General features: G+C 64.0%; 53 protein-coding genes, 1 tRNA gene, 1 pseudogene and 1 riboswitch (2 of these 56 only partly in view). Of the genes and pseudogenes, 23 read left to right on the forward strand and 32 right to left on the reverse strand.

The genetic code is table 11. The features are described 5' to 3' along the window. The 3 genes from DAAJ005_RS14560 to DAAJ005_RS14570 all read right to left on the reverse strand — a co-directional run. Positions 1-465: the 5' end (the start) of an acetyl-CoA carboxylase carboxyltransferase subunit alpha gene (locus DAAJ005_RS14560; protein ID WP_151847745.1), read on the reverse strand. It extends 480 nt beyond the left edge of the window; the window shows 465 of its 945 coding nt (coding positions 1-465); the start codon lies at positions 463-465; its stop codon lies beyond the left edge, outside the window. Then, a complete protein-coding gene (accD, locus tag DAAJ005_RS14565; RefSeq protein ID WP_151847746.1) occupies positions 462-1,316 on the reverse strand; it encodes an acetyl-CoA carboxylase, carboxyltransferase subunit beta in 855 nt (284 codons plus the stop codon). The genes DAAJ005_RS14560 and accD overlap by 4 nt, the downstream gene beginning before the upstream one ends. A gap of 88 nt (positions 1,317-1,404) precedes the next feature. Then, a complete protein-coding gene (locus tag DAAJ005_RS14570) occupies positions 1,405-1,902 on the reverse strand; it encodes a LapA family protein (RefSeq protein WP_151847747.1) in 498 nt (165 codons plus the stop codon). 170 nt (positions 1,903-2,072) lie between these two features. On the opposite strand from DAAJ005_RS14570, the gene cutA reads away from it, so the two are divergent. Continuing rightward, positions 2,073-2,384, forward strand: a complete 312-nt coding sequence (cutA, locus tag DAAJ005_RS14575; RefSeq protein ID WP_029483123.1) for a divalent-cation tolerance protein CutA — start codon at positions 2,073-2,075, stop codon at positions 2,382-2,384. A gap of 93 nt (positions 2,385-2,477) precedes the next feature. Here cutA and DAAJ005_RS14580 read toward each other — a convergent pair whose 3' ends face one another. Both DAAJ005_RS14580 and DAAJ005_RS14585 read right to left on the reverse strand, forming a co-directional pair. Then, a complete protein-coding gene (locus DAAJ005_RS14580) occupies positions 2,478-2,816 on the reverse strand; it encodes a cupin domain-containing protein (RefSeq protein WP_151847748.1) in 339 nt (112 codons plus the stop codon). Positions 2,817-2,894: 78 nt separating this feature from the next. Beyond that, the gene (locus DAAJ005_RS14585) at positions 2,895-3,335 is read right to left on the reverse strand and encodes a hypothetical protein (RefSeq protein ID WP_151847749.1); all 441 of its coding nucleotides are present in this window, start codon (positions 3,333-3,335) and stop codon (positions 2,895-2,897) included. Positions 3,336-3,587: 252 nt separating this feature from the next. Here DAAJ005_RS14585 and dnaG point away from each other — a divergent pair, with 252 nt between their 5' ends. After that, positions 3,588-5,363, forward strand: a complete 1,776-nt coding sequence (gene dnaG, locus DAAJ005_RS14590; protein ID WP_151847750.1) for a DNA primase — start codon at positions 3,588-3,590, stop codon at positions 5,361-5,363. Positions 5,364-5,510: 147 nt separating this feature from the next. Here the strand turns inward: dnaG and DAAJ005_RS14595 are convergent, their stop codons facing one another. Continuing rightward, positions 5,511-6,644 (reverse strand): citrate/2-methylcitrate synthase, encoded by a 1,134-nt coding sequence (locus DAAJ005_RS14595; RefSeq protein ID WP_151847751.1) that lies wholly within the window; start codon positions 6,642-6,644, stop codon positions 5,511-5,513. 108 nt (positions 6,645-6,752) lie between these two features. On the opposite strand from DAAJ005_RS14595, the gene tsaB reads away from it, so the two are divergent. Further along, complete coding sequence (gene tsaB, locus DAAJ005_RS14600; protein WP_151847752.1) at positions 6,753-7,307, forward strand: tRNA (adenosine(37)-N6)-threonylcarbamoyltransferase complex dimerization subunit type 1 TsaB; 555 nt, start codon at positions 6,753-6,755, stop codon at positions 7,305-7,307. Positions 7,308-7,314: 7 nt separating this feature from the next. Here tsaB and DAAJ005_RS14605 read toward each other — a convergent pair whose 3' ends face one another. The 8 genes and pseudogenes from DAAJ005_RS14605 to DAAJ005_RS14635 form a co-directional block, all read right to left on the reverse strand. Beyond that, positions 7,315-8,277: an oxidoreductase gene (locus tag DAAJ005_RS14605; RefSeq protein ID WP_151847753.1), complete on the reverse strand. Its 963-nt coding sequence runs from the start codon at positions 8,275-8,277 to the stop codon at positions 7,315-7,317. Positions 8,278-8,363: 86 nt separating this feature from the next. Further along, on the reverse strand, positions 8,364-8,780 hold the full coding sequence (locus DAAJ005_RS14610; protein WP_151847754.1) for a CBS domain-containing protein: 417 nt from the start codon (positions 8,778-8,780) through the stop codon (positions 8,364-8,366). Positions 8,781-8,885: 105 nt separating this feature from the next. Further along, positions 8,886-11,549, reverse strand: coding sequence for a S8 family serine peptidase (locus DAAJ005_RS14615; RefSeq protein WP_226342445.1), 2,664 nt, complete (start codon positions 11,547-11,549; stop codon positions 8,886-8,888). Between the two features lie 78 nt (positions 11,550-11,627). Then, entirely contained in the window at positions 11,628-12,302 is a 675-nt protein-coding gene (locus tag DAAJ005_RS14620; RefSeq protein ID WP_151847755.1) for a Nif3-like dinuclear metal center hexameric protein, read from the reverse strand. A 210-nt stretch (positions 12,303-12,512) separates the two neighbouring features. Then, on the reverse strand, positions 12,513-12,947 hold the full coding sequence (locus tag DAAJ005_RS19210; protein ID WP_255447991.1) for an integrase core domain-containing protein: 435 nt from the start codon (positions 12,945-12,947) through the stop codon (positions 12,513-12,515). Between the two features lie 119 nt (positions 12,948-13,066). Beyond that, a complete protein-coding gene (locus DAAJ005_RS19445; RefSeq protein ID WP_226342446.1) occupies positions 13,067-13,348 on the reverse strand; it encodes a transposase in 282 nt (93 codons plus the stop codon). Positions 13,349-13,443: 95 nt separating this feature from the next. Continuing rightward, complete coding sequence (locus DAAJ005_RS19450; protein ID WP_226342447.1) at positions 13,444-13,629, reverse strand: hypothetical protein; 186 nt, start codon at positions 13,627-13,629, stop codon at positions 13,444-13,446. 46 nt (positions 13,630-13,675) lie between these two features. Beyond that, positions 13,676-14,450, reverse strand: a pseudogene (locus tag DAAJ005_RS14635) (IS982 family transposase). Positions 14,451-14,721: 271 nt separating this feature from the next. Between DAAJ005_RS14635 and DAAJ005_RS14640 the strand changes: the two are divergent. Then, positions 14,722-14,796: transfer RNA gene (locus DAAJ005_RS14640), tRNA-Ala, on the forward strand. Positions 14,797-15,133: 337 nt separating this feature from the next. On the opposite strand, the gene DAAJ005_RS14645 is transcribed toward DAAJ005_RS14640, so the two are convergent. The 5 genes from DAAJ005_RS14645 to DAAJ005_RS14665 form a co-directional block, all read right to left on the reverse strand. After that, complete coding sequence (locus DAAJ005_RS14645) at positions 15,134-16,288, reverse strand: aminotransferase class V-fold PLP-dependent enzyme (protein ID WP_151847756.1); 1,155 nt, start codon at positions 16,286-16,288, stop codon at positions 15,134-15,136. Between the two features lie 132 nt (positions 16,289-16,420). After that, the gene (locus tag DAAJ005_RS14650; RefSeq protein ID WP_151847757.1) at positions 16,421-19,210 is read right to left on the reverse strand and encodes a valine--tRNA ligase; all 2,790 of its coding nucleotides are present in this window, start codon (positions 19,208-19,210) and stop codon (positions 16,421-16,423) included. Continuing rightward, positions 19,207-19,566, reverse strand: a complete 360-nt coding sequence (locus DAAJ005_RS14655; protein ID WP_255447994.1) for an NUDIX domain-containing protein — start codon at positions 19,564-19,566, stop codon at positions 19,207-19,209. Before DAAJ005_RS14655 ends, DAAJ005_RS14650 begins: the two co-directional genes overlap by 4 nt. A 474-nt stretch (positions 19,567-20,040) precedes the next feature. After that, complete coding sequence (locus DAAJ005_RS14660; RefSeq protein WP_151847759.1) at positions 20,041-21,255, reverse strand: MFS transporter; 1,215 nt, start codon at positions 21,253-21,255, stop codon at positions 20,041-20,043. Between the two features lie 206 nt (positions 21,256-21,461). Then, a complete protein-coding gene (locus DAAJ005_RS14665) occupies positions 21,462-22,220 on the reverse strand; it encodes an ABC transporter substrate-binding protein (protein WP_151847760.1) in 759 nt (252 codons plus the stop codon). Positions 22,221-22,365: 145 nt separating this feature from the next. Here DAAJ005_RS14665 and DAAJ005_RS14670 point away from each other — a divergent pair, with 145 nt between their 5' ends. After that, positions 22,366-23,727 carry an FAD-dependent oxidoreductase gene (locus DAAJ005_RS14670; RefSeq protein ID WP_151847761.1) on the forward strand — a complete coding sequence of 454 codons (1,362 nt, stop codon included), beginning with the start codon at positions 22,366-22,368 and terminating at the stop codon, positions 23,725-23,727. Between the two features lie 12 nt (positions 23,728-23,739). Here DAAJ005_RS14670 and DAAJ005_RS14675 read toward each other — a convergent pair whose 3' ends face one another. Then, positions 23,740-26,019 carry a VWA domain-containing protein gene (locus DAAJ005_RS14675; RefSeq protein ID WP_151847762.1) on the reverse strand — a complete coding sequence of 760 codons (2,280 nt, stop codon included), beginning with the start codon at positions 26,017-26,019 and terminating at the stop codon, positions 23,740-23,742. Between the two features lie 296 nt (positions 26,020-26,315). Between DAAJ005_RS14675 and DAAJ005_RS14680 the strand changes: the two genes are divergently transcribed. Beyond that, positions 26,316-27,542, forward strand: a complete 1,227-nt coding sequence (locus DAAJ005_RS14680) for an MFS transporter (RefSeq protein WP_151847763.1) — start codon at positions 26,316-26,318, stop codon at positions 27,540-27,542. A 33-nt stretch (positions 27,543-27,575) separates the two neighbouring features. Here DAAJ005_RS14680 and DAAJ005_RS14685 read toward each other — a convergent pair whose 3' ends face one another. Together DAAJ005_RS14685 and DAAJ005_RS14690 are read right to left on the reverse strand one after the other, a co-directional pair. Continuing rightward, entirely contained in the window at positions 27,576-28,004 is a 429-nt protein-coding gene (locus DAAJ005_RS14685; protein ID WP_151847764.1) for a hypothetical protein, read from the reverse strand. Between the two features lie 10 nt (positions 28,005-28,014). Beyond that, entirely contained in the window at positions 28,015-28,779 is a 765-nt protein-coding gene (locus tag DAAJ005_RS14690) for an amino acid ABC transporter ATP-binding protein (RefSeq protein ID WP_151847765.1), read from the reverse strand. A gap of 204 nt (positions 28,780-28,983) precedes the next feature. Here DAAJ005_RS14690 and DAAJ005_RS14695 point away from each other — a divergent pair, with 204 nt between their 5' ends. The 4 genes from DAAJ005_RS14695 (at position 28,984) to DAAJ005_RS18990 (ending at position 33,709) form a co-directional block, all read left to right on the forward strand. Then, a complete protein-coding gene (locus DAAJ005_RS14695) occupies positions 28,984-29,964 on the forward strand; it encodes a TAXI family TRAP transporter solute-binding subunit (protein ID WP_192930785.1) in 981 nt (326 codons plus the stop codon). A 142-nt stretch (positions 29,965-30,106) separates the two neighbouring features. Further along, entirely contained in the window at positions 30,107-32,230 is a 2,124-nt protein-coding gene (locus tag DAAJ005_RS14700; RefSeq protein WP_192930968.1) for a TRAP transporter permease, read from the forward strand. A 77-nt stretch (positions 32,231-32,307) separates the two neighbouring features. Then, the gene (locus DAAJ005_RS14705) at positions 32,308-33,504 is read left to right on the forward strand and encodes an AI-2E family transporter (RefSeq protein WP_151847766.1); all 1,197 of its coding nucleotides are present in this window, start codon (positions 32,308-32,310) and stop codon (positions 33,502-33,504) included. Between the two features lie 67 nt (positions 33,505-33,571). Next, complete coding sequence (locus DAAJ005_RS18990; protein ID WP_192930786.1) at positions 33,572-33,709, forward strand: hypothetical protein; 138 nt, start codon at positions 33,572-33,574, stop codon at positions 33,707-33,709. On the opposite strand, the gene DAAJ005_RS14710 is transcribed toward DAAJ005_RS18990, so the two are convergent. Continuing rightward, complete coding sequence (locus tag DAAJ005_RS14710) at positions 33,706-34,284, reverse strand: C39 family peptidase (RefSeq protein ID WP_226342448.1); 579 nt, start codon at positions 34,282-34,284, stop codon at positions 33,706-33,708. The two genes, DAAJ005_RS18990 and DAAJ005_RS14710, sit on opposite strands and share 4 nt — an antisense overlap. Positions 34,285-34,407: 123 nt before the next feature. Here DAAJ005_RS14710 and DAAJ005_RS14715 point away from each other — a divergent pair, with 123 nt between their 5' ends. Both DAAJ005_RS14715 and DAAJ005_RS14720 read left to right on the forward strand, forming a co-directional pair. Further along, positions 34,408-34,989 (forward strand): VUT family protein, encoded by a 582-nt coding sequence (locus DAAJ005_RS14715; protein ID WP_192930787.1) that lies wholly within the window; start codon positions 34,408-34,410, stop codon positions 34,987-34,989. A 121-nt stretch (positions 34,990-35,110) separates the two neighbouring features. Beyond that, a complete protein-coding gene (locus DAAJ005_RS14720; protein ID WP_226342449.1) occupies positions 35,111-35,629 on the forward strand; it encodes a hypothetical protein in 519 nt (172 codons plus the stop codon). Positions 35,630-35,666: 37 nt separating this feature from the next. Here the strand turns inward: DAAJ005_RS14720 and DAAJ005_RS14725 are convergent, their stop codons facing one another. Together DAAJ005_RS14725 and fba are read right to left on the reverse strand one after the other, a co-directional pair. After that, positions 35,667-36,377, reverse strand: a complete 711-nt coding sequence (locus DAAJ005_RS14725; protein WP_226342450.1) for a hypothetical protein — start codon at positions 36,375-36,377, stop codon at positions 35,667-35,669. Between the two features lie 172 nt (positions 36,378-36,549). Beyond that, positions 36,550-37,467 carry a class II fructose-1,6-bisphosphate aldolase gene (fba, locus tag DAAJ005_RS14730; protein WP_151847768.1) on the reverse strand — a complete coding sequence of 306 codons (918 nt, stop codon included), beginning with the start codon at positions 37,465-37,467 and terminating at the stop codon, positions 36,550-36,552. A 124-nt stretch (positions 37,468-37,591) separates the two neighbouring features. Between fba and DAAJ005_RS14735 the strand changes: the two genes are divergently transcribed. The 7 genes from DAAJ005_RS14735 to dusA all read left to right on the forward strand — a co-directional run bounded on the left by DAAJ005_RS14735 (position 37,592) and on the right by dusA (position 42,933). After that, positions 37,592-38,818 (forward strand): PLP-dependent aminotransferase family protein, encoded by a 1,227-nt coding sequence (locus tag DAAJ005_RS14735; protein WP_226342451.1) that lies wholly within the window; start codon positions 37,592-37,594, stop codon positions 38,816-38,818. Next, positions 38,818-39,123 carry a hypothetical protein gene (locus DAAJ005_RS14740; RefSeq protein ID WP_226342452.1) on the forward strand — a complete coding sequence of 102 codons (306 nt, stop codon included), beginning with the start codon at positions 38,818-38,820 and terminating at the stop codon, positions 39,121-39,123. The genes DAAJ005_RS14735 and DAAJ005_RS14740 overlap by 1 nt, the downstream gene beginning before the upstream one ends. After that, positions 39,120-39,926 (forward strand): glutamate racemase, encoded by an 807-nt coding sequence (gene murI / locus DAAJ005_RS14745; RefSeq protein ID WP_151847769.1) that lies wholly within the window; start codon positions 39,120-39,122, stop codon positions 39,924-39,926. Before DAAJ005_RS14740 ends, murI begins: the two co-directional genes overlap by 4 nt. A 10-nt stretch (positions 39,927-39,936) precedes the next feature. Next, positions 39,937-40,674 carry a ribonuclease PH gene (rph, locus tag DAAJ005_RS14750; RefSeq protein ID WP_151847770.1) on the forward strand — a complete coding sequence of 246 codons (738 nt, stop codon included), beginning with the start codon at positions 39,937-39,939 and terminating at the stop codon, positions 40,672-40,674. Positions 40,675-40,945: 271 nt separating this feature from the next. Then, positions 40,946-41,305 (forward strand): DoxX family protein, encoded by a 360-nt coding sequence (locus DAAJ005_RS14755; protein WP_151847771.1) that lies wholly within the window; start codon positions 40,946-40,948, stop codon positions 41,303-41,305. Between the two features lie 279 nt (positions 41,306-41,584). Next, positions 41,585-41,812, forward strand: a complete 228-nt coding sequence (locus tag DAAJ005_RS14760) for a hypothetical protein (protein WP_151847772.1) — start codon at positions 41,585-41,587, stop codon at positions 41,810-41,812. Positions 41,813-41,880: 68 nt separating this feature from the next. Continuing rightward, entirely contained in the window at positions 41,881-42,933 is a 1,053-nt protein-coding gene (dusA, locus tag DAAJ005_RS14765; protein ID WP_151847773.1) for a tRNA dihydrouridine(20/20a) synthase DusA, read from the forward strand. Here the strand turns inward: dusA and DAAJ005_RS14770 are convergent. The 4 genes from DAAJ005_RS14770 to DAAJ005_RS14785 form a co-directional block, all read right to left on the reverse strand. Further along, positions 42,920-43,921, reverse strand: a complete 1,002-nt coding sequence (locus DAAJ005_RS14770) for a hypothetical protein (protein WP_151847774.1) — start codon at positions 43,919-43,921, stop codon at positions 42,920-42,922. The two genes, dusA and DAAJ005_RS14770, sit on opposite strands and share 14 nt — an antisense overlap. 119 nt (positions 43,922-44,040) lie before the next feature. Next, entirely contained in the window at positions 44,041-44,424 is a 384-nt protein-coding gene (locus DAAJ005_RS14775) for a Fur family transcriptional regulator (RefSeq protein WP_151847775.1), read from the reverse strand. A gap of 100 nt (positions 44,425-44,524) precedes the next feature. Further along, on the reverse strand, positions 44,525-45,292 hold the full coding sequence (locus tag DAAJ005_RS14780; RefSeq protein WP_151847776.1) for a hypothetical protein: 768 nt from the start codon (positions 45,290-45,292) through the stop codon (positions 44,525-44,527). Beyond that, positions 45,292-46,341: a phage holin family protein gene (locus DAAJ005_RS14785; protein ID WP_226342453.1), complete on the reverse strand. Its 1,050-nt coding sequence runs from the start codon at positions 46,339-46,341 to the stop codon at positions 45,292-45,294. The genes DAAJ005_RS14780 and DAAJ005_RS14785 overlap by 1 nt, the downstream gene beginning before the upstream one ends. Between DAAJ005_RS14785 and DAAJ005_RS14790 the strand changes: the two genes are divergently transcribed. After that, positions 46,342-47,013 (forward strand): class I SAM-dependent methyltransferase, encoded by a 672-nt coding sequence (locus DAAJ005_RS14790; protein ID WP_226342454.1) that lies wholly within the window; start codon positions 46,342-46,344, stop codon positions 47,011-47,013. It abuts the gene before it with no gap. Between the two features lie 181 nt (positions 47,014-47,194). Further along, complete coding sequence (locus DAAJ005_RS14795; protein WP_151847777.1) at positions 47,195-48,094, forward strand: phytoene/squalene synthase family protein; 900 nt, start codon at positions 47,195-47,197, stop codon at positions 48,092-48,094. A gap of 103 nt (positions 48,095-48,197) precedes the next feature. On the opposite strand, the gene DAAJ005_RS14800 is transcribed toward DAAJ005_RS14795, so the two are convergent. The 3 genes from DAAJ005_RS14800 to DAAJ005_RS14810 all read right to left on the reverse strand — a co-directional run bounded on the left by DAAJ005_RS14800 (position 48,198) and on the right by DAAJ005_RS14810 (position 52,628). Continuing rightward, a complete protein-coding gene (locus DAAJ005_RS14800; RefSeq protein ID WP_151847778.1) occupies positions 48,198-49,760 on the reverse strand; it encodes a bifunctional UDP-sugar hydrolase/5'-nucleotidase in 1,563 nt (520 codons plus the stop codon). An 82-nt stretch (positions 49,761-49,842) separates the two neighbouring features. Further along, complete coding sequence (locus tag DAAJ005_RS14805; RefSeq protein ID WP_151847779.1) at positions 49,843-50,427, reverse strand: hypothetical protein; 585 nt, start codon at positions 50,425-50,427, stop codon at positions 49,843-49,845. A gap of 119 nt (positions 50,428-50,546) precedes the next feature. Beyond that, on the reverse strand, positions 50,547-52,628 hold the full coding sequence (locus DAAJ005_RS14810) for a hypothetical protein (protein ID WP_151847780.1): 2,082 nt from the start codon (positions 52,626-52,628) through the stop codon (positions 50,547-50,549). A 336-nt stretch (positions 52,629-52,964) separates the two neighbouring features. Continuing rightward, positions 52,965-53,075, forward strand: a riboswitch (SAM riboswitch). Between the two features lie 144 nt (positions 53,076-53,219). Between DAAJ005_RS14810 and DAAJ005_RS14815 the strand changes: the two genes are divergently transcribed. Both DAAJ005_RS14815 and DAAJ005_RS14820 read left to right on the forward strand, forming a co-directional pair. Next, positions 53,220-54,587 carry an O-acetylhomoserine aminocarboxypropyltransferase/cysteine synthase family protein gene (locus DAAJ005_RS14815; RefSeq protein ID WP_151847781.1) on the forward strand — a complete coding sequence of 456 codons (1,368 nt, stop codon included), beginning with the start codon at positions 53,220-53,222 and terminating at the stop codon, positions 54,585-54,587. Beyond that, positions 54,584-55,575, forward strand: the 5' portion of a protein-coding gene (locus DAAJ005_RS14820) for an alpha/beta fold hydrolase (RefSeq protein WP_192930789.1). The gene runs 25 nt beyond the window's last position; 992 of the gene's 1,017 nt are visible here — the first part of the coding sequence; it begins with the start codon at positions 54,584-54,586; the stop codon falls past the right edge of the window. The genes DAAJ005_RS14815 and DAAJ005_RS14820 overlap by 4 nt, the downstream gene beginning before the upstream one ends.

Raw genomic sequence — 55,575 nt, forward strand, 5'->3', positions numbered from 1 at the left:
GGTGTCCACCAGGGCCACCACGGGCAGGCCAAATTTCTCGGCCAGATCCATCAGGCGCACGGCCTTGCGGTAGCCCTCGGGGTTGGCGCTGCCGAAACGGCGCTTGATCTTGGTCTTGGTGTCGCGGCCCTTCTGCTGAAGCAGCAGCATGACGGGCACACCCATCCAGCGGGCCGGGCCACCGATTAAAGCGGGATCGTCGCCAAACCGGCGGTCCCCGTGCAACTCGGTAAAGCCGGTACACAGGCGGTCCACGTAATCCAGCGCGGTGGGCCTGCCGGGGGCGCGGGCCAGTTGTACCCGTTCCCAGCGACTGGGCGGCCCGCTGGCCTCGCGCAGCCGCTGCACTTCCACCTTCAGCGGCGAGATGGAGGAATCCAGGTTCTGCCCGGTGCGCTGGGCGGTGGCCTCCAGATCGCGCACGCGGGCTTCCAGCTCACGCAGGGCCTCAGGGCTGCCGGTCATGCGCTGACCTCGCGGCGGGTCAGCAGTCCCAGCAGGTTGGCCAGATACGGGCGCTGCTCACGGCGGTCCACCACGGCGTCCACCATGCCGTGATCCAGCAGAAATTCGGCCCGCTGGAAGCCCTCGGGCAGACTCTGGCGAATGGTCTGCTGGATCACGCGCGGCCCGGCAAAGCCGATCAGTGCCCCCGGCTCGGCCACGATCACGTCGGCGATGGTGGCGAAACTGGCAGTCACGCCCCCGGTGGTGGGGTCCGACAGGATGCTCACATAGGGCAGGCCCGCCTCGCTCAGCGTTTCCAGCGCCACAGTGGTCTTGGCCATCTGCATCAGCGATAAAGCGCTTTCCTGCATCCTCGCCCCACCGCTGGCGGTCACGATGATTAGCGGCGTACCGTGTTCGGCTGCGTATTCGGCGGCGCGCGAAATTTCCTCGCCCACCACGCTGCCCATGCTGCCGCCGCTGAAGGCGAAGTCCATCACGGCCAGCGTGACTGGCAAGTTCAGGATGGTGCCGCTTCCCGTCAGGATCGCGTCGGGGCGGCCCGTCTTGGCCTGGGCGCGTTTCAGGCGGTCCGTGTACGCCTCGGTGTCGTGAAAGTTCAGCGCGTCCACGGGATGTACCTTGCCAGACAGCGGCGTGAAACTGCCCTCATCCAGCAGCACATCCACCCGCTGGGCCGCGCCCAGCCGCAGGTGGTGGCCGCATTTGGGGCAGACGTAGGCGTTCAGAAGTAAATCTCGGTTGTAAATGCTCTCCTTGCATTGAGGGCATTGGGTCCATAACTCTGGCACGTCCGCGCCCGTCTGTTGCTGCGGGCGGCGGCGGCGAAAAAATCGGTCAAGCGCCATGCGGTTCAGTCCTCCGGGAATCCATCTCTGGCCGCATTCTAGCGGCGTGGCCACAGAACAAATGCACCGGGTTCAGCAAAACGCCGCACTACAGCTTTTTGTCCAAGCGAAGATCGATCTCTCTGGATGACTTTGCCGGGGCGTCGCCCAGTTTGGTCTTGAGGTAATCGTCCAGTTGCGCCAGTTGCAGGTTGATGTCCTGCTGCAAGCCGTCAATCCGCGCATTCATGGCCCGCAGCTCATTGCCCGTTTCACCTGTGCCCAGCGCGTTCATGCGGGTATCCAGGTGGCTCCGCAGTTCGGCGAAGCGGCTGCCTTCCTGGCTGTCCAGGCTGACCCGCAATGTTTCCATATCGCGCAGCAGCTTGGCCGTGTCGGCCTGGGCACGCAGGTTGCTGATCCCCGCCCAGAAATAGAACAGCAGCGCGGCAAAGATGGCCGTGAGCAGCATGATCAGGCCGATAGGCGCGGTGACGTACTGGATGAAGCCCAGATTCATGGGCTGCAAGGCCATCAGCGAGCCGAAATTCAGCACCGCAAAGATGAGCAGGAGGACGAGACCGGCGATCAGGACAATTGTCCGCATAGAGGGAAGCTTAACACCCCGTCCGGTCCGCGCGGGGTGGGGGGCTTTGCAAGACTTTTACATTTCCCTCTGATCTCGGAGCTGTCTGGTCCCAGGTTGATTGGTTCCCCATCCCAGCCCCAATAAATGTCACGGTTCTCACCCAGGGCGGCAGGGTATCCTGTGCGCCTATGTCCCTTGTCGTGTTGGTTACGCTTCCCCCCGAACGGGCGCATGACATGGCCCGCACGCTGGTTGCCGAGCATCTGGCAGGCTGCGTCAACATTCTTCCCGGCGTCCAGAGCGTGTACCGCTGGCAGGGCGACGTGGCCGAGGACCCCGAGAGCATGCTGCTGATCAAGACCAGCGGCGAGAAATACCCCGAACTGGAAGCCCGAATCAAGTCCCTGCACCCCTACGAGGTGCCCGAGATCATCGCCCTGCAATACGACCGCGCCCTGCCCGAATTTCAGAGCTGGCTGCGGGAAGCCCTGAATCCGTAAGGAAGCAAAACCCGTCTTGGTACAACGAAAAAGCCCCGACTCGCAGCAACGCGGGTGGGGGCTTGCGTGGTTCTTCAGGCTGGTGCGGCGCGCTTAACCGGCCTGTCCTGGCGTCGTGACTTCCACGGCGGTCAGGGTTTCCGTGACGCGGTAAGTGTGCTGCACGCCCTTTGGCACGCAGTAACTGTCGCCCTCGCCCAGCAGGATGGTCTGGCCATCCATATCCAGTTCCACCTTGCCACTGATGACGTAGCCCAACGTCTCGTAATCGTTGGCGTGGGGTTGCTTGCCCTCGGTGTCACTGGGCTGTTCGTTATGCCACAGGCGCATGCTGCCCTGCCGTCCGGCCACCAGATGGTGCTGGCCGTCTTCGCCGTGCTTCGTTCCATCACGGCTGACTTTGTACTGCTGGCTGTTACTGTTCTGGGTCATGACCCCACTCTCCACTCTGTGCGCCCAGGCGAAGTGATGTGGGCGTAAGGGGACATTCACGAGGACTTGCCGGGACCTTTATGCGCCCTCGCCCTTCTCCCGCACCGGACGGGTCTGCCACGCCAGATACGCCGCATAGACGTTGACCAGCGCGGCGGCCAGATGCCACAGCGGCAGCTCGCCGCCCACCGCCCAGGCCAGCGCCGACGCGGCGGCCAGCCCGTTCAGGCCCACGCCCACGCGGTAGGTCAGGCCCTCGTGCGGGGTGTTGTACATCGGGGTGCGGGCGTGCGGATCGTGCATGGACGTGATCGCCTCGGCGTAACGGATCAGCGTCAGGATGCCGAAGACTAGCAGCAGCCCGGCCAGCAGCATCACCGCCAGCCCCAGGTAGCGGCTGACATGCTCGTAATCCAGCGCGCCCAGCGTGAAATGGGCCAGCGCACCCAGCACGCTGACCAGCGCCAGCCCCAGCGTCCGGGGGGTGCTGTAGTTGGGAGGATCGCCGAGGGCAGGCATAACGCGGCCCCCAGCTTGCCGCCTGCGCGGGTGCGGAGGATGAGCGCGGAGCGAGGAAAAACGTTAGGAGTCGCGCGGGACCGTCCCAGCCGCATCCGCAGCCGACACTCATGATTTCTGGCGTGTGGTACGGCCTTTTGCTCCTCTAGCCGCAGGGCATTCTGAAGGCGTACACTACGAGATCATGCCCGGACGGTGTCCCCCTCATTTCAGAGGTAGGCGCGCGTACGGCATCCGGGGAGGTGAGGACACATGGGAACCAAGGAGGACGTTCGTTCGCGGCTGAACATCGCGGAAGTCGTCGGTGAATATGTGCGCCTGACCCCCGCCGGGAAAGGCCGCATGAAGGGGCTGTGTCCATTCCACAACGAGAAAAGCCCCAGCTTTCAGGTGGACACCGATCAGGGCTATTTCTACTGCTTTGGCTGCAAGGCCGGGGGCGACGTGTTCAGCTTCGTGCAGCGCAGCGAGAGCCTGAGCTTCGGCGACGCCCTGCGCAAGCTGGCCGAGCGCGTGGGTATTCAGGTGGAGGCCAAGTACGGCGAGCGCAGCAGCCGCGATCTGTACGACGTGAACGCCTTTGCTCTGGCCTATTTCCGCGAACATCTGCCAGGGCCAGCGCTGGACTACTTCCGGCGGCGCGGGTTGACCGACGAGACGATTGCCGCCTTCGAGCTGGGGTACGCCCCCGACGGCTGGGACGGCCTGCTCAAGCACGCCCGCGTCAAGGGTCTGTCTGATCGACAGTTGCTGGAAGCGGGCCTGTTGACCGAGAACGCCGAGAACGGGCGAGTCTATGACCGCTTCCGGGGCCGCGTGATGTTCCCCATCCGTGACCATCTGGGCCGTCTGGTGGGCTTCGGTGGGCGCGTGCTGGACGACAGCAAACCCAAATATCTGAACACGCCCGAAACCGACGCCTTCCGCAAGGGCGAGGTGCTGTATGGGCTGGACAAGGCGCGCACGGGGCTGGGGAAGTCGGAGAACGGCGACTCTGAACTGATCGTGGTGGAAGGCTACATGGACGTGATCACCATGCAGCAGCACGGTTTCACGGGCGCAGTCGCCAGCCTGGGTACCGCCCTGACCGCCGAACACGCCACGTTGCTGGAACGGCTGGGCGCACGCAGCATCTCGCTGATGTTCGATCACGACGAGGCGGGTCTCAAGGCCATGCTCAAGGGGCTGGATCAGGTGCTGGGGGCCAAGTTCCGCGTGCGGGCCACCTCTGTTCCCAGCGGTAAGGACCCGGCAGACGCGCTGCTGGCCGGGGACGACGCGGGCATCCGCAAAGCGCTGGCCGAGGGTGTGGACGAGGTGCATTACCGCGTGCAGGCCGCCATCGAGACGCACGGCACCGCCACCGCCGAGGGCAAGCGCAAGATTCTGATGGAACTGCTGCCGCGCATGCAGAACCTCGATCCGCTGGACGAGATCGCCGAGGGCGTGCGCACCGCTGCCTGCGAGACGCTGGGCATCAAACCCGAAGCACTGATGGAGTGGATCGGCAGCAAGGCCAAGCGCCGCACCCTGACCGACACCCATCTGGCGGGCATGAGTGCCGGGCGCGGCGAGCAAGAGAACGAGATGAAGCTGCTGCGGCAATTGCTGATCAATCCCAGCCTGCTGGCAAAACTGGACGGCAGCGTGCCGTGGCGTAACGAATCGGTGCGTAAAGTGATGCTAGCCGTGCAGGGCGCAGCCAGTTCCGACGCCATTCTCGACGTATTCCGGGGCCAGCCCGAGGAACAACTGCTGATCCGCCTGCTGTTCGAGGGCCGCGATTCCGGCAGCATCTCCCGGCACGGCAGCGAGCAGTACGATCAGAAGGTCAACGCCTACGCTGCCGCCGCTGTGGACGACATTCAGGTGACTCTGAGCATCGACGCCATGCGCGCCGAGATCGGCCTGCTGAAAAAGCAGGTGGGCGGGGCCGCCCCCACCGAGCAACTGGGCATCCTGAAGCAGATTGGGGAACTCCAACGCGCCGTGGAAGCCGAGAACCGGGGACGGCGGGGCATCGCGTAGAGTAGAGGACCAACGAGCGGTCACCAAAAGTGATTCTCTTCGTTCCTCAAGCAAGACATAGACTAACAGCCCTATCGCTCCAATCCTCTCCCAGAGATCGAAAAATCCCCCTCCCAGATCTGAGAGGGGGATGAATTTGGCTGGCGCTTACTTGCGGTCCTGAATCTGGACGTACTTCGCGTCCTTCTCGCCGGTGTACACGCTGCTGGGGCGCAGCAGGCTGTTGTCCTTGCTGTACTCGATCACGCTGGCGCACCAGCCGCTGATGCGGGCCAGGGCAAAGATCGGGGTGAAGAATTCCTTCTTGATGCCCAGGTCGCTGTACACCGTGCCGCTGTAGAAGTCCACGTTGGGATAGATGCCCTTGTCGCCCAGACGGTCCACCACGGTCTTTTCAATGGTTTCGAGAACCTGATAGTAGTTGCTCTTGCCTTCCTTGCTCGCCACATGCTCGGCGTAGTCGCGCAGCACCCGGCTGCGGGGATCGAAGTTCTTGTAGACGCGGTGGCCCACGCCCATGATCTTTTCCTTGTTGTCCAGCTTCTTGGAGATATACGCCTCAGCCCTGTCAGGCGTGCCGACCTCGTCGAGCATGTCCATCACGGCCTCGTTCGCGCCGCCGTGCAGCGGTCCCTTCAGCGCGCCGATGGCCGAGGTGATGCACGAGTACATGTCGCTGAGGGTGCTGGAGGTGGCAATCGCCGTGAAGGTGCTGGCGTTCATGCCGTGATCGACGTGCAGCACCAGCGCGATATCGAACAGACGGGACTGCTCGGGGGTAGGTTCGGTGCCAGTCAGCATGTACAGGAAGTTGCCCGCGTGCGTCAGGTCCATGCGCGGCGCGACGGCGTCGTGGCCCTCCTGCGTGCGGCTGATGGCGGCGATGATCGTGCTGAACTGCGCGATCATGCGGATGGTGATGGCCCGCTGCGCTTCCGGGGTGATGTCCTCGGACTGCGGGTCCAGCAGGCCCAGGTAAGAGACAGCCGTGCGCAGCGCCTGCATGGGATTGATACCGCGCGGCATGTCCTGGATGACCTGCTGAAGCTGCTGCGGAATGGCGCGGTTTTCCTTGAGGTGGGCATCGAACTGCGCCAGTTCCGTGGCGGTGGGCAGCTTGCCTTCCAGCAGCGCCAGCGACAGTTCCTCGAAGGTGCTGTTCTCGGCCCATTCCTGAATCGGAATGCCCAGATGCAGCAAAATGCCTTCCTCGCCGTTGATGAACGTCAGCTTGCTCTCGGTGAATTTAACGCCTGCCAGGCCCTTGGCGATTTCAGTCATGATAGCCGAGGATAGCACCGCCGCCCTACGCGGTCAGATACGCATCACGTTCCCGCAGGGGTAACAACCTTCATGTCTGGCGGCACGGCGGCCCTACAATGCCCGGCGATGACCGCCCCCGCTCAAGTCGTTCTGGCCCTGGACACCGCCACCCCCTACCTGACCCTGGCCCTGCGCTGGCAGGGCGGCGAGACGGCTTCCTCCAGAGAAGTGGGCCGGGCACACGCCGAGGAATTGCCCGCAGCCACGCGCCAGTTGTTTGAGGAAGCGGGCCTCCCCTTTCGCGCCGATCTGATCGTGATCGGCACTGGCCCCGGCTCGTATACCGGTGTGCGCGTGGGGGCCAGTTATGCGCTGGGGCTGGGACGCGTGTGGACTGCCCCGGTGCGCGGAGTATCCACCTTAGAAGGTCTGGTCAGAGGTGAAAACGCTCAGGCCGTCTCGCTGGACGCCCGCAAGGGCAACGTCTACGGCGCAGTTTATGAAGTTTCAGGTGGCGCAGTGGAAAGTATCAGGCACGCCCCACAGAAATTCAGTCTGGAGGACTTTCAGGCGCTGATCGGCCCGCTGCCCTGGCATCAGGACAACGCCCCGGACGGTCTGGCCCTGCTCGAAGCCGGGCTGAGACACGGGGCCGAGGACTGGGCGCTGGCTTACCTGTAATACGGCGTCAGTTCAGACCCACCAGTTCCTCGCTCAGCGCCCACAGCCGCGCCGCACTCTCTGAATCGCGGGCGTAGGGCTTGTGGCCGAACATCGGGTCCGGGTTCTGCGGGTCCAGCGGCGTGCTTTCCTGAAGGTCTTCTAGAAACAGCCCACCCACACCTTCCAGTTGGGGCGAGGTAGCGGCCCAGACGGTGGTGGACGCCCCCTCTTCCGTGGTCTTGAACACCGCGTTCAGCTTGCCCGACTCGTCCTGCCAGCCCATCGCACGCTGTTCTTCCACCGGAACAAACTTCTGCAATCCGGTCATGATGCCGCCAGGATGGACGGCGTTGGCGGTCACGCCCTGCGCGCCGTACTTCTGCGTCAGGCCCACCGCGAACAGGGCGTTGGCGGTCTTGCTCTGGCCGTAGGCGTCCCAGCGGTCATAGGGGCGGCGTTCAAACTGGATGTCGTCCCAGACGATGTCGCTGCGGCGGTGGCCGCTGCTGCTCAGGGCCACCACGCGGGCAGGGGCGGCTGCCAGCAGCGCGGGCATCAGCAACTGTGTCAGCATGAAATGGCCCAGATGATTGGTGCCGAACTGCGTCTCGAAGCCGTCCGGGGTCTGGCCCTGCGGCGTCGCCATGATGCCCGCGTTGTTGATCAGCATGTGGATTGCGGGGGCCACCGCCAGAATTCGCGCCGCCCCTTCACGCACCTGGGCCAGCGAGGCGAGGTCCAGCTCGATCACCTGAGCGTTCTGATTGCCCGTCGATTCACGGAGTTCGGCAGCGATCTTCTCGCCTTTTCCGGTGTCCCGGACGGCCAGGATCACCGATGCCCCCGCCGACAGCAGGGCGCGGGCCGTCTCGACGCCGATGCCGGAAGATGCGCCAGTGATCACGGCGGTCTTCCCAATCAGGTTGGTCCCCTGAACGACTTCGAGGGCGGTAGCGCGCGGCGCGAGTGGACTGGCAATGGTGGTCATGGGACCGAGCTTACGCCTCTGGACCAGAACATGGAAAAGCGGCCACCCCCTCCGGCTGGAGAGGGGGCCGCCGCCACAAAGAAGGGTCAGCTCGTCGGCTGGCTGATGCCCTTCAGGGCCGTCTCGTCCACGCCCGTCTGCGCCCGCACAGCCAGATCGCCCAGGCTGACGATGCCCACCACCTTGCTGCCCTCGGTCACGGGCAGGCGGCGGAGCTGACGGTGGGACATCTCGCGGGCGGCTTCCTCCACCGTGGTGTCGGCAGGCATGGTGAACACGTCGCCCGTGGCGTAATCGCTCGCCGGGGTGCCGAAATCATGGCCGTAAGCGACGGCACGCACCACGATGTCGCGGTCCGTGATGATTCCGGTCAGCATATCGCCATCCATGATCAGCACGTTGCCGATGCCCTGTTCCTTCATGTGGGTGGCGACTTCTTTAAGGGTGGCGCGGGTGTCCACGGTGGTCAGGTCCGGGGTCATGATGTCTTTGAGAGTGGTCATATGGTCACCCTAGCCCGCCAGCGTAGGGGGGCCGTGGGGAGCGGCTAAAGGAACGAAAAAGGGAGAGGCCAACCGCGCCTCTCCCCGTTCCTTAATCTGTTCCGCTCAGCGCATCAGCCAGTCGAAGGAGGTCTTGACCAGAATGTTGCGGCTGCCAGGGGTCAGCCCTTCCAGGCCGAAGCCCATGTTGACGGTGCGGTAGCGGCCCGCGTCGTTGGCGACGATGGCCCCGGCGTTTTCCCCCGCACTCTGGGCGCTGACCCGTCCGCCGCGCGCGGGCTGGCTGGCCTGCTGGCCACTGTTGCCGAAAATCTGGCCCAGCGCGGTGCCGATGATCTTGCCCGCGATCTGCTCGACCAACCCGCGCGGGTCCTGCTGCTTCTGGGCGGCGCGGCCCCGGTTGGGATCGACCTTAATGCTCTGGGCGCTGATGGTTCCGGCGTTGGCGTTGGCGCTGCCCCAGGAGGCAACGGTGGCGCTGCCGCCCAGATCGGCGATCACATCAGGGTAGACCTGATTCTGGGCGCTGCCCGCCGCATTCAGGGTGAAGGCGGTGTTGCCGAAGGCCCCGCTGGTCACAAATTTGGCGATGCCGCTGCTGTCGGCCACGAAGCGGGTCTTCAGGACACTGCGGTAAAAGTCGCTCTCACCGATGTCGTAGCCGATGTCCTGGCCGGTCACCAGCAGCCGTCCGCCGCCCGAGAGGTACTGGCGCAGGGTGTTCTGATCAGCGGCGGTGATGGTGTTCTGGTACTGCTCACCACTGGCCCAGATCACGATGTCGGCCTTCTGCATCTCGCTCAGGGGAGGCGCGCCCTGAGACTGCACGTTCCACACGAACGCACCGCCGCTGACCGCGTTGGACTTGAGGGCGTCGCGCAGCGCACCGGTCACGTCCGCGCCCACACCCATGTCGTCATCGACGAGCAGAACGCGGGGCTTGCCCGCACTGGCAGCCGGGGTGGGTTTGGGGGCCGGAGCTGGCGTCGGGGCAGGCGTCGGCTTGGGCGCAGGGACCGAAGCGCCCGGCACCGGCTTGATAAAGCAGCCCTTGAGCTTGCCGGGGAAAGGATCGCGGCCCCACTCGGCCACCGTGCAGTTGAAGCCGTCCGTTCCAGTGCCGGTGGCGTACTGGCCCTCGGTGCCGAAGGCGGCGGCGCGCTGCCCGCTGAAGTTGCACTTCTGGCCTTCCAGGGCGCACAGATCGTAGCCCGCTGGGCCAGTGGGGGTCTTGTTGGCGGGCGGCGGCGTGGGGGTGGGGGCAGGCGTCGGCTTGGGCGCAGGCGGTGGAGTGGGCGTGGGTGCGGGAGCAGGCGTCGGGGTAGGCTTGGGCGCAGGCGGGGGCGTCGGAGTCGGTGTCGGCGCAGGAGCAGGCGTCGGCTTGGGGGCAGGTGCTGGTGCGCCCACGTTCACGCCCAGCTTGGCCAGCGCACCCGGCACGCTGATCAGACCGAAGCCCACATTGTTGTTCTTTGCCCCAGCATTGCTGGCGCTGGTGTACAGCGCGTTTTTAATGGCGTCCACGCTGCTGCCGGGCTTGGCCGAGAGCAGCAGTGCCACCGCGCCCGCCGCGATGGGGCTGGCCTGCGAACTGCCGCTCTTGGCCCCGTACTTGTCTCCCGGAATCGAGCTGGTGATGTCCACCCCCGGCGCGGCGATGTCGGGTTTGACAAACACGCCGTTGATCTTGCCGGTCCAGGCCACCGGCCCCCGGCTGCTGAAGCTGGCGACGTTGCCACTCTGGTCCACCGCGCCCACGCCGATGGCGTCCGGCAGGTTGCCGGGGCTGCCGGTGCTGGCCGACGCCGGGCCGAAGTTGCCGATGGCGAACACCGGGACCACCCCGGCCTTGAGCATGTTCTCCAGCGGCACGATGAACTCGTCGTAGGTGCCGGGAATGCCCAGGCTCATGTTCACCACGTCGGCGCCGTCGTCGGTGTCGGCGTTGTTGTCGGGGTCCAGCACGTACTGCATCCCGGCGATCACCTCGGCAAAGGTGCCCTCATTGTTGGGCAGCACCAGGGCACTGATGATCCTGGCATCGGGGGCCACGCCCACCGTGTTGCCCACCAGCAGACCCGCCGTGTGGGTCCCGTGGTCGGCGCTGTCGTGCGCCTGGCTGTTGACGCGGTTGCCCTCAGCATCGAACTCGGCGAAGGCGATGACCTTGCCCTTCAGTTGCGGGTGGTTGGGATCGATCCCGCTGTCCAGGTGCCCGATCTTGATGCCCTGGCCCTTGAACCCGGCGGCCCACGCCTGCGGCGCACCGATCTTGGCCAGATGCCACGGCTCTCCGGCGGCGGCGGCAGAGGCGCTCAGGGCCACGGCCTTCTGGGGATTGGGAATCTTGACCTTGAAATTCTCGAACACGTCGGTCACGAAGGGCAGGGCGGCCAGCGCACGCGCCTGCACCGGGGTCAGCGGCAGGAAGATGCTCTGGTCCAGCCACAATGCCGTGGCCTGACCGCTCTTGATGGCGCTGGCCAGAAAGCCTGCCGACGAGCCGAGCTGGTCTAGGCGGCCATTGAGCTGCGAACGCAGATTCTTGAGCTGGGCCTTGCCCCGCGCGTCGTTGCCGAACTGGAAGCGCACGATCACGCCCACCTTGGTCTGGTCACCGCGCTTGGCCCGCTCCAGCAGCGTGGGCGACAGGCCCGCCGCCCCTGCCGTGGAAAGGGACGCGCCGCCCAGCATCAGGGCCGCGCCCAGCATCAGGCTCTTGCGCCCGGCCATCTTGACTCGGGGCATCTTTACTTGGGGCATCTTCATACGGGTCAGCGTACCTGCCCCGCCATGACGCCCCCTGAACGCCGCGTGAGGAAACCTTAAACCGCCGTCAGGGCCGCGTCAGTCTGCGCCTTCGTGGACACTGGTCTGAAGGCCAGGAAAGGCAGAGCGCAGTTCACCGGCCAGTCGCCGCAAGCCCCATTCCTCGCTGCGGCGGTGGCCCAGCGCGATCACGCCCATCCCCCGCGCGTGGGCCGAAGCCGAGGCCGAGGGCCGCAGTTGCCCGGTCAGATACACCCGAACCCCCCCATCAGCGACATGTTCGATCAGACCTGGATTCATGGCATTCATCAGCGCCACGCGCAACGGGCCAGAGGTGTCGGCAGGCGGCCACGAATTGTCCTCGCCGCCCAGTTCGGCATGCAGGGCGGCGCGCAATTCATCCCAGTTCTGCTGTGGAGGCGTGGCGGTGATGCCCTTCAACTCTCCCTTCCAGACCACCTCTCGCACGTCCCGCCAGCCCAGAGCGCGGGCCAGCCGATGGTTCGGCCCCGTCGTCAGCGCCAGATCAAAGCCGTCGTGGACGCTCAGCACGCCCAGGCCGGGCCACTTCTCCCCCACCCGCAGGGATCGGTGGACGAACAGCGCGTCAGCGTCCACTTCGGGCGGCAAATCGGCGGGTTCCAGGGCCAGCGCCAGCTTCTGAACTTCCTGCGGGCCGTCGCGCTTAAGAGGCTGGGCCTCACCAAATTCCGCGCGCAGCCAAGCGGTCAGTTCGTGCAGGGTGGGCGTCACAGTTGCCACTTCCAGACTTTCGACACGAAGGGTGGTTGCTCCGTCGCCGCCATTTCCTCCGACTCAGCGCGTGTTTTAAAAGGGTCAGGCATCGGGTTCCAGGGGGCGCAACATGAGACGGATGTTGGCAACTTCGAGTGCCAGGGGAGAGTCGGCCAGCAACAGCGGAAGCTGAGGTATACCTACCATGGTAATGCTCCAGAAATCCCGTCAAGCAGCGAAGAGAGACTTCGCTGATACGACCAGTTTATCCCAGGGGTAGGCATACCCGAGGGCCGAGTGGAGCCTCGCGGTGTTGTACCCGTGCTGGAATTGGGCACATTGGACGCGAAGTTCGGTGATGGACCGCATCTCCTGTCGGAAAATCCATTCGTATTTCAGATTTCGGTTGACCCGTTCCAGACTCCCCATTCCACCGCGCTGCGACACCTTCGCCCTGATCCAGCAGCCCACCGCCTCACACGCCTGCCGAAAGGCCTGCGACGTAAAATCCGACCCTCCATCTGACATCACCACTCCCTCGTCCTCAATCCCGTGGTGATGCAGCATCTGAAGTCCTGTCTGCAGCGCGGTGACCGCGCTGCTTGCCGAGAGATGACGAACCACGTTCAGATGCAGCACGGCGCGGCTCTGAACATCCAGCACGACATAGACCCAGGCGATCCCATCCGCGAGACTCGGGTGGCGTCAATCTGAACCCGTCGCCCCTCGGGCCACAGGAAGGGCGTCAGGACGGGCACAGACGGGCGCCGTATTTTCCTCGGCTAGGCCGGAATCAAGTCCAATTCTTGGAGCAAGCGTCGGACCTCATGACGGCCAGGCGCAGCCTGACCGTACTGCCCTGCCAGTTGACGCTGAACGCGCCGATACCCATAGGTTGGATTCGCCAGCGCGACGTCACGCACCTGATCACGGTGCGATTCACACCGTGCCTGACGAACTTTCGCTCGTCGGGCGTATCGTCTGGCATCACGCAACTTCCAGTACGGCCCTTCAACGTCCCGGGCAAAGCTGGACAGGCTGATGTGGGGCTGGTCTTGGAGCACCCCGGCGTAGAGCTAGGGGGGCCTGCTGAACGCTCAAAGACCCCGGGCTTTTTTTGCGATGTTGAGGGACAGCTCCTTCTCGCCCAGCAGGCTTTTCAGACGCTCGTTTTCCTGCTCGAGGGCTTTGACCCCATGATCGACATGGTCGCCAAGGAGGCGGGCAAGCCCCATACGGGTGCTGTTCTGCCCAAGAGGCGGGCACGCCCCGCCTCCAGGAACTGCGTCCGCCACTTATGAATCAGACTCTCGGCGACGCCATGCTGACGGGCCAGCTCTACCACCGATTGTTCACTGCGCAGGACCGCGAGGACAATCTGCTCACCCCGTTTAGGGCTTGGTAAGGTTATGGGCGATGACGGCCAGGACGACGCGCAGCCGCAATGAGGCCAGTGTTTTGATCTGAACAGACCGAATCCCCTCTGCAACCAGTTGGGAGAACACCGTTTCTATGCGTTTGCGGAGTTTCGGATGGCGGTCTGGCCGCCATCCGGTGTCATACCGGGAGTTGCTTTTGGGTGGATAGATGTAGCCCACGCAGCAGTACCCCTTATCCCCCACAATTTTTGGCCCGTCGAAGTCGGGGATGGCGTCGATTGAGTTCGTAGCTCACGGTGGTGTCGTGCAAATTGGCCGGTCTGATCAGGTATTGCGCAACCTCACCGTCTTCCAGGACCCACGCGTGGAGCTTGTACCCAAAAAACTTCCCCTGTGTCCCGTGTCCCCATCTGGCTCCAGGAAAGAGACAGCGCCGCGTTCGTTTGGGACGGCAAATGGGGAGAGGCATGGAGTCGATCACCATCTCAGCACAGGATCGGGACGGTGTACAGACCTTCTCCAAGACGGCCAGCAGACCGTTGGCCCGGTTGAAAGCTTGCGTGTAGGACGGCAGACCGGGGCGGTCTGCCTTAAGATCACTCCACCAGACCGATGGGTACGCCTGTTTGTAGATCAAGCGTGCCAGCAATAGGGCGATGAGCATGGCATCGGTGACCTTCTGATGACGACACTTTTTCTGGTCATTAAAGTGTCGTTTGGCCCAGCGATGGAAAGTGCGAATGTTATGCCGACGGCCTAAACTGTGGTAGAGACGATATCTAGCCATATCGTCTCACTTTTTATCGTCTGGGTACGGAGAAATCTATCCTGGCTCAAGCCCTAAACGGGGTGCGCATGTCTGCCGGAAAATCGCGGCCCATAACTTGGCGCTGTTTTTTGGATGTCTCTGATCCCCTGGCACCCGAAGTTTCCAAACTTTTCAATCGGAGTTCGTATCAGATATGTCCCAGCGTATCGCTGACTTTGCGTTGGACTTGGCGTCCCCCCATCACCCCTTGCCATTCGCACCCGCCATCTGCTAATCTGCGCCCCGCTGAGGGGGCTTAGCTCAGCGGGAGAGCATCCGCTTTGCAAGCGGAGGGTCTGGGGTTCGAATCCCCAAGCCTCCACCAGAAGAAACCACGTCTAGTACGTGGTTTTCTCTTTTTTCCAAATGGAGTCATCGCGCTTTTTGTCCAAAAACTGCGAAACAACCGCAATGTGCAGGGGTGACCGTAAATCTGCCCAGTCCTCGGTTTGCCAGACTGAGAGCGTGTTTATACAGGGTCAGGCCCGATGGCAAGCTTGGGGTGTGAAACGGATTCCGATTAGAAGGTGTTGAAAACACCTGTAATCCGAGCCGACTTGCAATGCTGCGAAGCAGAGCAGGAAGCAGAAAAACGGATTCTGGGTGTGAAGTGTGGAGATCGGAGCTTTCCCGATCTATACACGAAACAAACGGAACCCATATCAGGTAGAGGCAACGGCCTGGGTCTGCTTCATCACCGTCTTTAAGCCCCATTCAAAACGCCCCACCGCACCGTCCACATCCGCCAGCTTGTCCAGTCCGAACAGGCCGATGCGAAAGGTTTTGAAATCCGGTCCCTCGCCCACCTGAAGCGGCACACCCGCCGCGATCTGAAGACCCGCCTCGCGGAACGCCTTGCCACTCTGGATGGCGTCGGCCTCGGTGTAGCTGACCACGACGCCGGGAGCCTGGTAGCCCTCAGAGGCGACACTGGAAAAACCCGCCTCTTTCAAAACGATGCGAACACGTTTGCCCAGTTCCCACTGTGCTTCTTTCGCCCGCTCAAAGCCGAAAGCCTTCACTTCCTGCACGGTGTCGCGGAACTGGCGCAGGCCATCGGTGGGCAGGGTGGCGTGGTACGCGAAACCGCCTCCCTCGTAGGCCCGCATCATGTTCAGCCACTTCTTGAGGTCCAGCATGAAACTCACCGAGTCGGTGGCGTCCACCCGCGCCACGGCCTCCGCACTCAGCAGCGCGATTCCGGCGCAGGGCGTGCTGCTCCATCCTTTCTGCGGCGCGGTGATCAGCACATCAATGCCCAGGTCCGTCATATCCAGCCATACGCAGCCCGAGGCGATGCAGTCAATGACAAGCAACCCGCCGCCCTCGTGCGTGGCCTGTGCCATCTGGCGAATGTAATCTTCCGGCAGGATGATTCCCGACGAGGTTTCCACATGCGGCGCGAACACCAGCGCGGGTTTCTCGCGGCGGATGGCCTCCAGCACTTCCTCAATGGGAGGGGGCGCGAACGGCTCCTGATGCCCGCTTGCCTGCGTCTGGGCCGAGAGGACCGTCACCGATTCCGGCACGCGGCTCATCTCAAAAATCTGGGACCAGCGGTAACTGAACCAGCCGTTGCGAACCACCAGACAGCGCTCTCCCTGCGCCAGTTGGTCCACCACCGCCTCCATCGCCGATGTTCCCGAACCCGGAATGATCGCCACAGCGTCGGCGTGGTACACGGCCTTCAACTCGGTAGACAGATCGTTCATCACGGTCTGAAAGGCGGCGGACATGTGGTTGAGGGAACGGTCCGTGTAAACCACTGAATATTCCAGCAGGCCATTGGGATCAATGTCGGGGCGAAGAGGGGGCATGGCGTCTCCTTGGGATGGGGAATGGGGTTGAGGGCAATAAAAAACGTGCTTCCACTCAAGAGTATGACTCAAAAGCGGAAGCGAACGTCCCGTTTCCAGCATCAGGCTTGCGCCCTGGGCCGGGACGCCGGGTCAGAACTGCGCTAACACGCCTTCCAACCGCTCTTTCTGTGCGCCAAAGTCCTGCACGCGGCGTTTCTCTTCCTCGATCACCTCGGCGGGGGCGCGGGCTACGAAGTTCTCGCTGGCCAGCTTGCCCTGCGCCTGCCTGATCTGCTTGTCCAGCTCGGTCAGGCGCTTTTTCTGCTTGCCCAGCCAATCGGCGATGTCCACCGTGCCTTCCAGCGGGGCGCGGACAGTCACGCCGCCCTCTACGGCGGAGAGGGTGCGGCCTTCCAGCTCGGACACCAGATTTACGCGGGCGATGCTCTCCACCACGCGGGCGTTTGCGGCGACTGTGGCGGATTGTTCGCCCTCTACCACCACGCCCAAGCGGTCCTGTGGCGACAATCCCAGTTCGTTCTTCAGGCTACGGGCGGCAGCCACCGCGTCACGCAGACCGTTGAAGGTGCGGGTAGCGTCGGCGTCGTGCAGAGCGTCCACGGGCTGCGGCCAGGTATGCAGTGCCAGTTGGCGGCGGTGGCCCAGCGCGTCATACACCTCGGAGGTGATGAACGGCATGAAGGGGTGCAGCAGCTTCAGAATATGCTCCAGCACGGCCTTGAGGGTTGCCATGCTACCCAGCCGTCCCTCGGCCAGCGCGGGTTTGGCTGCTTCTATGTACCAGTCGCAAAACTCGTCCCAGGTGAAGGCGTACAGCGTGCGAATCGCCGCCCCCAGATCAAAAGCGTCCAGTTGCCCACTGACCTCGGCGGTCACGGCATTCAGGCGCGAAATGATCCAGCGGTCTGCCGGGGTCAGGTCATCGCGGGCCACCAGTTGTGTCAGCACATCCTTGCTCCGCAGTTCTGCACTGGCTGCGTCGGGAAGGAGGCTGCGGACATAGTTAGTCAGATCGTCGTCACCCTCCAGTTTCGGAATCGCCTCGCCAAGCCGCATTAAAGCAAAGCGGGCCGCGTTCCACAGCTTGTTGGCAAAGTTGCGCCCCTGCTCAAAGCGCCGCGCGTCGTGGCGGATGTCCTGCCCTCCGGTACTCAGGAAGGCGAAGGCGAAGCGGCAGGCATCCACGCCGTACTGCTCAAACAGTTCAATGGGGTCAATGCCGTTGCCCTTGCTCTTGGACATTTTCTGACCCTTGGCGTCCAGATACAGGCCGTGCAGCATCACCGTGTTGAATGGAGCCTGTCCAGTCAGCCCGTACCCGGCCATCTGCATCCGCGCCACCCAGAAAAAGAGGATGTCGTAGCCCGTGACCAGCACCTGCGTCGGGTAGAACTTGCGGAAATCCTCGCTGTCGGTGTCGGGCCAGCCCAGCGTGGAAAAGGGCCACAGGTTGGAGGAAAACCAGGTGTCAAACACGTCCGGGTCACGGCGCAGTTCAAGGTGGGCGTAACGCGGATCCTGATCGCAGTCCAGTTCGGGATTCTCTGGGTCCGGGACGTAGATGTTGCCGTCGGCGTCGTACCACGCGGGAATCTGGTGGCCCCACCACAACTGCCGGGAGATGTTCCAGTCGCGGATGTTCTCCAGCCAGTCGCGGTTGACTTTGCCGTAGCGCTCCGGCACCAGCCGCATCTCGCCCCTTTCCAGCCCCTCTAAGACCTGATCGGCAAACGGCTTCATATGCACGAACCACTGCGTGCTGATGATCGGCTCCACAGGCACTTTGGTCCGTTCCGACAGGCCGATGGCGGTGTCGTGGTCCTTTTCCTCTAGCAAGTCGCCAGAAGCAATGAGTGCCTTGACCACCGCCTTCCGCGCCGCAAAGCGTTCCATGCCCCGGAAGGCTTCTGGCACGAGGTCAGAGGTCAGATTCCCTTCCAGATCAATCACGCTGGGCCGCGCCAACCCATGCCGCTCGCCGATTTCAAAGTCGGTGGGGTCGTGCGCCGGGGTGATCTTGAGTGCGCCCACGCCAAAATCTATTTCCACGGCGGCGTCGGAGATAATCGGAATGAAGCGGTCTGTCAGAGGAATTCGCGCCTTCTGGCCCACCAGATGCGTGAAGCGCCCATCTTCGGGATGCACGGCAATCGCCTGATCCGCGAAGATCGTTTCGGGGCGCACGGTGGCAATCAGAATCTCGCCCGCCTCGCCGTTGCTGGCCGGGGCGGAGGCGTCCTCCAGTTTGTAAGACAGCGTGGTCATCTTGCCCTTGCGGACTTCGCGGTCAATTTCCAACTCGGACAGGGTGGTCTGCGCGGCCACGTCCCAGTTGACGATGCGCTCGCCCCGGTAGGCGGCTCCGTCGTGGTACAGCCGCACGAACTGGGCGCGAACGGCGCGGCTCAGCCCCTCGTCCATTGTGAAGCGCTCGCGGGTCCAGTCCACGCTGACGCCCAGACGCGTGAGCTGGTTCAGAATCATGCCGCCGGACTCGCCCTTCCACTCCCAGACGTGGTCCAGAAACTTCTCGCGGCCCAGATCGTGGCGCGAGACGCCCTGTTCGCGCAGTTGCTTTTCCACCACCACCTGCGTACTGATTCCGGCGTGGTCCATGCCCGGCAGATACAGCGCCTCGAAGCCCGCCATGCGCTTGTAGCGGATCAGCGTGTCGATCAGGGTGTTGTCCAGCGCGTGGCCCAGGTGCAGGTTGCCGGTCACGTTGGGCGGCGGAATCACGATAGTAAACGGCTCCCTGCCGCTGGTGGCGTCGGCGCGGAAGGGTTCGTTGCGCCAGCGGACGGCCCAGTCCGGCTCAATGGCCTGCGGGTCAAACTGCTTGGCAAGAATGGAATCGTTTTCGGGGGTAGGGGTTTCGGTAATGTCTGTTTCGGAAGTGGTGTCTGGAAGGTCAGTCATGGGCGGGTCTCCTGAGAGGGGGCAGAGGGAACGGGATTCAGATACGGCAGCGCGGCGTCCATTTCCCAGTCCAGGCCGGGCGCGTTGAGATCGGCCCAGCGAAAGGCGAAGAGATACCCGTCTGCGAAATGGGTCCAGGTGTCGGGCAGATCAGCGAGCGTGGCGTAGGCGTAGGCGTGGCAAACCTGCCGGGTGAACCGCTCTGGAAGTTGCGCCTCCCAGCGGTAGGAAACGAGATGGCGCGGCGCGGTGAGTTGCAAACCGGATTCCTCCCACAGCTCGCGCACGGCGGCGTCGGCTGGGATTTCCTCCGCTTCCACACCGCCTGCTGGGAGTTGCACGCCCGCTTCTGTCATGTCCGCATGTTCAAAGACAAGCAGAGAAGGGCCACTCACAACCAAACAGAGAACTTTCTCGCGCAGGCCATGAGACGTGGCATCTGCCCGCGCCTGCGCTTGATTGTCGTAAAACGTGACCATTGCTCTCCTCTTTTTCGCCGATTGAAGAAACGAAAAAACGCCCCGTCCGCCAGGCTCTCACCTATGCGCGGACGAGACGTCTGAAAAAGACGATTCCCGTGGTACCACCGCAATTCCCGCCTGGATGGCGGGCGCTCGCTCTGCGCTGTATCGGGCGCACCCGGACGGCTCTACACACCGCTCTCACGGCTTCCTCCGTCTCGCTCGCGGGCGACTTTCTCCGGCTGCTTTCCCATCCAGATTCTCAGTCACGCTCTGGACTTCCTGTGGGCGCACGCGCGGGTACTCCTCCCGGTCACTGCCCGGCCAGTATACGCGGCGGCGCGGGGCTGAGTGAATCGGCGGATGGGCCTAATCTGCCTTCTCGCCTCCTGCCCGCCTCACGATTTCCAGCGCAGGCAACCGCACCAGCGCGGCTAGGGCCAATGCTGAGCGCACCCCCAGCACGTTGCCCAGCACCCCGAACACCGGGCCGAAGGTGACCTGCCCCAGCGCATCGGCCTGCGACGCGATGGAATTGACGGTGGCCCGTGAAGCTGGGTTCAGTCCCCGATTGATCCAGGCGTCATACAGCGGCGAGTACAGTCCACGCAGGACGCCATGAACCACCAGTGCCAGCGCTGCCCAGCCAAAGTTTGGAGCGTAGGCGAAGGCCAGCAACGCCGCCACGCTGAGGCCCAGCACCCAGCGCAGCGCCAGCGACGCCGCCTGCGCGTCCGCCGGATTGATTCGGCGGCGCAGGGGTTCGATCACGATTAAGCCAACAACCTGCACGGTCAGGGCCAGCAGGACAAACCAGTTGGCGGCACTCAAACCGCCGGGCAATCCCACTTCCTGAATCAGCAGAAATTCATTCAAGCGGTCCAGCGCCTCGCTGCTCGCGCCGTACAGCACCGCGCTCAGCATCAGCAGGGTCAGCACCCGGCTGGCACGCACCTCACGCACCCCCTGGCGAAAGGTGCCAGTCAGCACAGCCCAGGTCTGGCGTTCCTCGCGTGGGGCGGGGGAAAAGCCGTCTTCGGGCATCCGCAGCCACAGATACAGGGCCAGCAGCAGGGCCACCGCGCCGCCCGCCAGAATCGGAAGGTGCAGGCCCAGCGTGGCCAGCGCCGCCGTCGCCGCAATCCCGGCAATGCCTGCCGCCCGTCCATACTGGCTGCCCAGCAGGTACAGGTGTGCGGCCCGGTCCTCGCCCACTTCATCGGCCAGCCACGCCTGCTGAGCGCCACTGAGAAAGGTGTAGCCTGCCGCCGAGACGATCTGCGTGAGCAGCAGCGCCCAGAACACCGGAAACGCGGCCACCAACGTCATTGCCGCGCCCAGGCAAACGCAACCCAGAATCACCGAGCGGCGGCGCGAGTACACGTCGGCGACTACGCCCGTCGGCACTTCCAGCAGGAAAGCAGCACCTTCCAGCGCCGCGCCAATCAGGAGCAGTTGCAGCGGGTACAGGCCCGCCACGGTCACGAAATACAGCCCTTGCAGCGTGTAGGCCAGGGCAAAGGCAAACGACAGGCCCGCCGACAACGCCAGATAGACCCGCGTGGGGTCACTTGTTTTCAACATATTTTTCCCTGGGCATTCAACAGCCAGTCTTGCTCAAGAAAACAGATGTGCCGCCCAGCATGGGACGCACGAATTCTTGACGTGGTGGATTACAGGGCTGTTGACATGTGTAGAGCACCCCAGGGTTGAGGCTGTCTGGAGCATAACGGAAAAAAGCGGCAGCCCCCGCAGGAACCGCCGCTTTCGCCTCTCTTACTTCACTCCGCTCAGTTGCGGCAGCGGATGTCCTGGCCGAAGTACTGGTTGCTGATCTTGGCGTAGGTGCCGTTGTTCAGCGACTTGTCCAGCGCCGAGTTCAATTCCTTGAGCAGGCTGCTGTTGCCCTTCTTGACGGCCATCGCAATACTCTCGTTGAACAGCAGTGCGCCCTGCTTGAGTTTGCCCTTCTGGGCCTTGACCAGATCGATCCCGGTGAACTTGTCGCCCACCCAGGCGTCCACGCGGCCCGACATCAGCGCGGCCTGGGCGTCGGTGTCCTTGGGAAAGGTCTTGATGTCGCCCACGCCGGGCACCTTGCGGACATTTTCCAGGTAGGTGGTGCCCACCTGCACGGCCACCGACTTGCCCGCCAGATCAGCAGACGTCATGGGGCCGCCGACTTTGGAGACAATTGCGCCCCCGGTGCAGTAGTGCGGGTTGGAGAAATCCACGGCCTTGGCGCGCTGCGGCGTGATGCCGTGGCTGGCGATCACGAAGTCGTAACGGTCCTGATTCAGGCCGATCAGCAGGTTGTCGAAGGGCTGGGTGGTCCATTCCACCTTCAGGTTCAGTTCCTTGGCCAGTGCCTCGGCCAGATCGACTTCAAAGCCGGTCAGCTTCTTGCCTTCCAAAATGTTGAAGGGAGGGAACGCGCCCTCTGTGGCGATCTTGATGGTGCCGCTCTGCTTGATGGCGTCCCAGGTGCGGGCCTGCGTAGTGCCAGCGAGCAGGGCAAGGGCGGTCAGGGCTAGAAATGCTTTTTTCATGTGGACTCCTGTGGACAACGTGGTCCAGTGTTGAACCCGGCCTCCTTGAAAAGAAGCGCAGGCATGTGGTTGATGACCGGCATTGTAACGTCCAGCGCAAGACGGGGCATCAGGTCGGCCCACCCCCCACCCCCTAAACTGCCGCATGCGAATCGTAATCGTGGGCGGCGTGGCGGCGGGCATGAGTGCAGCCAGCCGCGCCATGCGCCAGAACCCAGAAGCAGACGTGGTGGTCTTTGAGCGCGGCGAGTACATCAGCTACGGCGCGTGCGGCCTGCCCTATGTGCTGGGCGGAGATGTGGACAGCTTCGATGACCTGATCGCCCGCACCCCAGCCCAGATGCGCGCCCGTGGCATCGGCATCCGCCTGCGCCACGAAGTGACAGGGGTGGACTCGAAAGCGGCCACCGTCACCGTCGTTGACCGCAATTCTGGGCGCAGCACACACGAGCCATACGACAAACTGCTGATCGCCACCGGCGTTTCGGCCATCCGCCCCGACTGGGCAAAAACCGATCTGGGCGGCGTGCATGTCCTGCGCGATATTCCCGATGGACAGGCCATTGAGGCCACCATCAGCGGCGGCGCAAAGCGGGCCGTGATCGTGGGCGGCGGCTACATCGGGCTGGAGCTGGCCGAGACGCTGCATTGCCGGGGATTGAACGTGGTGGTGGTGGAAAAGGGGCCAGAAGTGGCCGGGCGGATGCTGGACGGCGAATATCAGGTCCGGGTCCGCGCAGAGCTGGAGAGCAACGGCGTAGAGATTCGCTGCGGCACCACGGTGGAGGGCCTGACTGGCAAAGGCGGCTGCGTGACGGGCGTGCAGACGGATCACGGCCTGATCCGCGCCGATGTGGTCATTGTGGCCGTGGGCGTGCGCCCGAACACCGAGCTGGCTCGCGCCGCCGGGGCACGCATCGGCAAGACCGGGGCCGTGGCGGTCAACACCCGCCAGGAGACGGATGTGGAGGGCGTGTATTCGGCGGGCGACAACACCGAATCCACCCACCGCGTCACGCGCCGCAAGGTGCATATTCCGCTGGGGCTGACCGCCAACCGCATGGGCCGGGTGGCCGGGGTGAACATGGCCGGGGGCGACGCCACCTTTCCCGGCGTGGTGGGCAGCAGCATCTTCAAGACCTTCGCGCTGGGCGCGGCCCGGACTGGCCTGACCCAGACCGAGGCCGACACGCTCGGCCTGAACGCCGCCAGTGTGGACGTCAGCAGTACCGATCACGCCGGGTACTACTCCACCGCCAAACCCATCTACGTGCGCCTGACCGCCGAGCGCGGCACAGGCCGCCTGCTAGGCGCGCAACTGGTCTGCGGCAACCACGAGAGCGTCAAGCGCGTGGACGTCGTGGCCGCGCTGCTCCACAGCCGGGGCAAGGTACAGGACCTGTTCGAGATGGACCTGTCCTACGCCCCACCCTTTTCTGGCGTCTGGGACGTACTGCTGGTGGCCGCAGACCGCCTGAGCCGCGAGGTGGGCAAAAAGCGGGAGTAACGCGCCAGCGGACTATTTCACTGTAAACGGCAGACTGAACAGCGTTGGATTGGGGCTGGCCTGTTCACTGGAATAGCGCAACTCGTAGTCGCCGGGTTCATCGGGCAGTTGCAGGCTGCCGGAGTTACCGTCACGGGTATAGATGTAGGTGGTGTAGCTGCCGACAGGCGCACCTTTCTTAACGATGGTGATGTAGTCGCCAGGGTTGTTCGGGCCGGTCCATTTGATCTGGACTGGCTGCCCGTGCTGACCACTGGTGGGCGCTTCGAGCCTGTAGCTGGCCCCCGTCAATACCAGGGGACGGCTGAACAGCGTGGGATTTGGACTGACGCCCTCGGTGGAATAGCGCAGCTCATAGTCGCCCACAGCCAGCGGCGTTTGCAGGGTGCCAGGGTTGCCGTCACGGGTGTAGAAATACTGGGTGTAGGTTCCCACCGGATCGCCCTTCTTCACAATGGTCACGTAGTCGCCAGGATTGTTTGGCCCAGTCCACCTGACCGTGATCCGGCTTCCGGCCAGGGCCGTGGCGGGCGCCTCCAGACTGTAGGTGTAGGCGCTGGCGGTCAGGATGATCGGCACGCTGGCGAGCGTGGGGTTGGGACTGGCTCCCTCGGTGGAATAGCGAACCTCGTATTCACCGCCTTCGGGCGGAGTCTTCAGCTTGCCGGGATTGCCATCACGGGTATAGAAATACTGAGTGTAGGTTCCCACCGGAGCGCCTTTCTTCACGACAGTCACGTAATCGCCGGGATTGTTCGGCCCGGTCCACTTGACCGTAATCTCGCTGCCCGCACCCGCCGTCTGGGGCGCTTCAAGGGCGTAGCGGCTCGCCTGCACGGTAATCGGACGGCTTGCCACCGTGCGGGCCGAGTTGTCGCTGCTGTACCGGAGTTCATAGTCGCCGGGCGTGATCGGGATATCCAGAGTGCCGGGATTGGCGGCGCGGGTATAGAAGTAGCTTGTGTATGTTCCCTCAGCTGCCCCCTTCGGAACAATGGTCACGTAATCACGTTCGTTGTTCGCTCCAGTCCATTTGACCTGAATCTGACCGCCGCCCACGGCGCTGGCTGGGGCATCCAGGCTGGTCGCTACCCGTCTGGGCGTGAAGGGGGCGCTGCGGCCCACCACCCGCGTGCTGCCGTCGGGGCTGGCGAGGTAATAACGCACCTCATACTCGATCTGCTCGTCGGGAACATTGAGTTCCAGCGACCCAGAAGGTGTCTTGACAAACTGGTAATCCAGGTAGGCGCTGTCCGGGTCCGCTTTCTGGGCGACAGCGATCCAGTTGCGCTCTCCAGTGGGCGCGGCAGAGAAGTCGACCTTGAGTTTGCCACCGGCAGTCGGCGGCAGGGGCGAGACCTCCAGCTTAACCGCGCCCACCTTGCCGACCTCGAAGGTGAAGGCATTGGCCGCCCCCACCACCACGCTCAGGCCCCCGAAGGTCTGAACGCCGGACTCGGCAGTCGTCACCTGGGCCGAATACACGCCGGGCGCGAGGCTTGCCCCATATGTGCCGCCGCTGTTTTGCAGTCCTGTACTCTGGCCGCCTACCGCCGACTGAAAACTGAGGGTGGCCCCGGCGCTCAGCGGCTGACCGCCAGACGTGAGCCGGACCGTCACTGGCAGCAGGGTCTGCACCGGCCTGACCACCTGTTCGGTGGCGCGGCCCAGCGCGGAGGCCAGTTGCGCCCCAGACTGGACATTCTCGAAGGTTCCCACACCCGTGAAGCTGCGCCGGGCCGCATCACTCAGATCAATACCGATAATCCGCAGGTCCACGTCGATGCCCCGTTTCTTGAAAGTATCCATCACGCCGCCGAGCTTGCCGCCGCAGGATTCCTGGCCGTCGGTGACGAGGACAATCAGCTTCTTACTGTCATCGTGCGCAAAGTCGTTCGCCGCCTGCTCCAGCGAGTACGCGATGGGCGTCGCTCCCCTGGGCCGGGTCTGGGCGACCTGGGCTTGCAGGGCCGCGCGGTCCAGACCCTTCATCGGGAGAACCAGCGCCGAATCCATGCAGGCCGCCGTGCCAGAGGCCACCTGAGCGCCGTAGATCCGCAGTCCCACGTTCAGGCCCGGATCACTGGGCAGGCCCACGATAAAGCTCTGCAACACATCCTTGGCGACGTTGATGCGGCTTTGCCCGTCTGGCAGACGACTGAACATGCTGCCCGAAGCGTCCAGAATCAGTTCGATAGAGGTGCCGGATTGCGCCTGCGCCACCCCCGCAGCAAGGGCCAGGGTAAGGGCGACACGAACGAAAAATAGACGAATAGAAAACGACGTTTTCATCTGTGAAACCTCCGAATTCTTCTGGTCGTGGAGCGGGGGCCAGGGTTGATCCCAAAATAGCAGTTGGGCCTTCTCTGCCTGTTGTGCGTGGCCGGTGGCCAGGGTCACTGCAGCCCGTAACATTAAACCTCCTGATGATTCCGTGAGCCGTGTCGAAGCAGGAAAGAAGCTGTCACGGCGTTCTGCTGGGCCACAACGACTGCCCTGAGCATCCCCAGGCAGAGTGTGGGCTGTCCCTCCATTCCGAACCCCCGCCGTCATGGAGCGCGGATAATGCCCGCGTGAAGGGATGGCCCATGAACAGATGGCGCAGTTGGGACCGCAACGAGCAACTGGGGATTCTCAACGGCTGGGGCGTCTTTGTCGGAGACGGCTTCCTGAACGTGACCGTGGTGGTGGCGGGCTTCGCGTCCCGACTGGGCGCGCCCAACTGGGTGATCGGGCTGCTGCCCGCCATCGCCGGGGGCGGCTGGATGCTGCCGCAACTGCTGGTGGCCGCGCGTGTTCGCAGCCTGCCGCACAAGTTGCCGGTGTACCGCTCGGCGGCGGCGGTCCGCACCCTGAGCTACCTGTCGATGGCCCTGATCGCCGCCTTCCTGGCCGATCAGCCCGCGCTGTGCCTGACGCTGTTCGTGCTGGCGATGCTGATCAATTCACTGGCCTCCGGCGTGGCGGGCCTGCCGTTTTTAGAGGTGGTCAGCAAGACGGTCAGCACCGAACGCCGCCCGCGTTTTTTTGGCACGCGCAACCTGTACGGCGGGCTGCTGGCCTTCGGGGCCGGGCTGCTGGTGCGCTGGATTCTGGGGTCCGGGCTGGCCTTCCCGCTGAATTACGCGCTGATCTTCGCGCTGGGCACGGCGGCCTACACCTTCGGTTACTGGATTTTTGGCCGCGTGCAGGAGCCGCCGGACCCCCCGCAGGAGGCCCAGGGCTACCGCGCCGAGTTCCGCGCCATTCCCGAAACGCTGCGTGACCCGCACTTCCGCGCCTTCCTGACTGTGCGCCTGCTGCTGGCCGGGGCAAGCATGAGCGATCCCTTCTTCGCGGTGTACGCCCTGCGCGTGCTGGACTTTCCCGTGGCGATCCTGGGAACCTTCGTGATGGCGCTGACCGGGGCTGCGCCACTGTCGAACATCGTGTGGCAGCGCGTGGCCGAACGCAAGGGTTCGCGGCGGATCATCCGCTACGCCTCGGTGTTCTACGGACTGGCCCCGCTGTACGCCGCAGCCGTGGGGATGCTGGGCCTGGGCAAATGGGCATACCTGGGCGTCTTTCTACTGACCAGCGTGGCCGCACAGGGCTTCAATCTGGGCCACACCAACCACCTGCTGAACATCTCGCCGCCGGGCGCACGCAGCCGCTACATCGGCACGCTGAACACGTTGGTGGGCGCGGCGCTGTTCACGCCGGTGCTGGGCGGCCTGATCGCGGACCGCTTCGGCTATCTGCCCGTCTTCACCATCAGCCTGCTGCTGTGCGCCGCCGCCTTCTGGCAGTGCGGCAAGCTGCGGCGAGACGCGTGAGAAAAAGAGTCTATCCATTCTATATTTACTTGCTTATTGATGTTCCAAATCATCTTCAGTTAAATAACTGTCCGCAAAAACTAATACTGAACGTATAACTTGTTTTCTGGCTCTTCTGAAAATATAGAAACTCATATTGAGTGATATACTTGTCAGTACGTCGTCCTGATATGAGTATTCCCCAGCCTCACCGCCAATTAAAGTCCTAACCTCACTCACGGATAAACCTATAAGGTTAGTACTCTTAAAATTTGCGGAGTCTCCAAGTATTTCAACGGCAGCACTCAGATTCTGATTGTCAAAATAAACAACGGTACGGTGCAAGGGGAAACTTAAGGACGGATTCTCCTGCATGAAATTACGCTTAAATGGGTGGTGTTCGCCAATCTCAGTCCATAAGGGATCATCTAATCCAATTCCAAGCTTAAATTGCCCCACGCCAACCATAGGTTCAATATTCACAACCTACCTCTCAATGCCCCAGAATCTTCCCTAAAAACTGCTTGGCCCGTTCGTGCTGCGGATTGTTGTAGAACTCGTCGGGCGTGGTGTCTTCCACAATATTTCCCTCGTCGAAGAACACCAGACGGTCCGCCACCTCGCGGGCAAAACCCATCTCGTGGGTGACCACCAGCATGGTCATACCGCTCTCGGCCAGGCCCTTCATCACGTCCAGCACTTCCTTGATCATTTCCGGGTCCAGGGCACTCGTCGGCTCATCGAACAGCATCACCTTGGGGTCCATCGCCAGGGCGCGGGCAATGGCGACGCGCTGCTGCTGGCCGCCCGAAAGCTGCGCGGGGTACTTGTGGGCCTGTTCCTCGATACCCACGCGCTTCAGCAGTTCCATGCCGCGCTGCTGGGCCTGCGCCTTGGGCACCTTACGCACGCGGGTGGGTGCTAGCGACACGTTTTCCAGCACGGTCAGGTGCGGAAACAGATTGAAGGACTGAAAGACCATGCCCACCTCGCGCCGGATGGCGTCCAGGTTCTGCCCGTCCTTGAGTTCGATGCCGTCCACGATGATGGTGCCCTGGCTGTGTTCCTCCAGGCGGTTGATCGTGCGGATAAACGTACTCTTGCCGCTGCCCGACGGCCCGATGATGACCACCACCTCGCCGGGCTGCACGCTCATGTTCACGCCGCGCAGGGCGTGGAAGGAGCCGAAGTGCTTGTGGACATTCTCGGCCACGATGATCGGCACACCGCTGGGGCTGGATTTGGCAAGCGAGGTCATGGACACAACTCTATCCGAGGCGGCGCGGGTGGGGTGAAGATGGTGCTTGCGGGCCGTCTCAGACAGGGCAGGACAGGTTCTGAGAGAAACTGACCGGGTTTCATGGAAGCGTGTCCAATTCCCATGCCGTGCTAACATTCCAGCATTCTCAACATTCCACGCGGCCTGCTTTTCACGCAGCGCCGTCATCCCGGAGGATTCACCATGAAAAAAAGCAGCAAGCAGCTCATGACCGCCGCCGTTCTCGGCACCGCCGCCCTCTTCACGGGCGCAGCACTCGCCCAGGGCACCACCTTCCTGACCATCGGCTCCGGCAGCACCACGGGCGTTTACTTTCCCGTGGCCACCGGCATGGCCAAGATGATGAACGATGCGGGCGGCGGCCTGCGCGCCAACGCCCGCTCTACAGGCGGCAGCGTGTTCAACATGAGCGCGATGGCAACCGGCGAACTGAATGCCGCCGTGGCCCAGAACGACGTGGTCTACTACGCCTACAGCGGCACCGGCCTGGACGCCTTCAAGGGCAAGCCCGACAAGAAGCTGCGCACCATGGCTGTGCTGTACCCCGAAGTGCTGCACGTTCTGGCACGCAAGGACGCGGGGATCAACTCGATTGCCGACCTTAAGGGCAAGAAAGTCGTGATCGGTGACCTGGGTTCGGGCACCGAGCAGACGGCGGCGCAGGTCATGGAAGCCTACGGCCTGAAGTTCGACGATCTGGGTCAGGCGCTGCGCGTCTCGCCGTCGCAGGGCATTTCGCTGATGCAGGACAAGCGCGCCGACGCCATGTTCTACACCGTGGGTGTGGGCGCAAGCGCCATTGCGCAGATCGCCCAGACGGTGGACGTGAAACTGGTGCCGGTGGCCGGCAACCAGGCCGCCAGCCTGATCAAGAAGTACCCCTTCTACGTGCGCTACAACATCCCTGCCAAGAGCTACAAGGGCATCGACGTGACCGTGCCCGGCGTGGCGGTGCAGGCCACCCTGGTCACCACCAGCGCCGAGAGCGAGGACACCATCTACAAGGCCATGAAGGCGGCCTTTGGTGACGAGAAGGCGCTGAAGGCCATTCACCCGGCGCTGGCAACCAACTTTTCCTACGCCAAGGCCGTCAAGGGCCTGCCCGCCCCGCTGCACCCCGGAGCCGTCAAGTTCTTCAAGGAAATGGGCGTCAGCGTTAAATAAGGTCATGTGGTAAACGAGAAGGGCCAGCCAAACAGAACGCGGGAGGCTGGCCCTTCCTCTTTAGAAAGGAGATGAGCAAACAGTGAGTGATCCCACAAGACCGATCAGCAGTGACCCGAGCCTGGAGCCGCCGGGCTTTGAAATGACCGAGGGCGAACGCCGCGCCTTGGAGATGGTGGAAGCCGCCGAGACGGGCGGACGCAAGCTGTTCGGTTGGCAGAAGACAATGGTCACGGTCATCGCCGTGGCGTGGTGCGTCTATCAGATGTATGCCGCGCAGGTGGGCAACATCGACACCCTGACCCTGCGCGCCATTCACCTGGCGTTTGCCTTCAGTCTGGCCTACATGGTCTTTCCCTTTCGCAAGTCGCCAGGGAAGCCGCAGACGAAGGTGCCGTGGTACGACTGGATTCTGGGGATTCTGGCCACCGGAACGGCCATTTACCTGATCGTCAAGTATCCGGCGATTGCCACCGTGCAGGGCGGCTCGCTGCTGCCTATAGACGTGTGGGTGGGCAGCGGCATGGTCATTTTGTTGCTGCTGGCGGCGTGGCGCACCATCGGGATTGCCATGCCCATCGTGGCGTCGGTGTTCATGCTGTACGCACTGACCGGGCCGCGCGGGCTGATCCGGGGCGATCTGGGGCCGCAGCTTCAGCTTCACGCCGGGCAGAGCTGGCCGCAGGTGGTGGGCCAACTGTTCGCCAACACCGAAGGCATCTTCGGCACGGCCATTGGCGTTTCGGCGCAGATCGTCTTTCTGTTCGTGCTGTTCGGGGCTATTTTCGACAAGCTGGGCGCAGGGGACTGGTTCATGAACGTGGCGCAGGGCGCGCTGGGCGGTTTCCGGGGCGGCCCGGCCAAGGCCAGCGTTCTCAGCAGCGCGCTGAACGGCATCATCAGCGGCTCGGCGGTCAGCAACGTGGTCACGGGCGGCAACATCACGATTGGCACCATGAAACGGGTGGGCTACAGCGCCGAGAAAGCCGGGGCCATCGAGGTGGCCAGTTCCAGCAACGGCCAATTGATGCCCCCGGTGATGGGCGCAGCGGCCTTTATCATGGCGCAGAACCTGAACATCGAGTACCGCACGCTGATCCTGGCGGCGGCCATTCCGGCGTTCCTGTGCTACGGCGCGCTGCTGGTGGTGGTGCATCTGGAGGCGCTGAAGCTGGGGCTGAAGGGCCTGCCCAAGAACGAGTTGCCGCGCGTGCGCCAGACGCTGGTCAAGGGCTGGTATTACCTGATTCCGCTGGGCTACCTGATCGGCACACTGACCATCAACCCGGAGGCCACCCCTGAACGCGTCGCGCTGAACACCATTTTCATGATGATCGCCATGATGTTCATTCAGGAAGTCTACTTTGGCCGCAAGCGGGGCCTGAGCGTGCAGCAGGGTTTACTGGACGGCGGTAAAAAACTGATCGACGCCTTCGAGGGCGGGGCCAGAAGCATGATCGGCATTGCCATCGCCACCGCCGCCGCCGGAATCATCGTGGGCATCGTGACCATCACCGGGCTGGGCTTCGGGCTGGCCGACATCGTGCAACTGGTCAGCGACGGCGTTCGCAACATCCTGCTGAACGTGGCGGGGCTGATTCCAGGCGTGGACGCCGGGGCCGTAGCCGGCTTCGGGGCCATATTGATCGTGCTGATGATGGCGCAACTGATCGCGCTGATCCTGGGCATGGGCCTGCCCACCACCGCCAATTACATTCTGATGAGCGCCCTGATCGTGCCGATTATCGCCAAGATCGCCGGGCTGGACAACACCAACCCGGTGCAGATGCTGCCGGTGCATATGTTCGTCTTCTACTTTGGCATCATGGCCGACAGCACGCCGCCGGTGGCGCTGGCGGCCTTCGCGGCGGCGGCCATCAGCGGGGGCAATCCAGTGGCAACGGGCGTGCAGGCGTTCAAGTATGAGCTGCGAACCGCGCTGCTGGCCTACATGCTGTTCTTCAACCCGCAACTGCTGCTGATCGCCAACAACAAACTCAGCGGCCTGGGCTTCGGCGACGCGATTTTCATGATCCTGTTCGCCTTTACCGGGCTGGTGGCCTTCAGCGCCGCCACCATGCGCTTCCTGCACCGCAAGACCAACCCCTTGCAGGCGCTGATGCTGCTGGTGGCCTCGTTCATGCTGATCATTCCCACCCATCTCCTGATCAACCTGCTGGCGCTGGGATTGATCGCCGCCGTGTACTTCTGGCAGAAGGCGGCCAGCCGCAGTGAGCCGCCGAGTTCAGTTCCGCTGGCGGCCTAGGCACCGCCCTTCCCCGCGCTCCCGGCTTGCACAGCGGGGGCGCAACTTTTGACCCCGCAAAGTGGCAGGATAGGGCCATGACCCAGCCGCCCTCCTCTGCCCCGCGCGGCCCTTCAGGCGACTGGAAAACCGCCAGGGACGTGCGTGACCTGATCCGGCGGCTGTGGGTCATGCCCCCCGTGCGGATGATCGTGTACGCCGTGTTGATCGTGGTGGCCGTGCGGGCGCTGCTGTGGGGCAGCCAGCTTCTGGCCAGCGTGATCCTGACCGTGCTGACCGCCTACGGGCTGGCCTTTCTAGTCAACCCGATTCTGGAGTGGCTGGAACGCCGCCGCATCGGGCGGATGGTGGGCGTGCTGCTGCTGATTCTGCTGACGCTGGGGCTGACCACGCTGCTGCTGGTGACCCTCAGCCAGCAGGTGGCGGGGCTGGTCGCCGGGATTCCGACGATTGCGGTCAACCTCAAGATCGCGCTGTTCAACCTGCTGGACCGGCTGGACACCATTCCCGGCGTGCAGGGCCTCAAGAACAGCGTCAGCAGCTATATCGACGAACAGACCACCAACATCACCCAGAACAGCGGCCCAGTGCTGGAGCGGCTCCTCAACTCCGGCCCCAATGTGCTGAACACGCTGTCCAATCTGGTGGGCTGGCTGGGGCAACTGGGCTTTATCGTGACGCTGGCAGCGTATTTCATGCTGGATTACGAGCGGGTGGGCCACAGCCTGCTGCGTGTGTTTCCACGCACCTCCCAGCCCACGGTGCTGCGGCTCTCGGAGGACGTCAGCCAGAGTTTCGGCGGCTTCCTGCGCGGCCAGTTGCTGCTGATGCTGACGGGCGCAGTTCTCTCCACGCTGGGTCTGCTGGCCCTGCACGTACCGAATGCGCTGGCGCTGGGTGCGCTGAGCGGCCTGCTGAGTCTGGTGCCGTACATCGGGATCGTGCTGGCCGCCGTGGTCGCCATGTTACAGGCCATTCCGCAGGGCGGGCTGACCATCGGACTGGTGGCGGCACTGTTCTTTATCATCAACCAATTGCAGGGCAACGTGCTGGGGCCGCTGATCATGGGCCGGGTGGTCAGCCTCAGCCCCGCCGCCATCCTAATCTCGCTGCTGGTGGGGCTGGCCCTCGCGGGGCCAGTGGGCGCGATTATCGCCATTCCCACCGCCACACTGCTCAAGCGCTGGCTGGAACGCTACTGGATGACCAGCGCGGCTTACCGGGGTGTGGCGGGCGCAGTGCCGGAGGATCTGGAAGTCAGGGTCGAGAAGTAGGAGGGGTGAAGCCGGGCTGCCCACCCCGTTCACCCCCACTTCCCCGCTTCCCGTTACCCTCTCCCCCATGACTCCCGAGCTGAACAGCCCCGAACTGGCAAGCCAGGATCCAAAAAAGCACGCCGAACTGCTAGCCGACTCCTGCCTGTACGCCGCGCCCGGTGAGCGGCTGATTGAACGAACTGTCGAACTGTTGCTAGCCTAACCGATCACCTTGCGAACCGTTGCCGAGAGCCTGGGCGGGTACATCAGCGCGAACTGGCCCCGGTGGTCTGCCCACACGCGGGCGAAATCGTCGTAGCCCATCGCCACGTAGCCCAGCAGCGGGTCCATCAGGTAGGTCTGCCGGGAAGCGTCGTTGTAGCCCACCACCACGCGCCAGTGGGGAATGACCTGTCCGCTGGGGCTGACGTAAGTTTGCAGGGCGATCACAGGAACGCCGCTCTTGATCGCGGTCCGCACCGTGTTGATCGAGCCGCCCGAATACAGCCGCGCTTCCATACCTGCGCGCGGCGCGAAGTCCAGAATCGCCTGCGCGGTCATGTACGACGTTTCGGACGGGCGGGTGTAGTGGCTGACCGTCGCCATGTCCACCTTCACGCCGTAGTACCGCAAAACCTGAGTCAGGCTGGCGGGGCCACAGGCGTTGTAGCTCTGGCGGATCAGCGGCATGCCGGACAGCACATAGCCGGGGGAAGACGTTGCGGCCTGCGCTGGGCTGGCCAGCAACTGTGCTGGGGTAGTAAGCAACAGGGCAAGGAACAGAAAACGGGAACGCACCGCAGCAGTCTGCCGCACGGGGCATCACGGCGGTCTTTCAAGCCCCGTTGATCTGGTTGCGGGTCTGCTACCCTGATCGGCGGCCCGTGACCTATGCAGTCGCCCAGGCCGGAGGTTGGACCCATGAACCATTTTTCTGCCCACTCCGCTGAACGGGGACGACCTGCCCCGTCTGGCAACACACCGTTGCCGCTGCTGCTGATCGCGCTGTACGCGCTGAGCATTCTGGCCGCCAACATCACCCTCAATAAATTCATTCCGCTGCCGGTGTACGGACTGCTCAGCGTCGGCACCATCTTCTTCGCCGCCGTGTTCACGTTGCGGGACCGGATTCACCGCGCGGGCGGGCTGAGTGCCGTGTTTATCGCCATCGCCGCCGCGCTGATCATCAATACGCTGGCGGCCCTGCTGACCGGCACCGAATGGCGTTTTATCGGGGCCTCTTTTCTGGCGATCCTGGCGGGCGAACTGGCCGACACCGCCGTGTATCAGCGCCTGTTGCACCGCAGTTGGTGGACGCGGGTGCTGGCCAGCAACGCCGTGAGCGTGCCGCTGGATTCGGTGCTATTCAATCTGCTGGCCTTTCTGGGCATCATGTCCGGGGGCGAGATCGCGCAGATCATCTTCGCGGACATCCTGGCCAAGTACCTGATTGCCGCGCTGTTCGCGGTGCGGGTCTTTCACACCAATCGGGCAGCAGTCTGACGATTTCTTCACAAACCGTCGGGGGGAGTTGGATGGGGGTTCTGGAAAATTCTTTCCAGCACTACAATGATGCTCAGCACATCGCAGTTGCCCCCACACTCCACAGGAGTCTCAAACACCCTTGACCCTTTCCGCCAGCGATCAAAACACAACTGTGACCGCCTATCAGGTGGGGGTCTTTGCCCTGGTGCGGCAGCGCGACACCTACCTGATCGTGCGTCCCCGTGCGCCGCTGCTGCCCAGCGGGCTGTACGGGCTGCCGGGGCTGATTCTGGGTGCGCCCAGCGGCGACAATCTGGTGGAATCGCAGTTGCGCCGCGCGCTGCTGTCGCAGGTGGGGCTGGCGGTGGCCGAGTTGCGGCTGGTCGGCTCGCACGCGGCGCGGGGGGTGCAGGGCGGGAGCGGCGACGCCCGGCTCAACCTGATCTTCGGCAGCGAGTACTGCTCGGGCATCCTCAATCCCCAGGCCAGCGAGCTGCTGGGGGCCGAGTGGATGAACGGCTCCGACCTGTTCCGCGCAGGCGTGCCCGAGTACCTGCTGGCCGCCGTCCGCGAACTGGAAACCTCGATTGCCCCGGCCACCCCTCCGGCCCCGGCCAGCACAGGCCGCTTTCCCCGGCTGTTCGGCAAACAAAAATAGGCCGGGACAGCCCCCTCTGATTAGCCCCCTTTGATCCTCAGCGTTCGTAGCCGACGATGATCTCGCCCTCGGTCAGTTTGCGGTTGATCATGCTGGTGCGGGTGTAGTTGAGGACAATCCTGCCGCTGCCCAGTTCCAGCAGATTGAGGGTGCCCTTGACCCCGTTGCCAGCGGTGGCGTCGCTGCCGATCATTTTCCACTGGAAGCCGCTGCGGACGTCCAGCACCCGGTCCGGGGCCGTGCTGGGCGGGACCAGGGTGGGCAGGGCGCTGTAACCTTCCGGGCCGCGCATCTCGCCCGTTCGCAGATTGATGCTCACGCCGTCCAGCACGCCATTGAGGCCAGCGGTATTGCCAAACAGCACGCGGGTGGTGTCACGCGACAGCAGCAGCCGCAAGGTCTTGTCCGTGGAGGCCAGCACCGACTGAAACACCAGATACTGCTTGTATTCCTCCTCAGTAATGCCCAGCCGGGGATCGTAGGGCGCGCGCACGCCCTTGCTGGCGCTGACGATGACCTGATACAACGCTTCCGGGCTGCCGCCCACCCGCAGCACCCGCGTCTGTAAACCCACGGTGGACAGGTTGGGCCGCTTTTCCAGCACGGTGGCAGACTGGCCCGGCAACGGCAGCAGGGCTGCCAGCCGCGACACATTGCCCGCCGTCAACGGGGACAGGACCTCGGTCGCCTGGGAGGAGACCAGGGTTGCCGAAAAGACCAGAAAGAGAAGAGTAGGGGCCGCCTTCATGCCAGTTTCGAGCATAGGGCGCGCGGGTGAGAACTCCTGGTGAAAATGCTCACCTGAAGATCAGCGAAGGCGGCGCTGGAACGCCTAGCAGACCGTGCGCCCCTCCATGCCAGTAAGACAAAAAAGTGGGGCGAGAGCCGCAGCTCCCGCCCCACCTCTGACTTGAAGGTGCTTAGGCCTTGCCGACGCTGCCCAGCACGCCCATCTTGTGTTCGATGACCTGCGACATCACGTCTCTGGCGCGGCCAAAGATCTTGCGCGGATCGAATTCCTTGGGCGTGGCCTGCAACACTTCGCGGATTCCTACCGTGCTGGCCAGTCGCAAATCGGTATCTACGTTGACCTTGGCGATGCCGAACTGCGTGGCGCGCTGCAAATCCTCGTCGGCAATCCCTGCCGCGTCGCCGATCTCGCCGCCCGCCGCACGGAAACGCTCGACGATTTCCTGGGGCACGCCGCTGGAGCCGTGCGCCACCAGCGGAATCCCGGTCATGCTGGCGATCTTCTCGATGCGTGCGTGGTCGATGTAAGGGCGGCCCTTGCCCTTGAACGCTCCGTGGCTGGTGCCGATGGCAATCGCCAGATAATCGGTTCCGGTCTGCTCGATAAACCGCACGGCTTCATCGGGATCGGTCAGGAAGGCGTCCTTCTCGTCCACGACGATATGTTCCTCGATGCCGCCCAGACGGCCAATCTCGGCCTCCACGCTGATGCCCATCGCGTGCGCGGCCTCCACCACCCGGCGGGTTTCCCTGACGTTGCCCTCGAAGTCGGAGTGGGAGGCGTCGATCATCACGCTGGTAAAGCCCATGCGGATGGCGTTCAGCGCCGACTCGTAGCTGCTGCCGTGGTCCAGGTGCAGGGCGACGGGAACGGTGGCCCGCTTTGCCAGATCGATGACGATGTTCGCCAGATCCTGCCCGCCGTACTTGATGGCTCCCTCGCTCATCTGCACCATCACCGGACTCCGCAGCCGCTCGGCGGTGTGGATGATCGCCTCGGTGATCTCCATGTTGTTGGTGTTGAACGAGCCGACGCCGTACTTGCCAGCGCGGGCGGGAATCAGGATGTCATTACCGGTTACGAGCATGATTGCCTCCTTGTAAGCTCCCCTACTGTACCCGGCTGGCGCGGGCGGGGGTCAAGTCGTTTGGACACGGTCAAAAGATATGGCGGTCCTCTCAGCATCCCGGCTCCGGCGTACCATATTCCCCATGACCCCCGCCCGCCCCGCTGCTGAATTCAAGGCACCCGACTTCACGGCCCTGCTGTCTGACCGCGCCCGGCGCATGAACGCCAGCGCTATCCGCGAGATTCTGAAGATCACGCAGCAGCCGGACGTGATTTCTTTTGCCGGGGGGTTGCCAGCGCCAGAGCTGTTCCCGCTGGAAGAAGTCCGGCGCGCCGCCGACACGGCCCTGACGAAATATGGCCCCGCCGCCCTGCAATACAGCACCACCGAGGGGCATCCGCCGCTCAGGGAATGGATAGGCAACAGGGCCGGGATTCCCGCCGCCAATGTGCAGATCATGACGGGCAGCCAGCAGGGGCTGGACTTGCTGGGCAAGATCCTGATCTCGGAGGGCGACACCGTGCTGGTGGAGGCCCCCACCTATCTGGGCGCGCTGCAATCCTTCCAGCCCTACGGCCCCCGCTATGTGCAGATGCCCACGGATGATGGCGGCATCGACGTGGACGCGCTGGAAGCCATTCTCAAGACGACTCCGGCCAAGCTGCTATATGCCGTGCCCAATTTCCAGAACCCCACCGGGCGCACGCTGAGCGCCGAGCGCCGCCGCCGTCTGGTGGAATTGACCGGGCAGTACGGCGTGCTGGTCATCGAGGACGATCCCTACGGCCAGTTGCGCTTCACGGGCGAGGCCGCGCCCAGCCTGTACGAACTGGGGCTGGAGTACGCCGGGGACGTGGATTCAAACCATGTCATCTACTGCTCCAGCTTTTCCAAGACCCTGGTGCCGGGCCTGCGCGACGCCTGGGTGCAGGCCGCCGCGCCCCTGATTTCCAAGCTGATTCAGGCGAAGCAGGGGGCAGATTTGCACACGCCCACCCTGAACCAGATGATCGTGACCGAGCTGCTGGACGAGGTGCTGCCCCGCCAGATCGAGATGGTTAGGAAGGCATACGGCGAACGCGCTGCCCTGATGCTGGGGCACATCGAGAATGAGTTCCCCGGCAGCGTGGAGTACACCCGGCCCGAGGGCGGCATGTTCCTGTGGATCACGCTGCCGGGACAGATCGACAGCACGAAGATGCTCGTGCGCGCCCTGACCCGCAACGTGGCCTACGTGCCTGGCAGCCCGTTTTTTGCCCTGGGCGGCGGCGAGAACACCCTGCGCCTGAGCTACAGCAACGCCACGCCGGAGCAGATCGAACGCGGTATCAAGGCGCTGGGCGAGACGATCCGCGAGGCGCTGGACTGATGCCAGAATTGATGACCGGAGCAACGGCGGACGTCCTGGCCGAGATTCTGGCCGAACGCCAGCGGCAGGACGCCAAGTGGGGCCAGCAGGACCACGATCCGTCCACCTGGCTGATGGTTCTGGCCGAGGAGGTGGGCGAGGCGAATCAGGCGGTGTTCGAGACGCTGTTTCCCATTTACGACAAACGGGCGGCCCAGCGCGGCCCGCGTACCCTTGCGGAGTACCGCCAGGAACTGATTCAGGTGGCGGCAGTGGCCGTGGCGGCGATTGAAAGCCTGGACCGTCAGGATCAGTCGCCCGGATGAATCGCGCCCCCATCGGAGTCTTCGACAGCGGCGTGGGCGGCCTGAGCGTGCTGGCCGAACTGCGCCACCTGCTCCCACACGAGGATTTCATCTATCTGGCCGACACCGCGCACATCCCTTACGGCGCGCGGCCCGGCGAGGAAATCCGCGAATTGACGGACCGGGCTGTTTCGGAATTGCACGCACGCGGCGTCAAGGCCGTGGTGGTGGCGTGCAATACAGCGTCCGCGTTCAGCCTGGAACATTTACGTGCCCGCTTCGAGATGCCGATCATCGGGCTGGTGCCTGCGCTCAAGCCCGCCGTGGCCGCCACGAAAACGGGCGTGGTGGGCGTTCTCGCCACCCCTGGCACGCTGCGCGGTACGTTACTCCAGGACGTGATCCACACTTTCGCCGATCCGGCAGGCGTGCGTGTGCTGACCGCCGTGAGCGCGGAACTGGTGCCACTGGTGGAGGCAGGGCAGGCAAACACCGAACGCACCCGCGAAGTCCTGCACGAAACGCTTGCGCCGCTGGCCGAGGCCGGAGCGGATCAACTGGTGCTGGGCTGCACGCACTATCCATTCCTGGCAGACAGCATCCGGGCGGAGTTTGGCGGCACCTTCACCCTACTGGACAGCGGTGCGGCAGTGGCGCGGCACACCCGCAACGTGCTGGCGACTGCGGGGCTGCTGAATAACCATCAACAGCAGGGCAAAGCGTCCTATTTCGTGACCGGAGATGTGGAGGCCGCCCGCCCCGTCTTCGCGGCCCTCAGCACAGGCCAGACCGAACCTCTGCATCTGGCGGCAACCGGGGGATAAGCTGCGGGCCATGTCGTCTCCTTCCGGTTCCCACAAATTGCCCGTCCGCGAGGGGCGTGACCTCCTCCAGCCCCGGCCCCTGACCGTGCGGCGCGGCGTCAACCCCTACGCGCCGGGCAGCGCGCACCTGACGCTGGGGCGCACCGAGATTCTGGCCACCGTGACGCTGGAGGACAAGCCCGCCCCGCACATGCGCGGCAAGAAGGAGGGCTGGCTGACCGCCGAGTACGCCATGCTGCCGCGCGCCACACATGACCGGACGCCGCGCGAGCGTGGCCTGCAAAACGGGCGGCGGCACGAGATCCAGCGTCTGCTGGGCCGTGCCCTGCGCGCCAGCATGGACCTGCGCCCCTTTAAAAACCAGACCATCTACGTGGACTGCGACGTGCTAGTGGCGGACGGCGGCACGCGCGTGGCGAGCATCCTGGCGGCGCACGCAGCGTTGCACGACTTCTGTGACCGACTGGTCAAAGGCGGCACCCTCAGCGAGTGGCCCCTGCTGCACAGCGTCGGCGCGATCAGCGTGGGCTACGTGGGGGCGGAACTGCGCGTGGATCTCGATTACGCCGAGGACAGCACCGCTCGGGCAGACCTCAACATCGTCGCCACCGACGCCGGACTGATCATCGAGGCCCAGGGCGGCGCGGAAGACGGCCCGCTGACCGTGCCCGAATATATAGCCCTGCTGAACGCCGGAACAGAGGCCGTCCAGGGCGTGCTGCGCGAACTGGGGCGGCAGTTGACTTAGAAGAAAACACCTCTCCTGTGGAGCTGTGCCAGCCAGTCTGCTTCGCTGCCAGCCCTCCTTAAAAGAGCGCAATTGACCGTGCCACGCAATACCCCCCCTGTCTCCCTTTTAAGGGGAGATGCTCCGCAGGGGGCAAAGGGGTTAAGCCGTGGAAACCGCCATTCACATCAAAACACGGAAAAAACCAACCCCAAACCTTGACTGAACGTCGCCCCCGCCTCTGCCCCATCCCCTGCGCTAAACTCCTGAGCATTCCCAAGGAGGATCACCAATGAGCGTAGCGAAATTTATCGGGCGGGCGCTGCTTGCCAGCATCTTTATCAAGAACGGTCTGGACCATCTGCAAAACCCCGAACCCATCGTGCGTGCCGCGCGGGGTGCAGAAATCCCGCAGCCCGAACTGGCCGTCCAGATCAACAGCGGCGTCATGGTAGGCGCGGGCGCGCTGCTGGCGCTGGGGCTGCTGCCGCGTCTGGCCGGTACTGCGCTGGCCACCAGCATGGTTCCCACCACTGTCATCGGCCACCCGTTCTGGGACAAGAACGGCAAGGAGCGCGAGCAGCAGCAGACGCAGTTCCTGAAGAATCTGGCGCTGTTCGGCGCGCTGATCTATGTGACCGGGCAGGACTGATACGGACTCCGATTGAAAGGTGTTGGAGACACCTGCAAATCCGAACGGGCGTCCAAGCGTCCTCTCTGCGAGCTGTACCAGTCATGGGCGTTGCTCTGGACAAGACAGTGGGTGGGAGAAAAACAGGTTCCGGGCGTGGAGTGCAGCAATCGGCGCTGTCCCGATTTCCGCATGGAACAGACGGAATTCGTATGAGCGCGCCAGTCGGGCGGGCCTTGCCGCAAGTGTGCGTAAAGGTCTGCCTTTCCACGCCGCGCCTCCCCGTGCCTACACTGCTGTATGACTAGGAATCCGAACGAAGATGACCAGCGGGGCGGTCTGCCCGACGATCTAGGCAACGGCATGAGTGACCGTAGCGGCTATTACGACGAGTCCAAGACGGGCATGACCGATACGCCAATTGGCCGCGAACGCCCATCCCCAAAAGCGGTGCCGGACCATCCGAAAGACACCGACGATTCGGGCACGACATTCGACGCAGATACGGGAACGGGACGGGAACTGTAAACCGACATTCAGAGGGAGGCGCGGTGGCACTTTTGGCCCCTGCGCCTCCCTTTACACTGCCCCTTGCTATGCTCGCCTCTTCCCTGCCCCCCCACACACTCTCCGTCGCCCCGATGATGGACTGGACGGACCGCCACTGCCGCGCCTTTCACCGCACGCTGACGCGCCGCACACTGCTGTATACCGAGATGATCACCACGGGCGCGATCCTGCACGGGGACCGCGAGCGGCATCTGTCGTTCGCGGAGGCCGAGCATCCGGTGGCCCTGCAACTGGGCGGTAGCGACGCCTCAGCGCTGGCCGAATGCGCCCGCATCGCCACGGAGTACGGCTACGACGAGATCAACCTGAACTGCGGCTGCCCGTCGGACCGCGTGAGCAGCGGCTCTTTTGGCGCATGCCTGATGGCCTCGCCGGACGTGGTGGCCCGCGCCGTGGAAGCCATGCGGGGCGCAACGCATCTGCCTGTGACCGTCAAGCACCGCATTGGCATCGACGATCTGGACAGCTATGAACACCTGAGCGGATTTGTTCGGACGGTGGCGGCGGCGGGCTGCGAGACCTTCATCGTCCACGCGCGCAAGGCGTGGCTATCGGGCCTGTCGCCCAGAGAAAACCGCGAGATGCCGCCACTGCGCCACGACGTGGTGCGGCAACTCAAGACAGATTTCCCAGACCTGACCATCGTGCTGAACGGCGGCCTGCTGACGCTGGAAGACGCGCAGGACGCTCTGGCCTGGGCCGACGGCGCGATGATCGGACGGGCCGCATACGGGACACCGTATCTGCTGGCGACGGCAGATCAGGATGTGTTTGGAGACGAGCTGACGCCGCCCACCCGCCGCGAGGCGATAGAGGCGTTTCTGCCCTTCGTGGCCGCCGAGTTGCAGGCTGGGCAGCCCCTCAACCGCATGATGAGGCACACGCTAGGGCTGTTCGCGGGGCAGCCTGGGGCGCGGCACTGGAAACGCACCCTCAGCGAGCGGGGACACAGGACGGGCGCGGGCCTGGAAGTGGTGCAGGAAGCTCTGGCAGGCGTGCCGGACGGCGTGCTGGATGCCCAACCGAACCTACTACGGCGGCAGGGGGCTGAAGCTCCTGCCGCCGCTATTTCAGGGTAACTTTCCCGCTGAACGTGGCCGAAACGTTGAACTGCTCGGGCAACACATCGGCAAAACTGCTGAGGTCGCCGGACATGGCCGTGATCCAGGTGTCGTAGGAGCCAGCGGTCACTGCACTCCCCACATTCAGTGTGGTCGGCAGCGCCGTGGAATACACCGAGACGGCCAGCGGGTCCCCGGGCTGTTCCGCCTGACCGCGGAGAACGGCGGTCTGGCGGCTGGTCAGGGACGAGGTCTCGACCCGGCTGTTGGCCACGTAGGAATAGAGCCACTTCGCGTCGGCAGGCAGCTTGCCCCCGAACGTGACCGCACGCTGGTTGATCGTCGCCGCGCCCCCGTCTACGAAACCGAGTGTCGCGCCGGGTTTTGGCAGGGTGGCCGTGGTCGCGTAGACCAGACCGTTCTGGATCAGGCCCGCGCGGTACTCTCCCGCCGGGTATTTTGTGGCGTCAGGCAGCGCCCACCAGCACCAGTTGTTGATATTCTTCGGGGATAGCTCACAGCTCAGGCTTTCATTGCCGGGGGCCGTCACCGTGAAGGTTGAGGCCTGTGTCTCGCCGCTTTCCGGGCGGTAACGCACCGCGATGAAGCGTCCCGGCGCGGCCCCGAAGGGCTGGAGATTCCACACGTAGGTGCCCACCGCCAGTTCCAGACCGTAGGTGGAGACCACCAGCGTGGCCGTCTTACCGCCCGCGCTGGCCGTGATTTTTACCGGACTGTCGGTGGCGGTCAGCCGCTTGACCGTCAGGTTGCCCGGAGCGTCCACCCCAATGACACCGGGCTGGCTGGAGGTATAGGTTACCTGCGTGGGCAGGGCCTGACCGTTGACATCGCGCAACACGGCGCTGAGCTGGGCTGATGCGCCAACGGCCAGGGACGTCCCCCCTGTGAGTTCGAGGGTGGCGGCGGTGGGCGTCAGATCACCCCCACCACAGGCACTGAGGACGGCGGTCAACATGAGGGCGGCGGGCAACAGGACTCTGGGCATGAAGGCTCCTTCATTTAAACTATACCCGAAGTTACTGACCAGGAGACCACCCAATGGGGGCAGAGGAAGTGAAATGCTCGTCCAGGCTCTTCGGAGTTCGTCTCTTTCTAGCGATCAGGTCAGTTCGCCGCGCACTCCGGGCACTGGCCGTACAGGGTGACCTCATGCGCCTCCACCACGAAGCCGCCGGGGTAGACCGTACCGCTGGGAAGCGCGACAGGACAGGTGTGCAGCGTGAACACGCGCCCACAGCGGGTACAGGAAAAATGATGGTGGTGGCCCTTGCCCGCCGCCTCATAGCGGGTCTCGCCGTCCAGCGTGACCGGATGGATCTGGCCCTGCTCGGTCAGCAATTTCAGGGTGCGGTACACCGTGGCGATGCCCAGGCCTGGCAGGTCACTCTGGGCCAGCCCCAGGATCTCGGGCACAGCCAGCGGCCCCGATGCACGGCCCAGGACCTGGGCGATCACGTCGCGCTGGCGGGTGCTGCGGGTGGCGGTCATGGCACCGAGGCTAGCAGACCGGGCCAACAGAGATCAAAAAGCAGCCCACCATTACGCGGCGGGCTGTTTCAAAGCGGAAACTTCTGTTTGCAGGTGAAACTCAGCGCAGGTTGGGATTGCCCTTCTCGTCGGGGGCGATGACGCTGCCCTGGGCCTTGGCCTCCACCACGCTTTTGGGGATGGGCACCACTCCGGGGTGATCATGGCTGGCGGCAAGGGGGGGCGCGCTACCCTCGGCACTGGCCTGATCGTTAAAACTCTGGGCCTGCCCGGTGGGGGCACTGGGTTTCAGGAAAGAGGCGGTGGCGCTGGGACTGGTGGTTGCAGAAGTGGTAGACGCGGTTCCCATCGGTGTGGAGCCACTGCCAGCCGATGTAACCGGAGCATCACTCTTGCTCAGCGACGGTCCAGCGGAGGCTGCTGAGCGGTCCATTGGTTTGGGCTTGGGCGCACCCGGTTTGGAATCTCCGCCAGACTTTTCCAGCATGTTGTTGGCGATTTCTTCCAATTTGGGGGTCAGTACGCGGTCCGACAGGGTCTTGACCGCCAGCGTGCCCAGGGTGGCCAGCAATGCGCCGCCCAAGCCGCCGCCTCCCTTCTGGGATTTCTGCGCCTTGATCAGTTCTTTCTGGTACTTGACGGGACTTTCGGCGTTCACGTAAATCTTCCTGGTGCGCTTGAACTGCGTGCCGATCAGCAGGCCCAGAACCGCGCCCACGGCAGAAGCGCCGCCCAGCATCTTGACCGGCTCTTTTTGCATCTGCACCTGAAGGTTGGCGCGCTCGGCCAGCACGTCCAGACTGGCTTTCAGGCGTTCACGGGCGGCCTCGCGCTCCGTCAGACCAGCGGTGGAATTGAACTCGGCCATCAGTAATCACCTCCGCCCTTTTTGATGTCGTCTTTGTAGGTGGGATCGGTGCTGACCGGGATGCCGGGGGCGTCACTCAGAACGACGGGTTCCTGCAAGCGGGGATCGTGCTTCTTACCGCTGTGCGCACCAGTCTCGGCGTGGCTGGCGCTGGGCACCTCGCCCTTGTCCAGCTTCTCGTTCAGGGAGCCGCCGTACATTTTTGCGGAACCGTCCGGCTCGCTTTCATAGATTGGTACGGTGGAGGTGCCGCCCTCCACGCGCACGGTGGCCTGCTGACCGTTCCCCCCCACGTAGCGGTTCTCGCCGGCGGCGTACTGACCGGGATCGCGGGGCACTTCAACCGAGGTCCGGCTGGCAGGCTGGCGCGAATCCTGGTCTTTGGCCAGGTCGGGTGCGCCCACCCGTGCCTGCTGATTCCCGGCAGTGTGCTGCACAGACGCGCCCAGGCCAGCGCTGCCTGTGGCCTGCACCGGGCTGGACTGCACTGCAGTGGCCTGCACCGGGACTGGCTGAACCGAAGTGGCCTGGGCGGCGCGGCGTTCCTTTGCAGCCTTCTCGGCCTGTTCGGCCTGATACTGCGCTTCCAGGCGTTCGTCCTCGGTCATAGAGGCCAGGCTCTTGGCGCGGGGTTCGTCGGTTTCCACTTCCGCACCCAGCTTGCGAATACCCAGCAGGATCATCACGCCCGTGACCACGAAGCTGAACACGGCGATCAGCAGCGCGGCGGCCCAGGCACCCAGGCCCAGCCGCATCAGGCCGTAGAAGACCGCCAAAATCATGAAGATCAGCGCCAGAACCAGCGGCCCGGTGGCGGCCAGCAGCAGCACCACGCCCAGACCCTTGGCCTTGGCGATCTCGCTGAATTTTTTGACCAGCGCATTGATCTCGGATTTGACGAGGGTCACGCCCGCATCGAACACATCGACAATGGCCCCTCCCATACTCTTGCGTTCTTCCATCATTCCCTCCGGGGAGCGGCCCCACGCCCAGAACAGCGTGAACAGACAGGCCAGATAATGCCCAGCATAATAGTTAATGTGTCGCAAATGCCCCAGATGCAAGGAAACCTGAACCCCCACGCGGCCCCGCCGGGCCTGAGTCTGGCTCAACACAGCAACAAGCTGGAGTTGACCGCACGCGGTTACATGCTGTGGCGCGCACAATCGCTGGGCCTGCTGAGCGGCGCACCCTTCGGTCTGGAGCGGGAGGCCCGGCTGTTCCGTTCCCTGTGCAGCCCGCAACCGGGGCAGGACTGGCTGGACGCCGGGACCAGCGCGGGCTTTTACGCGGGCGTGCTGGCGGCGGCAGGCTGCCGGGTGCTGGCCGCCGATCTGAGCGCCCCCATGCTGCGCGAGGGCCAGCGCCGCGAAACGAGTGGCAACATCGACTGGGCACTGCTGAATCTGGAGGACAGCGGCCTGCTAGACGAGAGTTTTGACGGCGTGACCGTGGGCGCGACCCTGAACGAAACACATGACCCGGCCCGTTTTCTGCGGGAGCTGGCGCGCGTGCTGCGTCCCGGCGGCCAGTTGTGGCTGATGTACCTGCCGCGTACGGGCGGCCCGCTGCAAAGCCTGCTCTCCAGACCCGCGCTGGGCGGCCTGAACTTTCCCGATCCGGCCTGGGTGGGGCGGCAATTGCCCGGAATGCACCTGACCGACGGCCTGGGCATCGGCGCCGTCAGGTTCGGGCGCTATGTCAAAAACCAGCAGCAGTAGAGACCAGCAGCAGTCAGACCTCAGAAATCAGTCGGAGCAGGACGCTGTGTAAAGAGCGCTGTGTAAAGGATTGATCTCGCCTTCTACGCCCGCACGCGTGCCCATCTGTCAGGAGTCTGTAAGAATGTGGGAGGTTTGCCCCTGCCAGACCCCCTAGACTCTGCGACAAGGAATTGTGCCCATGATCAAGACGTCCCTGCCCTCCTCCCACAACCCCGCTGCCCCGGCGCAGGCGGTGGCCTATTGCCGGGACGTGACGCGCGACCACAGCAAGACCTTTTTTCTGGGGTCACGCCTGTTTCCGTTGCGGCAGCGGCAGGCGGTCTGGGCGGTCTACGCGGCCTGCCGCACCGGGGACGACATTGCCGACGAGTCCACAGCCGACAGCGTGAGCGCCGAGCTGGACGTGTGGTGGAACCGGATTCAGAGTGCCTTCGCCGGGCGGCCCGGACCCGATCCGGTAGACACGGCGCTGGCCTGGGCCGCCCGCACCTACCCGATTCCTCTGTCGGCCTTCGCCGAACTGCACGATGGCCTGCGGATGGACCTGGGGGGTCACGTCTACCGCGATATGGACGATCTGACGCTGTACTGCCGCCGGGTGGCCGGGGTCATCGGCTTCATGATCGCCCCGGTCAGCGGCTTCAGCGGCGGCGAGAAAACCCTGCAACACGCCCTGATGCTGGGGCAGGCCATGCAACTGACCAACATCCTGCGCGACGTGGGCGAGGACCTGACGCGCGGGCGGATCTACTTGCCGCAGACCCTGCTGAGCGAGTATGGCATCACGCCCGCCGATCTGGAACGCGGCGTGGTGACCCCTGAATACCGCGCCCTAATGGCCCACCTGTGCGCCCTGGCCCGCAACTGGTACGCCGAGGGCCGCGCCGGAATTCCCTGCCTGCACGGCAGCGCCCGTTTGGCCGTCGCCACCGCTGCACGCGCCTACGAGGGCATTCTGGACGATCTGGAACGTGCAGGCTACGACAACTTCAACCGCCGCGCCTATGTCAGCGGCACCCGCAAACTGCTGATGCTGCCCCGCGCCTGGTGGGAATTGCGCGGCGCGGTGAGCGGGTAAGAGAATCTCGACGCCACACTGAAATCTCAACTTCACGCTAAAAACCCCCTCCACCACACCGGGCAGAGGGGGTTTTCCTTGAGTCGATCTCTCAGGTCAAGCCTTACTTCGTCCCGTTCACAACCACGATGCGGCCTTCCGGCTCGGCGGTCAGATTGGGGTTGGCCTTCAGGTAATCCACCAGAATGTCGATGTCCAGCTTGCCGGTTTCCAGGATCGGCGCACCCTTGAACGAGGTAAAGCCGTCGCCGCCGCCCGCCGTGAAATTGTTGATGGCGACCTTATAGATTTTGGTCTCATCCAGCGGCTGCCCGTTCAGGGTCACGGCGCTCACGCGGCTGCCCACCGGCTTGCTGGGATCGAAGGTGTAGCTCATGCCCTTGGAGACGTGCAGGAACTGGCCCTTGTTCTCGCTCCAGGTGGCGACGCCGTATTCCAGGGCATCCCGAATCTTCGCGCCGGTCAGGTCCAGGATGGTCAGGGTGTTGCCGAAAGGCTGCACGGTGATGGCCTCATCGAAGGTGATCGGGCCAGCGTCGATGCTGGCGCGCACGTTGCCGCCGTTGACCAGTGCCAGCTCTGCCCCAGCCTGCTGACCAGCGGCCAGCGAGGCGTCGGCCAGCACGTTGGCCATGCCGCTCTCACGCTGGCGAACCAGTTCGCGGCTGCCGTTGAGACCCCCCGGTGCGTTGCCCACCACCTGACGGCGCAGGGCGGCAATCGGCACGGTCAGGGTGGTGACCATGCGTTTGGCGGTGTCGTCCTCGGGCACGTCGGCAGACACCGGGATGGGGTTGCCCTCCCAGGACTGCACGGCCCCGGCATCGTCGAACTTGACCTGAAGGCGGCCCAGCACCTTGCCCCATTCCCACGCGGCCACCAGCAGGGTCTTGTTGCCGTCGGGGTTGTTCACCACGGTGGGGTACGGCCCCTCGCTGGCGGGGAAATCCTTGTTGTCGAAGGTGCCCAGCAGTGTGTGCGAGTGCCCGCCGACGATCACGTCCAGGCCCGACACCTTGGCCGCCACTTGCTGCTCCAGTGTGTAGCCCAAGTGGGAGACCAGGAAGACCTTGTTGATGCCCTGTGCCTTGATGGCGTCGGCGCTGGCCTGGATGCTCTGAATCACGTCCAGCATCTTGACGTTGTCGCCAGGGCTGCTGATCAGCGGCAGATCAGGGGTCACCGCGCCAATGACGCCGACCTTCTCGCCGCCCACGTTCAGGATAGCGTAGGGCTTGATACGGTCCTTGAGCAGCGGCTCGGCGCTGACGTCGATGTTGGTGGCCAGCACGGGGAAGTTGGCCTTGTCCACGAATTTGGCCAGCGCCGCCGGGCCGTCGTCGAACTCGTGGTTGCCCACGGCCATCGCCTGATAGCCCTGGTAATTCATGAACAGCACGTCGGCCAGCCCCTTGTAGACGTTGTAGAACAGCGTGCCCTGGAAGGTGTCGCCCCCGGACAGCACGAGGGGGTTGGGGTCCTCAGCGGCGTACTTCTTGACCAGCGTGGTCTGGCGGGCGTAGCCGCCGTACGTGCCCTCGCCGATCTTGGTGGGTTCCAGGTGCCCGTGCAGATCGTCGGTGTGCAGCACGGTGATGGTGATCGGCGCGGCGGACGCCGTGCCCAGCAGGGCGACGCTCAGCAGAAGGGAACGTGTGAGTTTCATAGAGCTTTTATGTTAGCCCGGATTGCCAGATCGTACTCAAGGTGGCGCGGGCCAGAACGACATCTGCGCTCCCTTTGCCAGATCAGGGTTCCAGCAGGTCCAGCAGCCGTGCCAGCAGCTCAGCGTTTACACCTGCCTGGGCATAGGGACTGACGTTCGCCCCCAGCACTGCCTTTACCGTGGCCTGCCCACCCGGCACCATCAGCCCGTACCGGGTCAGGGTCAGGTTGAGGGGACCATCCGGCGTGGCGAAGCGGGCGCGGGTCATGAACGCCTGCGTCCTGGCCTCCAGCGCGGCACGGGCCTGTTTCAGCGCCAGCTCCTGCGACGGCGAGAGAATGGCGTGCAGCGATGTTTCCAGTCTGCGGGCGTCGGCGGGGGGCAACGCCTTCCGGGTCAGCAGAGGCCGCAGCAGGGCGCGCAGGTCCTGGCTAGCCACGGCGTCCAGCGTGATCTCCTCACGCTCCAGCAGGCCCGGCAGCAACTGGACCGTGATCAGCAGATCCAGGGTGGGCAGCACGTCCTGAATGGCCTTTGGGTTCACACTGAATCCTTCGGGCACACGCTGTGGCGCTGGCAGGGGCATTCGGGCCACCGACGGCCCGGCAGCGCCCACGCCGCCCAGCAACAAGAGGGCCAGGGTGGCGCGCAGGATCAGGCGGGTCATGGTTCCAGCCTAACGGCCCCCGATGACGCGCTCCTGAACGCAGGGCGAGAAACACAGCAAAGGAGGGCACCCCGAACTGGCGTGCCCTCTTACTGTTTGAGCTTTGAGCATTCCGGGCTTTAGCGGCCCAGACGCTTGCTGCGCTGGAAAGTGTTCTCCTCTGGGAAGATCACAGCTCCCTTCTGGGGCAGGAACGTGCGGCTATAGGCGGGCTTCCCCTTATTCAGGGACAGGCCGTTGAGGTTCTCGTACCACTTGTAGGGCTGCACCGCCACGCCCGCCGTCTTGGCGGCGTCCAGCACCGTGCGGTAACCCTCGTGGGCCGACTTGGCAGCAGCCAGATAATCCATCGCGTCGTAACTGCTCTGGGCCTGGGCGAACAGCGCGTCAGCGCTGGTGGCGGCCACCGCCACCTTGCCTTCCTGCGAGGCGCGTCGGCTGAGTTCCAAGATGGCGTTGGTGTTGTTCAAGTACGCAGCGCTCAGGTAGCGGTACTGGCTGTCCAGGTTAAACTGCCCAAAATCGCGCGACAAGTCGTTATAGGACATGACGGTGGCGCTCTCATCACCCACGTTGGCAAACAGGTAGGGGCCGCTGGGACCATAGGAGATGTTCTGCTCGCTGTCGTAACCGTCGTGTGGATGGGACAGGCTGAGGTGGTGACCGGTCTCGTGGACGCTGGTATCGGTGAAGCCGTAGCCCGCATTATTCAGGTCCGGGGTCAGAAAGGAGTAGACGAAGCTCTGGGTGCCGGTTTCGCTGTCATCGTACGCAATGCCCAGCAGGCCCGGCTGGGTGTTGGCTTGGTCATTGAACAGATAGATAGGCAGCAGATACTTAGTGGCGGGGGTGGCTGCGTACTCCTGACGAAGCTCCTTCACGCTGTACTGAAAGAGTTTTTCCCCGGTCGCGTCGTAATATTCCGGCGAGCAGATGTCGGCAGGCTTGCTGGGATCGACGAAGAAGCACTTGTATACGTCGGCCAGGCTGCCGTTCAGTGGCGTTTCCTTGACCGTGGTAGTGAACTTGGTAAATGGCTGGAGCGGCGCGATGCGGCTCTGGGCCAAGTCGGGCTTGTACACCTTGCCCTGAAGCACGGCACCCGTGCCCTGCTCGACATGCACATCCAGCGCAATTTCTTCGGGCAGTTGCGGCGGCGTCAGGGCGGCGCGGTAGATCGGGCTGGGCGTGAACAGCAGATTGAGGGCCACGTAGCGCGTCACCAGCGCCAGATCCGGGCTGACCTTGCGCCCAAAGCCCAGGCTGGCCTTGCGGGTGCCGTACTCCCAGATGGGCGGCATGCGGTAATCGGCCACCCCGTCGCCGTCCACGTCCGGGTTGCTCACGTCGTAGCCGTTGGTCCATGGATCGGGGTTGGCCGACAGGTCGTAAAACCATATGCGCTGCGCCGATTTGCTGGGGCGCACGCTGCCGCCCCAGGCAATCAGGCGGCGACTGGACTTCGTGCCGAATGGCGCGCCAGTATCACTGTCGGCGGCGTCCACGCGGGTGTAGCTGTGCAGCTTGAAATCGGGGCGGTCATACCAGTTGACCATGAAGATGGTGTATTCGCCGGGCTTGACGCCCACCTGCGATACGTGATCAGCCAGCCAGTCCTCGGTTCCTCTAGCGTCGATCTCGTAATTGCTGTCCACCACCCGGTTGATATTGGGAGAGGGAGTCTTGCAGGTGGGATTGCCAGTGTCCGGGTCCAGATCGTTCTGACAGTTGTAGAGCTGCTGATAGACCGTGACGGGCGCGGCCTTGCCGTTCTTGCCCAGATAGTCGAAGAAACTATCCTCGAAGCCCTTGTCGGCAAACACGTAGTTGTACTGATAATCGAAGGCGTTGCCGGTGGGTTCTTCACGCCCATACGAGCTGGGAATGCGCGCAATCGCCTCGTATGATTTGGGCAGAATTTCCTTGAAGTCCCCGGTGTTGATCTGCCGCGCGGTGGCGATCTGCCCAGGACTGGTCTGACGGTAACCCACGAACACGATATTGACCTTCAATCTGGTGCGGATGGTGTCCTGCTGCCCCGGCTTGAGCGTCTTAAGCTTGCTGAAATCGATGGGCGTCGGGACAGGCTGGGGGGTGGGTTGCGGATTGGGCTGAGGGGTGGGGGCAGGGCTGTTTCCGTCACCGCAGGCGGACAGCAGAGAAAGGCTGAGGGCCAGCGCGCCGAGCATTCTTTTCTTCATACGACTCCTTGAACTGCGTTCCCACATCGTCACGTCAGTGTCGCTGCCGTTACTGGGAAGCGCAGGGGCCGACCGGAAAAAGGCGAGCAAGCCAGAACCGGGCAGAGATGCGTTGGGATGAACACCAGAATTGTAACCCCCTTCAGGCTTGAAACAGAAGACGGCTCTCCGACTGATCAGTTCTCTTGATTCAAAATCTCTCCTTACTCTGGGGTGGTGGCGCGCGTCCGCCCCGTCCCCCCTGTCCGGCCTGTCTACCCGCCCCGCCTTGACCTGGCCCCACCCCGCCCGCTAACCTCTGCCTAGCTCCCGCGTGGAGTCTGTACCACCCAGCACCACCCACTTCAGAGCGCCCGAGAGACCTGGCTCGTAGACGGCGCGGCAACCGGACTTCATTGCGTCACGGTGCCAAGGCCAGCCCCCCGGTTTGCGGCTCAACGATGAGCGCCGCGCCGGGCGGGACCAAGCGGGAAGGTCACGCGGATGACGATATTCGCCCCTTCTCTTCTACTTCGAGAGAGGGGCGCTGCCATTGTGTTCACAGTGGACCCAGCAGGCGGCCCCCACCCAGCCCACAGCGGAGGCCCTCCCATGCCCCACAAATTTGAAACCCTGCAAGTCCACGCCGGACAGAAACCCGATCCCACCACGGGTTCACAGGCCGTGCCGATCTACCCCACCAACAGCTACGTCTTCGAATCCCCGCAGCACGCCGCCGACCTGTTCGGCCTGCGCGCCTTCGGCAACATCTACAGCCGGATCATGAACCCCACCAACGCCGTGCTGGAGGAACGAATCGCGGCGCTGGAGGGCGGCGTGGGGGCCTTGTCGGTCTCCAGCGGGCACGCCGCGCAACTGGTGGCGATCCTGAACGTGGCGCAGGCCGGGGACAACATCGTGTCCTCGCCCAACCTGTACGGTGGCACAGTTAACCAGTTTCGCGTGACCCTCAAGCGGCTGGGGATCGAGGTGCGCTTTACGGGCAAGGACGAGCGCCCGGACGAATTCGCCGCCCTGATTGACGACAGGACCCGCGCGGTGTACTTCGAGACCATCGGCAACCCGGCGCTGAACATTCCCGATTTTGAGGCGATTGCCAAGGTTGCCCACGCGCAGGGTGTGGCCGTGTTCGTGGACAACACCTTTGGCGCGGGCGGGTACTTCTGCCAGCCGCTGAAGCACGGCGCAAATATCATTGTCGAATCGGCCAGCAAGTGGATCGGCGGGCATGGCAACGGCATCGGCGGGGTCATCGTGGACGGCGGCAATTTCGACTGGGGCAACGGGCGCTACCCGCTGATGACCGAACCCAGCCCCAGCTACCACGGCCTGAAGTTCTGGGACACCTTCGGCGAGGGTAATCCGCTGGGCCTGTCCAACGTTGCCTTTATCACGCGCGCCCGCACCGAGGGCCTCCGCGATCTGGGGACCACGCTGGCCCCGCAGCAGGCGTGGCAATTTATTCAGGGCCTGGAAACCCTATCGCTGCGGGCCGAGCGGCAGGCGCAGAACACGCTGGCGCTGGCGACGTGGCTGGCGGGCCATCCCGACGTGACCCGCGTGACCTACCCCGGCCTGAGCAACCACAGGCACTTTGACCGTGCCCAGCATTACCTGCCGCGCGGCGCGGGCGGTGTGCTGACCTTCGAGCTGGCCGGGGGGCGGGAGGCGGGCGAGGCGTTCATCCGCAGCGTGCAACTCGCGCAGCATGTGGCCAACGTGGGCGACACCCGCACGCTGGTGATCCATCCGGCCAGCACCACCCACAGCCAGTTGGACGAGAACGCACAGACGGCGGCAGGGGTCACGCCGGGGCTGGTGCGCGTGTCGCTGGGCATCGAACACATAGACGACATCAAAGAGGACTTCGCGCAGGCGCTGGCCGCCGCCCTGATGGAAGGCACCTCAGAGACTGAGACTCCCGGAGTCACAGCGCTTGGGGTCACAGGGGGAGTGTGACCGCCCTGTCCCGCACCGCCGTTGCCCCGCCCCCGCCCGCCGAATCGGAGCGATGTTCGCCCACTGATTTTCAGGTCAAGGTGGTCACGCTGTTCCGTACCTCTCCCCTGTTGCTGGACTGCGGGCGGCCCCTGAGTGACGTGCGGGTGGCCTACCACACCTACGGCGAGGCGCGCGATGAGGCCACGCTGGTGCTGCATGCCCTGACCGGCGACAGCGCCGTACACGAGTGGTGGCCGGACTTTCTGGGTGCAGGGCGGCCCCTGGACCCCACGCGCGACTACATCGTCTGCGCCAATGTGCTGGGCGGCTGCGCGGGCACGGACGGCCCGGCAGCCCTGGGGGACCTTCCCATCTCTCTGCGGGACATGGCCCGCGTGGGCCGGGCGCTGCTGGAGCATCTGGGCGTGCGGCGCGTGCAGATCATCGGCGCAAGCATGGGCGGGCTGCTGGCCTACGCGTGGCTGCTGGAATGCCCCGATCTGGTGACGCGGGCCGTAGTGATTGGTGCGCCCGTGCGCCATTCACCGTGGGCAGTGGGCCTGAACAGCGCCGCCCGCGCCGCCATCCGCGCGGCCCCCGGCGGCGAGGGCCTCAAGGTGGCCCGCCAGATCGCCATGCTGTCCTACCGCAGCCCGCAGAGTCTGGCCGCCACGCAGACCGTGCAGCGCAGGCCAGGGGTACATGCCGTCACCTCTTATCTGGAATATCAGGGTGAGAAACTGCTGGCCCGCTTCTGCGAGCGCAGTTACGTGACCCTGACCGGCGCGATGGACGGGTTTCAGCCGAACGACGCCGAACTGGCCTCGATCCGCACGCCCGTCCTTGCCATCGGCATTTCCAGCGACGTGCTGTATCCGGCTGCCGAGGTCCAGGCCGGGGCCGCCGCGCTGCCGAACGCCACCTACTGGGAACTGGACAGCATCCACGGCCACGACGCCTTTCTGATGGACGCCGGCGAGTTGCCGGGTCGGGTGGGGGCATTTCT

It is taken from the genome of Deinococcus sp. AJ005 (assembly GCF_009017495.1).
Lineage (GTDB): Bacteria > Deinococcota > Deinococci > Deinococcales > Deinococcaceae > Deinococcus.

Coding starts and splice junctions, on each gene's coding strand:
- DAAJ005_RS14815 (WP_151847781.1), top strand. CDS start 53,220: ATGCCCCACAAATTTGAAACCCTGCAAGTCCACGCCGGACAGAAACCC.
- DAAJ005_RS14715 (WP_192930787.1), top strand. CDS start 34,408: ATGAACCATTTTTCTGCCCACTCCGCTGAACGGGGACGACCTGCCCCG.
- dnaG (WP_151847750.1), top strand. CDS start 3,588: ATGGGAACCAAGGAGGACGTTCGTTCGCGGCTGAACATCGCGGAAGTC.
- DAAJ005_RS14795 (WP_151847777.1), top strand. CDS start 47,195: ATGATCAAGACGTCCCTGCCCTCCTCCCACAACCCCGCTGCCCCGGCG.
- tsaB (WP_151847752.1), top strand. CDS start 6,753: ATGACCGCCCCCGCTCAAGTCGTTCTGGCCCTGGACACCGCCACCCCC.
- DAAJ005_RS14580 (WP_151847748.1), bottom strand. CDS start 2,816: ATGACCCAGAACAGTAACAGCCAGCAGTACAAAGTCAGCCGTGATGGA.
- DAAJ005_RS14595 (WP_151847751.1), bottom strand. CDS start 6,644: ATGACTGAAATCGCCAAGGGCCTGGCAGGCGTTAAATTCACCGAGAGC.
- rph (WP_151847770.1), top strand. CDS start 39,937: ATGTCGTCTCCTTCCGGTTCCCACAAATTGCCCGTCCGCGAGGGGCGT.
- DAAJ005_RS18990 (WP_192930786.1), top strand. CDS start 33,572: ATGACTCCCGAGCTGAACAGCCCCGAACTGGCAAGCCAGGATCCAAAA.
- DAAJ005_RS14700 (WP_192930968.1), top strand. CDS start 30,107: ATGACCGAGGGCGAACGCCGCGCCTTGGAGATGGTGGAAGCCGCCGAG.
- DAAJ005_RS14610 (WP_151847754.1), bottom strand. CDS start 8,780: ATGACCACTCTCAAAGACATCATGACCCCGGACCTGACCACCGTGGAC.
- cutA (WP_029483123.1), top strand. CDS start 2,073: ATGTCCCTTGTCGTGTTGGTTACGCTTCCCCCCGAACGGGCGCATGAC.
- DAAJ005_RS14690 (WP_151847765.1), bottom strand. CDS start 28,779: ATGACCTCGCTTGCCAAATCCAGCCCCAGCGGTGTGCCGATCATCGTG.
- DAAJ005_RS14735 (WP_226342451.1), top strand. CDS start 37,592: ATGACCCCCGCCCGCCCCGCTGCTGAATTCAAGGCACCCGACTTCACG.
- DAAJ005_RS14740 (WP_226342452.1), top strand. CDS start 38,818: ATGCCAGAATTGATGACCGGAGCAACGGCGGACGTCCTGGCCGAGATT.
- DAAJ005_RS14705 (WP_151847766.1), top strand. CDS start 32,308: ATGACCCAGCCGCCCTCCTCTGCCCCGCGCGGCCCTTCAGGCGACTGG.
- DAAJ005_RS14725 (WP_226342450.1), bottom strand. CDS start 36,377: ATGAAGGCGGCCCCTACTCTTCTCTTTCTGGTCTTTTCGGCAACCCTG.
- DAAJ005_RS14680 (WP_151847763.1), top strand. CDS start 26,316: ATGAACAGATGGCGCAGTTGGGACCGCAACGAGCAACTGGGGATTCTC.
- DAAJ005_RS14615 (WP_226342445.1), bottom strand. CDS start 11,549: ATGAAGATGCCCCAAGTAAAGATGCCCCGAGTCAAGATGGCCGGGCGC.
- DAAJ005_RS14665 (WP_151847760.1), bottom strand. CDS start 22,220: ATGAAAAAAGCATTTCTAGCCCTGACCGCCCTTGCCCTGCTCGCTGGC.
- DAAJ005_RS14675 (WP_151847762.1), bottom strand. CDS start 26,019: ATGAAAACGTCGTTTTCTATTCGTCTATTTTTCGTTCGTGTCGCCCTT.
- DAAJ005_RS14570 (WP_151847747.1), bottom strand. CDS start 1,902: ATGCGGACAATTGTCCTGATCGCCGGTCTCGTCCTCCTGCTCATCTTT.
- dusA (WP_151847773.1), top strand. CDS start 41,881: ATGCTCGCCTCTTCCCTGCCCCCCCACACACTCTCCGTCGCCCCGATG.
- DAAJ005_RS14585 (WP_151847749.1), bottom strand. CDS start 3,335: ATGCCTGCCCTCGGCGATCCTCCCAACTACAGCACCCCCCGGACGCTG.
- DAAJ005_RS14670 (WP_151847761.1), top strand. CDS start 22,366: ATGCGAATCGTAATCGTGGGCGGCGTGGCGGCGGGCATGAGTGCAGCC.
- DAAJ005_RS14650 (WP_151847757.1), bottom strand. CDS start 19,210: ATGACTGACCTTCCAGACACCACTTCCGAAACAGACATTACCGAAACC.
- fba (WP_151847768.1), bottom strand. CDS start 37,467: ATGCTCGTAACCGGTAATGACATCCTGATTCCCGCCCGCGCTGGCAAG.
- accD (WP_151847746.1), bottom strand. CDS start 1,316: ATGGCGCTTGACCGATTTTTTCGCCGCCGCCGCCCGCAGCAACAGACG.
- DAAJ005_RS14760 (WP_151847772.1), top strand. CDS start 41,585: ATGACTAGGAATCCGAACGAAGATGACCAGCGGGGCGGTCTGCCCGAC.
- DAAJ005_RS14755 (WP_151847771.1), top strand. CDS start 40,946: ATGAGCGTAGCGAAATTTATCGGGCGGGCGCTGCTTGCCAGCATCTTT.
- DAAJ005_RS14660 (WP_151847759.1), bottom strand. CDS start 21,255: ATGTTGAAAACAAGTGACCCCACGCGGGTCTATCTGGCGTTGTCGGCG.
- murI (WP_151847769.1), top strand. CDS start 39,120: ATGAATCGCGCCCCCATCGGAGTCTTCGACAGCGGCGTGGGCGGCCTG.
- DAAJ005_RS14770 (WP_151847774.1), bottom strand. CDS start 43,921: ATGCCCAGAGTCCTGTTGCCCGCCGCCCTCATGTTGACCGCCGTCCTC.
- DAAJ005_RS14800 (WP_151847778.1), bottom strand. CDS start 49,760: ATGAAACTCACACGTTCCCTTCTGCTGAGCGTCGCCCTGCTGGGCACG.
- DAAJ005_RS14810 (WP_151847780.1), bottom strand. CDS start 52,628: ATGAAGAAAAGAATGCTCGGCGCGCTGGCCCTCAGCCTTTCTCTGCTG.
- DAAJ005_RS14655 (WP_255447994.1), bottom strand. CDS start 19,566: ATGACAGAAGCGGGCGTGCAACTCCCAGCAGGCGGTGTGGAAGCGGAG.
- DAAJ005_RS14775 (WP_151847775.1), bottom strand. CDS start 44,424: ATGACCGCCACCCGCAGCACCCGCCAGCGCGACGTGATCGCCCAGGTC.
- DAAJ005_RS14605 (WP_151847753.1), bottom strand. CDS start 8,277: ATGACCACCATTGCCAGTCCACTCGCGCCGCGCGCTACCGCCCTCGAA.
- DAAJ005_RS14790 (WP_226342454.1), top strand. CDS start 46,342: ATGCCCCAGATGCAAGGAAACCTGAACCCCCACGCGGCCCCGCCGGGC.
- DAAJ005_RS14695 (WP_192930785.1), top strand. CDS start 28,984: ATGAAAAAAAGCAGCAAGCAGCTCATGACCGCCGCCGTTCTCGGCACC.
- DAAJ005_RS14780 (WP_151847776.1), bottom strand. CDS start 45,292: ATGGCCGAGTTCAATTCCACCGCTGGTCTGACGGAGCGCGAGGCCGCC.
- DAAJ005_RS14645 (WP_151847756.1), bottom strand. CDS start 16,288: ATGCCCCCTCTTCGCCCCGACATTGATCCCAATGGCCTGCTGGAATAT.
- DAAJ005_RS14805 (WP_151847779.1), bottom strand. CDS start 50,427: ATGACCCGCCTGATCCTGCGCGCCACCCTGGCCCTCTTGTTGCTGGGC.